General features: G+C 62.6%; 51 protein-coding genes and 2 pseudogenes (1 of these 53 running past the window's edge). 32 read left to right on the forward strand and 21 right to left on the reverse strand.

Annotation, left to right across the window (positions count from 1 at the left end; translation table 11 throughout):
- Positions 1–183: 183 nt before the first annotated feature.
- Positions 184–564 (reverse strand): YciI family protein, encoded by a 381-nt coding sequence (locus tag NKJ46_RS09600; protein WP_352664363.1) that lies wholly within the window; start codon positions 562–564, stop codon positions 184–186.
- A gap of 35 nt (positions 565–599) precedes the next feature.
- A complete protein-coding gene (locus tag NKJ46_RS09605) occupies positions 600–1,784 on the reverse strand; it encodes a pyridoxal phosphate-dependent aminotransferase (RefSeq protein WP_352664364.1) in 1,185 nt (394 codons plus the stop codon).
- Between the two features lie 83 nt (positions 1,785–1,867).
- Here NKJ46_RS09605 and NKJ46_RS09610 point away from each other — a divergent pair, with 83 nt between their 5' ends.
- The 4 genes from NKJ46_RS09610 (at position 1,868) to denD (ending at position 4,900) form a co-directional block, all read left to right on the forward strand.
- Complete coding sequence (locus NKJ46_RS09610; RefSeq protein WP_352664366.1) at positions 1,868–2,554, forward strand: GNAT family N-acetyltransferase; 687 nt, start codon at positions 1,868–1,870, stop codon at positions 2,552–2,554.
- 114 nt (positions 2,555–2,668) lie between these two features.
- The gene (locus NKJ46_RS09615; protein ID WP_352664367.1) at positions 2,669–3,652 is read left to right on the forward strand and encodes a cation diffusion facilitator family transporter; all 984 of its coding nucleotides are present in this window, start codon (positions 2,669–2,671) and stop codon (positions 3,650–3,652) included.
- Between the two features lie 62 nt (positions 3,653–3,714).
- Positions 3,715–3,921 carry a hypothetical protein gene (locus NKJ46_RS09620; protein ID WP_352448198.1) on the forward strand — a complete coding sequence of 69 codons (207 nt, stop codon included), beginning with the start codon at positions 3,715–3,717 and terminating at the stop codon, positions 3,919–3,921.
- Position 3,922: 1 nt separating this feature from the next.
- Positions 3,923–4,900 carry a D-erythronate dehydrogenase gene (gene denD, locus NKJ46_RS09625; protein WP_352664369.1) on the forward strand — a complete coding sequence of 326 codons (978 nt, stop codon included), beginning with the start codon at positions 3,923–3,925 and terminating at the stop codon, positions 4,898–4,900.
- Positions 4,901–4,924: 24 nt separating this feature from the next.
- Here denD and NKJ46_RS09630 read toward each other — a convergent pair whose 3' ends face one another.
- From NKJ46_RS09630 to NKJ46_RS09645, 4 genes are all read right to left on the reverse strand, one after another.
- Positions 4,925–6,079: a nickel/cobalt transporter gene (locus NKJ46_RS09630; RefSeq protein WP_352664756.1), complete on the reverse strand. Its 1,155-nt coding sequence runs from the start codon at positions 6,077–6,079 to the stop codon at positions 4,925–4,927.
- Positions 6,076–6,744 (reverse strand): DUF1007 family protein, encoded by a 669-nt coding sequence (locus tag NKJ46_RS09635; protein ID WP_352664371.1) that lies wholly within the window; start codon positions 6,742–6,744, stop codon positions 6,076–6,078. Before NKJ46_RS09635 ends, NKJ46_RS09630 begins: the two co-directional genes overlap by 4 nt.
- A gap of 86 nt (positions 6,745–6,830) precedes the next feature.
- Positions 6,831–7,730: a LysR family transcriptional regulator gene (locus NKJ46_RS09640; protein ID WP_352664373.1), complete on the reverse strand. Its 900-nt coding sequence runs from the start codon at positions 7,728–7,730 to the stop codon at positions 6,831–6,833.
- 1 nt (position 7,731) lies between these two features.
- Positions 7,732–8,931, reverse strand: coding sequence for an amidase (locus NKJ46_RS09645; RefSeq protein ID WP_352664375.1), 1,200 nt, complete (start codon positions 8,929–8,931; stop codon positions 7,732–7,734).
- Positions 8,932–9,494: 563 nt separating this feature from the next.
- Between NKJ46_RS09645 and odc2 the strand changes: the two genes are divergently transcribed.
- Together odc2 and NKJ46_RS09655 are read left to right on the forward strand one after the other, a co-directional pair.
- Positions 9,495–10,628, forward strand: coding sequence for an ornithine/lysine decarboxylase (gene odc2, locus NKJ46_RS09650; protein WP_352664377.1), 1,134 nt, complete (start codon positions 9,495–9,497; stop codon positions 10,626–10,628).
- Positions 10,629–10,723: 95 nt separating this feature from the next.
- Positions 10,724–11,326, forward strand: coding sequence for a GNAT family N-acetyltransferase (locus NKJ46_RS09655; RefSeq protein WP_352664379.1), 603 nt, complete (start codon positions 10,724–10,726; stop codon positions 11,324–11,326).
- 50 nt (positions 11,327–11,376) lie between these two features.
- Here the strand turns inward: NKJ46_RS09655 and NKJ46_RS09660 are convergent, their stop codons facing one another.
- Positions 11,377–11,661, reverse strand: a complete 285-nt coding sequence (locus tag NKJ46_RS09660) for an SCP2 sterol-binding domain-containing protein (RefSeq protein WP_352664381.1) — start codon at positions 11,659–11,661, stop codon at positions 11,377–11,379.
- Between the two features lie 348 nt (positions 11,662–12,009).
- Between NKJ46_RS09660 and NKJ46_RS09665 the strand changes: the two genes are divergently transcribed.
- The gene (locus tag NKJ46_RS09665; protein WP_352664383.1) at positions 12,010–13,743 is read left to right on the forward strand and encodes a chloride channel protein; all 1,734 of its coding nucleotides are present in this window, start codon (positions 12,010–12,012) and stop codon (positions 13,741–13,743) included.
- Between the two features lie 56 nt (positions 13,744–13,799).
- On the opposite strand, the gene NKJ46_RS09670 is transcribed toward NKJ46_RS09665, so the two are convergent.
- Positions 13,800–14,810 (reverse strand): nucleoside recognition domain-containing protein, encoded by a 1,011-nt coding sequence (locus tag NKJ46_RS09670; protein WP_352664385.1) that lies wholly within the window; start codon positions 14,808–14,810, stop codon positions 13,800–13,802.
- 118 nt (positions 14,811–14,928) lie between these two features.
- Here NKJ46_RS09670 and NKJ46_RS09675 point away from each other — a divergent pair, with 118 nt between their 5' ends.
- Positions 14,929–15,381: an Lrp/AsnC family transcriptional regulator gene (locus NKJ46_RS09675; RefSeq protein ID WP_352664387.1), complete on the forward strand. Its 453-nt coding sequence runs from the start codon at positions 14,929–14,931 to the stop codon at positions 15,379–15,381.
- Positions 15,382–15,509: 128 nt separating this feature from the next.
- On the opposite strand, the pseudogene NKJ46_RS09680 reads toward NKJ46_RS09675, so the two are convergent.
- Positions 15,510–15,698 (reverse strand): annotated as a pseudogene (locus tag NKJ46_RS09680) (VOC family protein); the annotation flags it as partial.
- Between the two features lie 191 nt (positions 15,699–15,889).
- On the opposite strand from NKJ46_RS09680, the gene NKJ46_RS34735 reads away from it, so the two are divergent.
- Complete coding sequence (locus NKJ46_RS34735) at positions 15,890–16,108, forward strand: hypothetical protein (RefSeq protein WP_502903378.1); 219 nt, start codon at positions 15,890–15,892, stop codon at positions 16,106–16,108.
- A 160-nt stretch (positions 16,109–16,268) separates the two neighbouring features.
- On the opposite strand, the gene NKJ46_RS09690 is transcribed toward NKJ46_RS34735, so the two are convergent.
- The 3 genes from NKJ46_RS09690 to NKJ46_RS09700 form a co-directional block, all read right to left on the reverse strand.
- Positions 16,269–17,147, reverse strand: coding sequence for a GlxA family transcriptional regulator (locus NKJ46_RS09690; protein WP_352664389.1), 879 nt, complete (start codon positions 17,145–17,147; stop codon positions 16,269–16,271).
- Between the two features lie 314 nt (positions 17,148–17,461).
- A complete protein-coding gene (locus NKJ46_RS09695; RefSeq protein ID WP_352664391.1) occupies positions 17,462–18,175 on the reverse strand; it encodes a haloacid dehalogenase type II in 714 nt (237 codons plus the stop codon).
- 28 nt (positions 18,176–18,203) lie between these two features.
- Entirely contained in the window at positions 18,204–18,965 is a 762-nt protein-coding gene (locus NKJ46_RS09700; protein WP_352664393.1) for a class II aldolase/adducin family protein, read from the reverse strand.
- 131 nt (positions 18,966–19,096) lie between these two features.
- Between NKJ46_RS09700 and NKJ46_RS09705 the strand changes: the two genes are divergently transcribed.
- Positions 19,097–19,996 (forward strand): LysR substrate-binding domain-containing protein, encoded by a 900-nt coding sequence (locus tag NKJ46_RS09705; protein ID WP_352664395.1) that lies wholly within the window; start codon positions 19,097–19,099, stop codon positions 19,994–19,996.
- Positions 19,997–20,157: 161 nt separating this feature from the next.
- On the opposite strand, the gene NKJ46_RS09710 is transcribed toward NKJ46_RS09705, so the two are convergent.
- Complete coding sequence (locus NKJ46_RS09710) at positions 20,158–20,586, reverse strand: YybH family protein (protein ID WP_352664397.1); 429 nt, start codon at positions 20,584–20,586, stop codon at positions 20,158–20,160.
- Between the two features lie 192 nt (positions 20,587–20,778).
- Here NKJ46_RS09710 and NKJ46_RS09715 point away from each other — a divergent pair, with 192 nt between their 5' ends.
- From NKJ46_RS09715 to NKJ46_RS09730, 4 genes are all read left to right on the forward strand, one after another.
- The gene (locus tag NKJ46_RS09715; RefSeq protein ID WP_352664399.1) at positions 20,779–21,438 is read left to right on the forward strand and encodes a L,D-transpeptidase; all 660 of its coding nucleotides are present in this window, start codon (positions 20,779–20,781) and stop codon (positions 21,436–21,438) included.
- A gap of 10 nt (positions 21,439–21,448) precedes the next feature.
- Entirely contained in the window at positions 21,449–21,961 is a 513-nt protein-coding gene (locus NKJ46_RS09720) for an OmpA family protein (RefSeq protein ID WP_352664401.1), read from the forward strand.
- Between the two features lie 382 nt (positions 21,962–22,343).
- On the forward strand, positions 22,344–22,766 hold the full coding sequence (locus NKJ46_RS09725; RefSeq protein WP_352664403.1) for a DOPA 4,5-dioxygenase family protein: 423 nt from the start codon (positions 22,344–22,346) through the stop codon (positions 22,764–22,766).
- Between the two features lie 202 nt (positions 22,767–22,968).
- Positions 22,969–23,985 carry an aminopeptidase gene (locus NKJ46_RS09730; protein ID WP_352664758.1) on the forward strand — a complete coding sequence of 339 codons (1,017 nt, stop codon included), beginning with the start codon at positions 22,969–22,971 and terminating at the stop codon, positions 23,983–23,985.
- A gap of 228 nt (positions 23,986–24,213) precedes the next feature.
- Here NKJ46_RS09730 and NKJ46_RS09735 read toward each other — a convergent pair whose 3' ends face one another.
- Positions 24,214–24,675 carry a hypothetical protein gene (locus NKJ46_RS09735; protein WP_352664405.1) on the reverse strand — a complete coding sequence of 154 codons (462 nt, stop codon included), beginning with the start codon at positions 24,673–24,675 and terminating at the stop codon, positions 24,214–24,216.
- Between the two features lie 35 nt (positions 24,676–24,710).
- Positions 24,711–24,878, reverse strand: a complete 168-nt coding sequence (locus tag NKJ46_RS09740; RefSeq protein WP_352664407.1) for a hypothetical protein — start codon at positions 24,876–24,878, stop codon at positions 24,711–24,713.
- A gap of 863 nt (positions 24,879–25,741) precedes the next feature.
- On the opposite strand from NKJ46_RS09740, the pseudogene NKJ46_RS09745 reads away from it, so the two are divergent.
- From NKJ46_RS09745 to NKJ46_RS09755, 3 genes and pseudogenes are all read left to right on the forward strand, one after another.
- A pseudogene (locus NKJ46_RS09745) lies at positions 25,742–25,819 on the forward strand (hypothetical protein); the annotation flags it as partial.
- A gap of 21 nt (positions 25,820–25,840) precedes the next feature.
- Positions 25,841–26,374 carry a potassium channel family protein gene (locus tag NKJ46_RS09750; RefSeq protein WP_352664409.1) on the forward strand — a complete coding sequence of 178 codons (534 nt, stop codon included), beginning with the start codon at positions 25,841–25,843 and terminating at the stop codon, positions 26,372–26,374.
- Positions 26,371–27,408 carry a nucleotidyltransferase domain-containing protein gene (locus NKJ46_RS09755; RefSeq protein WP_352664411.1) on the forward strand — a complete coding sequence of 346 codons (1,038 nt, stop codon included), beginning with the start codon at positions 26,371–26,373 and terminating at the stop codon, positions 27,406–27,408. The genes NKJ46_RS09750 and NKJ46_RS09755 overlap by 4 nt, the downstream gene beginning before the upstream one ends.
- A gap of 7 nt (positions 27,409–27,415) precedes the next feature.
- Here the strand turns inward: NKJ46_RS09755 and NKJ46_RS09760 are convergent, their stop codons facing one another.
- The 6 genes from NKJ46_RS09760 to NKJ46_RS09785 form a co-directional block, all read right to left on the reverse strand.
- Complete coding sequence (locus tag NKJ46_RS09760) at positions 27,416–27,661, reverse strand: MoaD/ThiS family protein (protein ID WP_023675441.1); 246 nt, start codon at positions 27,659–27,661, stop codon at positions 27,416–27,418.
- The gene (locus NKJ46_RS09765; RefSeq protein WP_352664413.1) at positions 27,661–29,925 is read right to left on the reverse strand and encodes a xanthine dehydrogenase family protein molybdopterin-binding subunit; all 2,265 of its coding nucleotides are present in this window, start codon (positions 29,923–29,925) and stop codon (positions 27,661–27,663) included. The genes NKJ46_RS09760 and NKJ46_RS09765 overlap by 1 nt, the downstream gene beginning before the upstream one ends.
- Entirely contained in the window at positions 29,922–30,404 is a 483-nt protein-coding gene (locus NKJ46_RS09770) for a (2Fe-2S)-binding protein (protein WP_352664415.1), read from the reverse strand. The genes NKJ46_RS09765 and NKJ46_RS09770 overlap by 4 nt, the downstream gene beginning before the upstream one ends.
- The gene (locus NKJ46_RS09775; protein ID WP_352664417.1) at positions 30,404–31,264 is read right to left on the reverse strand and encodes an FAD binding domain-containing protein; all 861 of its coding nucleotides are present in this window, start codon (positions 31,262–31,264) and stop codon (positions 30,404–30,406) included. Before NKJ46_RS09775 ends, NKJ46_RS09770 begins: the two co-directional genes overlap by 1 nt.
- A gap of 137 nt (positions 31,265–31,401) precedes the next feature.
- On the reverse strand, positions 31,402–33,045 hold the full coding sequence (locus NKJ46_RS09780; RefSeq protein ID WP_352664419.1) for an MFS transporter: 1,644 nt from the start codon (positions 33,043–33,045) through the stop codon (positions 31,402–31,404).
- A gap of 234 nt (positions 33,046–33,279) precedes the next feature.
- Positions 33,280–34,311 (reverse strand): histone deacetylase family protein, encoded by a 1,032-nt coding sequence (locus tag NKJ46_RS09785; protein WP_352664421.1) that lies wholly within the window; start codon positions 34,309–34,311, stop codon positions 33,280–33,282.
- A gap of 141 nt (positions 34,312–34,452) precedes the next feature.
- On the opposite strand from NKJ46_RS09785, the gene NKJ46_RS09790 reads away from it, so the two are divergent.
- The 15 genes from NKJ46_RS09790 to amaB form a co-directional block, all read left to right on the forward strand.
- Complete coding sequence (locus NKJ46_RS09790) at positions 34,453–36,120, forward strand: amidohydrolase (RefSeq protein ID WP_352664423.1); 1,668 nt, start codon at positions 34,453–34,455, stop codon at positions 36,118–36,120.
- Positions 36,121–36,259: 139 nt separating this feature from the next.
- A complete protein-coding gene (locus NKJ46_RS09795; RefSeq protein WP_352664425.1) occupies positions 36,260–37,354 on the forward strand; it encodes an ABC transporter ATP-binding protein in 1,095 nt (364 codons plus the stop codon).
- Positions 37,354–38,274 carry an ABC transporter permease gene (locus NKJ46_RS09800; protein ID WP_352664427.1) on the forward strand — a complete coding sequence of 307 codons (921 nt, stop codon included), beginning with the start codon at positions 37,354–37,356 and terminating at the stop codon, positions 38,272–38,274. The genes NKJ46_RS09795 and NKJ46_RS09800 overlap by 1 nt, the downstream gene beginning before the upstream one ends.
- Positions 38,267–39,067 carry an ABC transporter permease gene (locus NKJ46_RS09805; RefSeq protein ID WP_352664429.1) on the forward strand — a complete coding sequence of 267 codons (801 nt, stop codon included), beginning with the start codon at positions 38,267–38,269 and terminating at the stop codon, positions 39,065–39,067. Before NKJ46_RS09800 ends, NKJ46_RS09805 begins: the two co-directional genes overlap by 8 nt.
- Positions 39,068–39,089: 22 nt before the next feature.
- Entirely contained in the window at positions 39,090–40,124 is a 1,035-nt protein-coding gene (locus tag NKJ46_RS09810; RefSeq protein ID WP_352664431.1) for an ABC transporter substrate-binding protein, read from the forward strand.
- A gap of 108 nt (positions 40,125–40,232) precedes the next feature.
- On the forward strand, positions 40,233–41,414 hold the full coding sequence (locus NKJ46_RS09815; protein WP_352664433.1) for a serine hydrolase domain-containing protein: 1,182 nt from the start codon (positions 40,233–40,235) through the stop codon (positions 41,412–41,414).
- Between the two features lie 119 nt (positions 41,415–41,533).
- Positions 41,534–43,840 (forward strand): Tex family protein, encoded by a 2,307-nt coding sequence (locus NKJ46_RS09820; protein ID WP_352664435.1) that lies wholly within the window; start codon positions 41,534–41,536, stop codon positions 43,838–43,840.
- Positions 43,841–44,402: 562 nt separating this feature from the next.
- Positions 44,403–45,593: an acyl-CoA dehydrogenase gene (locus NKJ46_RS09825; protein WP_352664437.1), complete on the forward strand. Its 1,191-nt coding sequence runs from the start codon at positions 44,403–44,405 to the stop codon at positions 45,591–45,593.
- A gap of 438 nt (positions 45,594–46,031) precedes the next feature.
- Complete coding sequence (locus NKJ46_RS09830) at positions 46,032–49,403, forward strand: transglutaminase family protein (RefSeq protein ID WP_352664439.1); 3,372 nt, start codon at positions 46,032–46,034, stop codon at positions 49,401–49,403.
- A gap of 6 nt (positions 49,404–49,409) precedes the next feature.
- On the forward strand, positions 49,410–51,821 hold the full coding sequence (locus tag NKJ46_RS09835; RefSeq protein ID WP_352664441.1) for a circularly permuted type 2 ATP-grasp protein: 2,412 nt from the start codon (positions 49,410–49,412) through the stop codon (positions 51,819–51,821).
- A gap of 7 nt (positions 51,822–51,828) precedes the next feature.
- Positions 51,829–52,713: a transglutaminase family protein gene (locus NKJ46_RS09840; RefSeq protein ID WP_352664443.1), complete on the forward strand. Its 885-nt coding sequence runs from the start codon at positions 51,829–51,831 to the stop codon at positions 52,711–52,713.
- Positions 52,714–52,831: 118 nt separating this feature from the next.
- A complete protein-coding gene (locus NKJ46_RS09845) occupies positions 52,832–53,950 on the forward strand; it encodes a DNA topoisomerase IB (RefSeq protein WP_352664445.1) in 1,119 nt (372 codons plus the stop codon).
- Between the two features lie 86 nt (positions 53,951–54,036).
- Positions 54,037–54,411 (forward strand): YciI family protein, encoded by a 375-nt coding sequence (locus NKJ46_RS09850; protein WP_292663532.1) that lies wholly within the window; start codon positions 54,037–54,039, stop codon positions 54,409–54,411.
- Positions 54,408–55,682: an RNA polymerase sigma factor gene (locus NKJ46_RS09855; protein WP_352664447.1), complete on the forward strand. Its 1,275-nt coding sequence runs from the start codon at positions 54,408–54,410 to the stop codon at positions 55,680–55,682. Before NKJ46_RS09850 ends, NKJ46_RS09855 begins: the two co-directional genes overlap by 4 nt.
- 289 nt (positions 55,683–55,971) lie before the next feature.
- Positions 55,972–57,236: the 5' portion of an L-piperidine-6-carboxylate dehydrogenase gene (amaB, locus tag NKJ46_RS09860; RefSeq protein WP_352664449.1), read on the forward strand. Its footprint extends 247 nt past the window's final position; the window shows 1,265 of its 1,512 coding nt (coding positions 1–1,265); its start codon is at positions 55,972–55,974; its stop codon lies beyond the right edge, outside the window.

A 57,236-nucleotide genomic window follows, 5' to 3' on the forward strand; every position in this document is an offset into this window, starting at 1 on the left:
CGAGTTCATCTGCAAGGCATGGGCTTCCCAGCCCGAGCGCTTCACTCTCAATCCGCTCCAGCAAATGCCGGGACTAAACATCTAGAACGGTTCGTCGTTTCACAAACGCTGAACCGCTCTAGCTTTTTTGTTTTGACGCATGTCGTTATCGCAAAACCGCTGCACACTTTTGCGCGACATGCATTAGGGCCGCGTGACCGGAAGCGGCACGCCGGGAAGATAGAGCGAAATCGGGCGGATTTCGTAGACCGCGGTCGGATTGACGCGGCGAAGATCGCGCGCAATGTCGATAGCGGCGTCACGGTTGGCGCAGTCGACGACATAGAGCCCCAGCAATTGTTCCTTGGTCTCGGCGAAGGGGCCGTCGATAATCATTCCGGTGCCTGGCCCGCGCAAGGTACAGGCGTCCTGTGTCGCGCCGAGCCGGGCCGCCGGCCCAAGGGTGCCTTGCCGGTAGAGCCGATCGTTGATCTGGAGAAGATCGGTCATCAGCGCCGCATCCTGCTCAGGCGTCAGTGCCGTAATCGCTTCTTCCTCGTGATAGGCAAGAATGGCATAGAACATCTGGCGTCTCCTTTCGTCCGTCGTGTACCTCGTCCTCACTTGGCCAGGAACGCCTCGATCCGCTCCAGCGCGCGCAGGATGTTCTCCTCGGAATTGGCGTAGGACAGCCTGACATAGCCTTCGCCGAGAATGCCGAAGTCGGGGCCGCCGATCAGCGCCACGCCGGCATCCTCGAGCAGCGCCGAGGCGAGCTTCTTGGCCTTCCAGCCGGTTTTGGAAATATTGGGGAAGGCATAGAAAGCACCTTTCGGCGTGATGCAGGAAATGCCGGGCAAGGCATTCAGCCCCTCGACCACGACCTTCCTGCGGCGGTCGAAGGCGCGCATCATCCTGTCGACGTCGTCCTGCGGGCCGTCGATGGCGGCTATGCCGGCATACTGGCTCGGCGCGTTGACGCAGGACCAGCAATTGACCGCCAGCTTGCGCACCTTGTCGTAGAGATGCGCGCCCTTGTCACCGTTCGGCCAGATCGACCAGCCCATGCGCCAGCCGGTCATCGCCCAGGTCTTCGACCAGCCGTTGAGCACGATCAGCCGATCACGGATTTCGGGGAAGGTGAGCAGCGAACAATGCGTCTCGCCGTCATAGGTCATCACGTCGTAGATCTCGTCGGAGAGGATGGCGACGTCCGGGTGTGCTTGCAGCCCTTGGACCAGCTTCTCGATCTCGGCGCGAGGCGTGACGCCGCCGGTCGGATTGGCGGGCGAGTTGAGGATCAGCAGCCTGGTCTTCGGGCTGATCAGCGCCAGTGTCTCCTCGGCGGAAAAGGCGAAGCCGTTCTCCTCGCGCATCGGCACCGGGATGGGGGCAGCGCCGGTGAACTCGATCATCGAGCGGTAGATCGGAAAGCCCGGATCGGGATAGAGAATTTCGGCGCCCGGCTCGCCGAACATCAGGATCGCCGCGAACATGGTCGGCTTGCCGCCGGGCAGGATCATCACCGCTTCCGGCGAGACTTCGACGCCGGTGGTGGCCAGTGTGCGGCGGACCACCGCTTCGCGCGTCGCCAGCAGGCCGTTGGCCGGCGTATAGCCGTGATGGCCGTCGCGCAGCGCCTTGATCGCGGCCTCGACGATGTGCTGCGGCGTCTTGAAGTCGGGCTGGCCGATGCCGAGATTGACGATATCGCGGCCCTGATGGGCAAGTGCCGTGGCACGCGCCAGCACCGCGAATGCATTTTCCTCGCCGAGGCGGTCGAAGGCCGAAATCGTGTGGAGCATTTTTCTTGTCCGTGTGGTTCTTTCAGCGAGCGTGCGTTTTTGTGAGCGTCCGCCCGCAAAAGTCAAACGGATTGGAGTTTTCGGTGTCGGAAAATCTCAAGAATTGGCAACCGCGCCCGCGGCCCGAACGCAAGGTGCTGGAAGGGCGCACTGTCAGGCTGGAGCCGCTCAAGGCCGAAAAGCACGGCGACGGCCTGTTCGAGGCCTCGTCGGTGGCCGATGCCGGCGATCGCTTCGCCTGGCTGTTCGACTACCCGCCCCAGACCCGCGCTGCCTTCCAGCCGTGGCTGGACAAGGCCGAAGCCAGCGATGACCCGCTGTTCTTTACCGTCATCGACAAGGCCAGCGGCAAGGTCGCCGGGCGCCAGACGCTGATGCGCATCGACGCCGCCTACGGTGTCATCGAGATCGGCAACATCTATTGGGGCCCGCTGATCTCGCGCAAGCCGGCGGCGACGGAAGCGCAGTTTCTGTTCATGAAGTACCTCTTCGACGAGCTTGGCTACCGCCGTTACGAATGGAAATGCAACAATCGCAACGAGCCGTCGAAGCGCGCGGCGGAACGTTTCGGCTTCAAGTTCGAGGGCATTTTCCGTCAGCATCTTGTGGTCAAGGGCGAAAACCGCGATACCGCGTGGTATTCGATCATCGACAAGGAATGGCCTGATCTGCGCAGAGCCTATGAGGCGTGGCTCGATCCGGCCAATTTCGACAGCGATGGCCAGCAGAGGCGGCGGCTCGAGGATTTTCGCGCTGAGTTCGGCGCCTGACCATGATCCCGAAAAGTGGACGCCGGTTTTCGGATAAGATCATGGTCAAACAAGAAGACAGAGCCTCCATCCCGATTCTGCCGGGATGGATCAGGCTTTAGCAGAGGCTCGTAGATGGCGCATACCCACGACCACGCTTCGCAAGGGCATGACGACAGCCATGGCGCAGGGCATGTGCACGGCTCGACCGACAAGAAGCGCGTGCTGATCGCTGCCTGCCTGACCGCCGGCTTCATGGTTGCGGAGACGCTGGGCGCCATCTTCACCGGCTCACTGGCGCTGCTGGCGGATGCCGGCCATATGCTTGCCGATTGCGTCGCGCTCGGCCTTGCCTGGTATGCCTTTCATCTTGCGAGCCGGCCGGCGACCGTGCGCCTCACCTATGGTTTCGGCCGGGTCAAGACGCTGGTCGCCTACACCAACGGCATCGCCATCTTCGCCATCGCGCTGTGGATCGTCTACGAGGCTTGGGGCCGCTTGCAAGCGCCGGCTCCGGTGCTCGGCGGGCCGATGCTGGTCGTGGCGATCGCCGGCCTGCTGGTCAATCTCGGCTCGTTCTACGTGCTGCATGGCGGCGACCGCGGCAGCCTGAATATGCGCGGTGCCATCCTGCACGTGCTCGGCGACCTGCTCGGCTCGGCGGCGGCGATCGTCGCGGCGCTGGTGATCCTGGCGACGGGCTGGACGCCAATCGACCCGATCCTGTCGATTCTGGTCTCGCTGCTGATCCTGTCCACGGCCTGGTCGCTGATGCGCGAGGCAGCGCACGTCCTGCTCGAGGGCGTGCCGGTAAGCCTCGACCGCGACCTGATCGCGAGGGACATCGAAGGCTCGGTCAAGGGCGTGCGTGAGGTGCATCACATGCATGTCTGGTCGCTCGATGGCTCCAGCAACATGGCGACGTTGCATGCCTGCCTCAATGACGGCGTCGATGCGCATATGGCGGTCAGCGCGATCAAGAAACGGCTTGCGGCGGAACATGGCATAGCCCATGCCACCGTCGAACCGGAATTCGGCCAATGTGCAGACAGCCATGAGCATGATGACGAGCACGATCATGCGCATGACACGGCACCGCACCGCGGCCATTATCACTGACTTCGGGAGTTCTGGGTATTGGCAACGATCGACATGAACTCCTGCCACCTTCGGACCACGTGATGGACCGCGACACCCGCAATGCGGCGATCGGCGCCGCCTGGGTTTTGCTGCTGTTCGGCATCGCGGCCTATTATCTTCCAACCGTGATGCTGGCCGTCGGCAAGGTCTCGACGGTGCTAGCCGGCGTCGTCGCCGCGATCTTCATGGTGGCAATCTTCGTCGTGTTCTGGCTGCGTAGCCGCAGCCAGCGCAAAAAAGGAAAATGACATGCGCATTCTGATTACCGGCGCGGCAGGCATGGTCGGCCGCAAGCTCATCGCCAGGCTGGCCAAGGACGGGACGCTCGGCGGCCGCAAGATCGCCGCGCTCGACCTTCACGACATCGTGCCGCCGCAGGCGCCCGCCCTCGACGGCGTCAGCATCAGCGTCCACACCGGCGACCTTGCCGCGCCGGGCGCGACGGCAGATCTGGTCGCGCCGCGGCCCGACGTGATCTTCCATCTCGCCGGCGTGGTCTCGGGTGAGGCGGAGGCCAATTTCGATCTCGGCTACCGCGTCAATCTCGACGGCACAAGGGCGCTGTTCGATGCCATCCGGCTGGCGGCATTTGCGCCGCGCCTCGTCTTCACCTCGTCGATCGCCGTGTTTGGCGCGCCGTTTCCCGACATCATTCCGGACGAGTTCCACCCGACGCCGCTGACCTCCTACGGCACGCAGAAGCTGATCGGCGAGGCGCTGCTTGCCGACTATACCAGGCGCGGCTTCTTCGACGGCATCGGCATCAGGCTGCCGACCATCTGCGTCAGGCCGGGAAAGCCGAACAAGGCGGCCTCAGGGTTCTTCTCCGGTATCATCCGCGAGCCGCTGAGCGGCCATGAAGCGATCCTGCCGGTGCCGCGCTCGGTCGTCCACACACACGCCAGCCCGCGTTCGGCGGTGAATTTCCTCATCCATGCGGCGCAGATCGACGGCGCCGCCGTCGGGCCGCGCCGCAACCTGACGATGCCGGGCGTCGCCGTCACTGTCGGCGAACAGATCGAAGCGCTGGAACGCGTCGCCGGCGCCAAGGCGGTGAAACTGATCCGCGAGGAGCCCGACGAGACGATCTGGGCGATCGTCAAGGGCTGGCCGACACGCTTCGAGGCGCGGCGCTCGAGGGAGCTTGGCTTTGCCGCCGAAACGAGCTTCGACGACATCATCCGCGTCCATATCGAGGACGAGTTGGGTGGCAAGATCCCTAGTTAAGCGCCCTGATCGGACGCAACGAGGTCAGGCGCCAGTCAGGCTGGCCGAAAGCAGCAGCAGTCCGAACAGGAAGACGAAGGCGGCGCCGCCGATCTCGACGAAGGAATGGATTCGATTGCCCATGCGGCCATCGCCGGCGAAATACACCGCCCAGTTCTTCGCGGTTACTGCAAGCGTCGCCAGGGCCGAGACGGTGATTGCGGTGCCGAGCGCCATAGCCAGCACCGACAGGATGCCGCCGAACCACAGGCCGTTGAGCAACGCAAAGCTCAGCACGATCAGCGCGCCGGAACAGGGGCGGATACCGACGGCAGCCACCGCCGACCAGGCCGTGCGCCAATCGAAGCGATCGCCGGAAAGCAGCGCCGGGTCGGGCGCATGCGAGTGCCCGCAGGTCTCGCAGATCTCGCCCGCCGCGTGGCTGTGGTGGTCGTGCGCAGCATGGGTATGATCGTGGGCGCCGTGATCGTGATGGTCATGCGCATGATCATGGTGGTCATGCGCATGAAGCGCGTGCGAATGTGCCGCATGGGCATGCGCGGAATGTGAATGGCCGGCATGTGAATGGCCGGCATGGGCAGCCGAGAGGCTGTAGCCGGGGCTTGCCCCGAACAGGCGCAGGATGGCCGGACCGGCCTTGCGCCACAGCAGCCAGGCGCCGAACAGAGTGACGAAGACATAGCTCATGATTTCGAGGAACCATGCGGCGTCGGTCATCGACACAGCAGTGCCGCGCAGCACGAAGTAGGCCACCAGCATCACCACGATCGCGGTCAGCGCCTGCAGCAGGGCCGAGACGAAGGACAACATGATGCCGCGCCGGAGCGCCACTTCATTGGCCACCATGTAGGACGAGATCACCGCCTTGCCGTGACCGGGGCCGGCGGCGTGGAAAATGCCATAGGCAAAGGACAGGCCGATGAGCAGCCACAACTTGCTGCCGTCCTGGCGCATCGCCTTCATCGCGCCGGCCAACGCATGATAGAATTCCTGCTGGCGCAGATTGATCCACATCAGGATGTGGGCGAACGGACCGGTGGCGGTTGGAGCCATGCCGTCATTGGTGCCGATGCCGAGTGAGCTCTGGGCGTGGGCGGAGCCGAGAAAGTGCGTCATCACAAAGGCGACGGCCAGAAGACCGACTGCCAAACGCAGGGGCGGTTTGCTCACTGGATCTATCCTTCCGGCTGACAGGTCAGTTCAAGCTTGGTGGCAAAGATCTTGCTCATGTCGGTGCCTGTCGGATCGTTGAAGAAGGCCTCGGTCAGGGTCTTCTGGTTCTGGGCGATCGCCTCGTCCGGGTTGGGGCGGACGACCTTGCTGGTGCAGGTCGTCGGCAAGCCATCGACCTGCAGATTGGCATCCTCGGTAAAATCGATCGCGGTGTAGAAGGTCGGGTCGTAGACGCCGATATCTATCTTGCCGCTCAGTTTGATCGGCACCTTCGGTTCAGATTCAAACAGGATGATCAACTGGTCATTGTCGAAATTGGCCATCAAATGCGGCGGCGGGGTCATTGCCACGTCCTTGCCGTCGACGGTGACGAGCTGGAAATAGTTGAATTCGGCAAGCGAGGCATGGACGGTGTCGGCGACATCCTTCAGCTCCTTGTCATCGAGTTTCAGGTCGGAATTCTTGTCGAACTCCATCATCACCGTGCTCGAAAACAAATCATCGAAGCGCCAGACATGGCGCAATGCCTTCACAGTTTGGTGATCCGGGCTAAGGACCACTTCGAGGCGGGCTTCAGCGAAGACGTGGGGATGCACCTCAGCCGGTCCGACGGCGGCAAACGTCGCGGTCAGGGCCGAAGCCAGCATGATTGCTTGCCGTTTCAGGTGCATTCTCGGTCGCGATTCAATCGGCTTCGGTAAATTGCCGACAGTTACCAGAAAGCGGGCGAAAATGGGACCGCAACGCGACTGAACGCTCATGTGTTGTCCAGCGTCTTGAACCACTGCACCAGGAAGTCGACGAAAACGCGAACTTTTGCAGGCAGATAGCGCCGGTGCGGATAGACGGCAAAAATGCCGCCGCCGGGCAGGATGCGGTCGTCCAGCACAGTCACCAGCTTGCCGTTTTCGATGTCGGGCGCGGCGATGAAATCCGGCAGGACGGAAAACCCCAATCCCGCGACGGCGGCCGCCCTTGCCGCCATCGGGCTGTTGACCTCGATCGGGCCGGAAACCGAAACGCTCACCGTATCGCCGCCGTCGCCCTTGAACGGCCAGTTGGTGAGCCAGCGGCCATTGGTATCGATGATGCAAGGCACGCGGGCAAGGTCTTGCGGCCTGACCGGCATGCCATGCTTGGCGATCAGTTCGGGAGACGCGCAAAGCCGTACCGAAAACGGGGCCAGGCGTCTGGCGATCAGCGAGGAACTTTCCAGCCGCGAAATGCGCACCGCGAGATCGAAACCCTCCTCGACCAGATCGACGAAACGGTCATCGAGATGGATGTCGAGCACGATGTCGGGATGCTGCTTGGCGAAATCGATCAGAGACTGGCCGATCGGCGCGTCGGCAAAGGTGCGCGGCGCGGACAGCTTGATCCTGCCGCGCACGTCGCCGGAGGATTCGCGCACCGCATCGGCAAGGCTATCGACCTCGCGCACGATCTCCGAGGCGCGGCGGTAATAGGTGTGGCCGGCCTCGGTCAGGGAAAACTGCCTGGTGGTGCGGTTGAGCAGCAGCGCGCCGAGCTCGTCCTCCAACTCGCGCACATATTTCGACAACAGCGCCTTCGAGCGGCCGATCTTGCGCGCCGCCGCCGAAAAGCCTTCGGCCTCGACCACGTCGATGAAGGCGCGCATGCGGGTCAGCGTATCCATGTCATGCGCCTCCTTGGTGGGCCGAAAGGATGCGGGCGGCCAGCGCAATCAGCTGCCGGTCGCTGTTCTTCGGGCCGAGCAGCGAAAGGCCGAACGGCGCCCCGCCGGTCTTGCCGAGCGGCAGCGTGATTTGCGGAAAACCGGACAGGCCGGAAAGGCATAGCAGTCTCAGCGCGCGCTCGCGATAGGTCTGCAAATCGTCGAATGACGCCGCCTTGAGCGGCGCGGCACCCGGAACGGTCGGAAGCACAAGAACGCCGTCCTCGCCAAGCAGGCCGGCAAGCTCGAGGCGAAACGAAACGCGACGTTCCGTTTCACGTTGCGCGGTTGCCGCGTCGACGGTCGCGCCGTGCTCGAAACGCTCCTTGACACCGGGTCCCAGCATGCGGTCGCCGCCGGCGATCCAGGCGCCGTGATTTTGCCAGGCTTCATAGCCCTGCAGCTTGCGGAAGCACCAATAGAGATCGTCGGTCGAATGAGACAGCGGGCCGACGCTGCGCGGCGCGCCCAGCACCGAAGCGACGCTGCGGAGCATGGCGCGATATTCGTCGGCCTCGTGCGGGCCAGGCACGAGGCCGTCCAGCGCAGCGAGGGCGACGGGGCGTCTCAGTTCGTGGGAATGCGGATCGTCGCCGAGCAGCACCGTGCCGACCTTTTCGTAGGTGACGATATCCTTGGCGAACCAGCCGAACGTGTCCAGCGAAGGCGCCAGCGGCATGGCTCCGTCGAGCGGGATGCGGCCATGCGTCGTCCTCAGGCCGACCAGGCCGCAGAAGCTTGCCGGCGCACGGATCGAGCCGCCGGTGTCGGAGCCGGTGGCGATATCGGCGAGCCCGCCGGCGACTGCCGCGGCAGAACCGGAGGACGAGCCGCCGGTGACGCGATCGGGTGCCGCCGGATTGACCGGCGACGGGAAATGCGCGTTCAATCCCAGCAGGGAAAACGCCAGCTCGTCGGTCTGCGTCTTGCCGACGAAACGCGCACCCGAATCAAGCAGCGCCTGGACGGCCGGCGCGGTCGCCATGGCCGGCGAAGCCTCCCGGTATTTCTGCGGATTGCCGCAACCGGTGCGGTAGCCGGCGACGTCGAAGATGTCCTTGACGGCAAGCCGCAAGCCGGCAAGCGGGCCGGATTTCGTATTGGCTACAGGGGTTTGATCAAGGTCGAGAAAAGCGTTCAGCGGGCCGCGAGTGCCTGTCATGCGTTCGATATCCGGATGTGCTTGCCGCAGCATTGTTCTTCTGGTTGCCGCAGCATTGTTCGATGCCACAAATTTTACAACCTGCCATACGATTTTTATTGATTGTGAAATCTTTCGATCTTATATCGCGCTTGCCCAAAGTCGCACGTGCCTGTGGGTGTCCGCCGATCCTCGAATGGTGAGGGCAATCGGTAAGGTAACTGGAGCCAACCCCTCCAGTCGGTTTAGCGGCCAACCGCCAACCGAGGACACCTTGAAGCAACGACGGTGCGGGCCTTTCTGGTGTTCTGCCGGTCGTCCAAAGACCGGGGTTACTGAAGAGGCACACCTTCATTGCCGGCAGTGCGGACGGGTCTCCCATCCAAGCCAAGGCAGACAAAGCGAACCGAGGCCGGGCAAGGCCAAGGTTCACCGCCGCGAGACGGCGCTTCATGGTTCCGGGGTCTCCACCGGCTGGTTCCATGGATTTCCGTCCCGCCTTTGTCCACCGCGTGTTCGCGAGGCCGAGAGCCCGCGTCCGCAAGCCTTTGTGCGCGCCGAAAGGCGCTGATGGAGAGACCCCGATGGCTACCCAGCGCATCCTTGACTTTCTCGCCACCCGACGTCCGAACGGCCCGTGCCTTGTCGTCGACCTCGATGTCGTGCGCGACAATTTCCGCGCCTTCGAGAAGGCACTTCCCGATTCCAAGATCTACTATGCGGTGAAAGCAAATCCGGCGCCGGAAATCCTGCGCCTGCTTGCTGCGATGGGCTCGTCCTTCGACACCGCTTCCGTTGCCGAAGTCGAGATGGCGATGGACGCCGGTGCGCCGGCGGACCGCATCTCCTTCGGCAACACCATCAAGAAGGAGCGCGACATCCAGCGCGCCTACCAGCTCGGCATCAAGCTGTTTGCGGTGGACTGCGTCGAGGAGGTCGAGAAGATCGCCCGCGTCGCTCCCGGCGCCCGCGTGTTCTGCCGCGTCCTGACCGACGGCGAGGGCGCCGAATGGCCGCTGTCGCGCAAGTTCGGCTGTGTGCCGGCGATGGCGGTCGATGTGCTGCGCCATGCCAAGGCGCTCGGCCTCGACGCCCATGGCGTGTCGTTCCATGTCGGCTCGCAGCAGACCGACCTGACCGCCTGGGACCGCGCGCTCGCCGACGCCAAAAAGGTGTTCGCGACGCTCGCCGACGAAGGCATCGTGCTGAAGATGGTCAATATGGGCGGCGGCTTCCCGACCCGCTATCTCAGGGATGTGCCGGTGGCGCAGGCCTACGGCCAGGCGATCTTCTCGGCGCTCAGGAAGCATTTCGGCAACGCCATCCCCGAGACGATCATCGAGCCGGGCCGCGGCATGGTTGGCAATGCCGGCGTCATCAAGTCGGAGGTCGTGCTGATCTCGAAGAAGGCCGACAACGACAATGTGCGCTGGGTGTTCCTCGACATCGGCAAGTTCGGCGGTCTCGCCGAGACCATGGACGAGGCGATCCGCTATCCGATCGTCACCGCGCATGACGGCACCGAGACCGCGCCTTGCGTGCTCGCCGGCCCGACCTGCGATTCGGCCGACGTGATGTACGAAAAGACGCCGTACCCGCTGCCCCTTTCGCTGACCATCGGCGACGAGGTGCTGATCGAGGGCACCGGCGCCTACACGACGACCTACGCCTCGGTCGCCTTCAACGGCTTCGAACCTCTCCGATCCTACGTGATCTGACGGTTCGAAAGAACCGATCAGATCATCCCGAGGTGGGCGCCTGTCGCCCACCCGGGCTCGCCTGTGGAACAATCCGCTCGTGAAGGATCGCGGAAATGGACGTTTTGGATTTCATTGTTGAAGGCGCCGCGGGAATCTCCCCTTCGAAGGGGGAGATTACCGGCGCTTTTGTCATCACCGCCGAAACCGCCGCCGACGTTGGCGCGCGCGAGGCTTTGCTCGATCGCGCCATGGGGCCGAAGCGCCGGAAGAAGTCGTCGGAAAAGCTGCGGCGCGGCCGCCGGCCTTCGGAGGGATTGGCCTTTGTCGCGCGCGATGCGTCGGGCACTGTTGCCGGCACCGTGCGGCTGTGGGACGTGGTGCTGGGCGAAGGCGGCAAGGCAGCGCTGCTGCTCGGCCCGCTTGCGGTCGACCCGGCGCTGAAAAATGCCGGCATCGGCTCGGCGCTGATGCGCCAAGCGGTCACTGAGGCCGAGCGGCTTGGCCATGCGGCGATCCTGCTGGTCGGCGACGCCCCCTATTACGAGCGCTTCGGGTTTTCGGCCGCAAAGACCGGCTCGCTGGCTATGCCGGGGCCTTACGAGCGGCACCGCCTGCTGGCGCGGGAACTGGTTGTCGGCGCGCTCGACGGCGCGCAAGGCACGCTGAAGGCGGCCGGGCGCAAACTGAAGGCGCAGAGACTGCCGCTCGCTGCCTGATGGTTCGAAACAAGCCGCCGATCGCGGCGGCTTGTTTCGCCTTAACTGGATCAGCCGATCAACTGGCTGAGCGCCATGGCGACTGTCATGTCGCCTTCGACCTTTATCTTGCCGGACATGAAGGCCATGGTCGGGTTGAGATCGCCTGATATCAGCGAGTCCAAATCGTCGAGTGACAGCTTTATCGTGCAATCGGCCGGCGCATCGGTGGTCGAGACATCGGCGCCGTCGATGACGATGACGCCGTCGCTGCCGGTGTCGAATTTCACGGAGCGATCGAACCCGGCGCTCGCCACGCGCGACCTGATGTTGTCGGCAATCTCCTGAACGCTCATGGCGGTTCTCCTCGTCTGGTTGCGTTTGTCGCGCCTCGACGCTTCGACCTGGGGCGCTTCGACCTGGCCGAAGCCGCTTGCCTGGTTTTACAGCCACGGCCGCCGGCGCATATAGCTTCGGGTTGACGTTTACGTCAACGCAGTTCCCCGAGCCGAACATGGGCTTTATCGCCGCAGCATCACGCGGGCATGACAGCTCGGCGGCCGGCATGTTGCCATGCGGTGCCGCCGGGCGTATCAGGCACCCACGAATATCGGCGAGCCGCCCCGGTGCTTTCCAGAAACGAACCGCCCAGAAACGAACCGCCCAGAAACGGACCGCAAGTCTATGCCCGCCGGTTGCGCGCGGTGCTGATCCGATCGATCCCGCTGCTCGAGGCGCGCGGCATCGCCGTCGTCATTCTGGCGGCTTTGGTCGGGGTGATGGCGGGTGCGCTGGTCACCGGCATGAGCGGACTGGTGCAGGTCCTGCATGGGCTTATGTTCGGCGTTCAGCCCGGCGGTCGGCTTTCAGCGATGTTTTCGCTGCAAAGGCCGGAGCAGGCGCTGATACCGGCGATCGGCGGCATCCTGCTCGGGCTGACGGTGATCTGGCTGAGAAAGCGGAAGTTCCGCACGTCGGTCGATCCGATCGAAGCCAACGCGCTTTATGGCGGCCGCATGTCGCTGACCGACACCTTCATCATCGCCGGGCAGACGATGATCTCGAGCGGCTTCGGCGCTTCGGTCGGGCTCGAGGCCGGTTATACGCAGGTGGGTTCGGGCCTGGCGTCGCGGCTGGCGCGCTTGTTCGGGCTGCGCCGCAACGATGTCCGCATCCTGGTCGGCTGCGGTGCCGCCGGCGCGATCGCCGCCGCCTTCGACGCGCCGCTGACCGGCGCCTTCTACGGTTTCGAGCTGGTCATCGGCATCTACTCGGTCGCCAATGTCGCGCCGGTTATGGCCGCCGCGATCTCGGCCTCGCTGACCGCCGAGGTGTTCGGCGGCGTGCCGTTTCCGCTGGAACTCGCCGGCCTGCCGGCGCTGACGGTCAGCCAGTATTTGCCTTTCATGCTGCTCGGGCTTCTGGGCGGCGGTGCTTCCATCGCCATCATGCATCTGGTGAGCCTGATCGAGCGCGTCTTTGCCCGGCTGTCGATCGACGCCTCGCTGCGCCCAGCCATCGGCGGTGTAATGGTCGGGCTGCTGGGGCTGGTCACGCCGCAGGTCCTGTCCAGCGGCCACGGCGCGCTGCACCGCGAATTCGCGATGAATTACGGGCTGGCCGTAGTGGCCAGCGTCTTCGTGCTGAAGCTGGCGGCCTCGGCGATCTCGCTCGGCTCCGGCTTCCGCGGCGGCCTGTTCTTTGCCTCGCTGTTCCTCGGCGCACTGCTCGGCAAAATGTTTGCCGGCGCGATGGCGTTCGTCTCGCCGGCGACCGGCATCGACCCGGCCGTCGCCGCCGTCGTCGGCATGACCTCGCTCGCCGTCGGCGTCGTCGGCGGCCCGTTGACGATGACCTTCCTGGCGCTGGAATCGACCCGCGACCTGACGCTGACCGGCGTGGTGCTGGCCGCCTCGCTGATGGCGGCGATCCTGGTGCGCGAAACGTTTGGCTATTCCTTCTCGACATGGCGCTTTCACTTGCGCGGCGAAACCATCCGCAGCGCGCATGATGTCGGCTGGATGCGCAGCCTGACTGTCGGCTCGATGATGCGAAAGGATGTCCGCACCATCGACGCCTCGACGACGCTTGCGGAATTCCGCAAGCAGGTGCCGCTCGGTGCCTCGCAGCGCGTCATCGCGGTCGACGCCGACCTGCATTATGTCGGCGTGCTGATCGTCGCCGAATTGCACAGCCATTTGTCGGATGACGAGATGCCGGTTAAGTCCTTCGCCAAATTCAGGGATGCGGTGCTGGTGCCGAGCATGAACGTGCAGTCGGCGGCCGAGACCTTCCAGCGCGCCGGCGCCGAGGAATTGGCGGTGGTCGAGGATTTCACCGACCGCAAGGTGGTCGGTTTGCTGACCGAAGGCCATCTGATGCGGCGCTATGCCGAAGAACTCGACAAGGCGCGGCGCGATCTGTCGGGCGAGGGGTAGCCGCGTCCTGTGCCGATAGCGATGCGAGACACATGTCGGCTGCTGCGTAAGGAGGGCTACGTCAACGGCCCGCCAATCGCCGGCTCCGAAATCCGATTGCGCGAGCCGTCTTCTTCCTTGTGGGAGAGTGTCTTGAAGAAAAGAGCGTCGGGAACCGCCTTGATTACTTTTGCGATCACGGCGGTCGCGAGCACGGCAAACGCCAGGCGACCGAGAAGCACGCTCGTAACATCGGCGCCAAGTGCGACAACGACCAACGTATCCTCAACGAGGCTATGGGCAAAACCCATGAACACGCAGGCGAGGAATATCTGGCGCGGCTCCGCGCTAGGCGTGCGCGCCTCACGGATCAGCAGTCCTGCGCCATAGGAAATCCCGAGAAACAGGCCGACAGCCGCGAAAGGTACCGTCTGCCTTTCGATGCCGGCGAGCCGAAAGAGCGGTGCAAGCCCTCTGTTCATCCACTCCAAAATGCCCGACATCCTGAGAAGCTCGATCACCCAGCTCAGCGCAAGCAGAACGACGAGCATGATGCCCAGAGTTTTGAACGTACCCAGGAGAAAGCCGCCCCAGCCGGTGCTTTCATTCGCCGGCATCCACGCCGGCTTCACCGGTCCTGACAGCCATCCGGTCACGGCGAGTATCTGATGCAGAAGGACAGCAAAGACCAAACCCCCGCCAATACGAAGCGCCGCGGTGACCAGGAAGCTCGGCCCGGCCTTCTGGATGATGCGTTGCTCGATCGGAATGGCATGTGCAAACAGCAAGAGAGCCGAAAGAACCGTCATGTCGGCAGTGCTGAGCGCCGAAACCGGAACCAAGGTGAATACGATCACAAGCGCGCCCCAGATCCCGACCAGCAATCCCGTCAGCCAGGCAAAGGCGAGTTCAGGTGGCAACCCCACCTGCAACATGAGCGGGGAGAAGAACGGTGAAATCGCCTGGATGACGCCAAGGTCCTGCAGGAGCCGCGTGGCTATCGCAACCGGAACGATCACGCGAACCAGTTCCCAATAGATTTCAAGCGTTTCCAATGTCTTGCGATAGAAGGCGGCGCAAATTGCCATCATGCTGCTCCATCATCCCTGGAGCCATCTGCGTAACCTGAGACGCTTCGCATTTGTGGTCAAAGTTTGCGATTCCGTGCAATAAAATTGCAATACAGCGAGGATGAGTGCGACCGATATGGACAAGATCGACAGAAGGCTTCTTAACCTGCTCCAGGATGATGCGTCACGAACGAACGCCAAACTGGCGGGGTTAGTCGGGCTTTCCCCTTCGAGCTGCCTGCGCCGCATACGACGACTGAAGAAAAGCGGCGTCATCAGCCGCGTTGTCGCGCTTCTCGCACCGGCAAAGGCTGGCCGGGGCTTGAAGGCGATCGTCACCGTCGAACTGGAGCGTCATGGCGAGCAGTATATGCGGGACTTTCTCGAGTTGGCCGCTCAGGAACCGGCCGTCACTCAGGCCTACAGCGTGAGCGGCGAAACCGACGCCGTCCTCATGCTCCGCCTGACGGATATCGAAGAGTTCGATGCGCTATGCGAGCGACTGTTCCGAGACCAAAGCAACGTCGCGCGATACCAAACGATGTTCGTGATCCGAACGGCCAAAGAAGTGACCGCAATTCCACTGTAGTGTTCGGGTTGCGATAGACTTGCTAGTCCGTGAATTCGTAAACGAGCATTGCCAGTTCTGTAACACGGCTGTTCTTCTCGCATCGCGGAGGGTCGCAAAGATGCCGGCTGCTGGGCTGGCACTATCTCTGGGCCAGCAAAAAGCAGCAGATGCCCGTCCGGGTCCTTGACGATGAAATCTCGCGCGCCCCACGGCTCGCTGTTGAGGGGCTGCAAGAAGGGCACGCCGGCGGCTTGAAACTCGAGAAAAAGCTGCTTGATTTCTTCCGCCGTAGCGACGGTGAGCGAGGCGGAGAGTAGTTGCTCGCGTTCTCGTAGCCCCGGATCGATCACAGCACCGCCAAAGTGGTCCCGGCTAATAAGGGCTATGTCTTGACTCAAACTCTGCCAAAGACAACGTTCGGCAGGTCGATACGCAATCGGTGGTGCTGTCGTTCGACTCGCTGCTGGTGCCGAACGTGTAATCGGCGGCCGAGACCTTCCAGCGCGCCGGCGCCGAGGAATTGGCGGTGGTCGAGGATTTCACCGACCGCAAGGTGGTCGGTTTGCTGACCGAAGGCCATCTGATGCAGCGCTATGCCGAAGAACTCGACAAGGCGCGGCGCGATCTGTCGGGCGGGGGAGAGCCAACGTCTGGATACGAGCCGACGTTGACCTTCGCAGACCGAATCCTGAGTGGCTGCTTGCGCCTCATATCGGCCGCTCAGCATCCCCTCGCCATTGCCTGAAAGCGGACGTTGTCGACAGCGAAGTTCCGTTCGAGGGTACGCACTCGGTCTCAACTAATCGGGCGACTGCTGCCAGTTGAATTGCCTTGGCCCGTTCCATTTGCCGCTGGCCGCCAGGTCCAGCAGAGTTCCACGGCATAGGGCCTCGACCGTCAGCGATTCAGCTGGCAAGTATCATTCTGTCATTTTGCGGCATCAAGCTCGGCGGAAAAGAGCTAGTTCGGCTGATGCGTGTCTTCTGCGGTGTGCGACCATACGCCTCTCGGTATACCTTCGAAAAATGCGATGCCGATACAAATCCGCACGCGACAGCGATATCGACAATCGGCAGTTTCGTCTGAACAATGAGCCCATCGGCATGCTCAAGTCTCAAATTCATGTAGTACCTAGCCGGCGAACAGCTGAACTCATTTCGGAACAACCGCTCAAGCTGCCGACGCGAGAGACGAGTAGCGGCAGCCAAAGTGCCCATTGCAATCGGATCTGCGAGATTTTCTTCCATCCTCCGAACAACATGCAGTACCACCTCGTTACATGGCCCTAGCCGTTTTGACAGAGGCAACCTCTGCCGAGCTGTTGCCCCCCGAATCTGGTCGGCGACGAGATGTTGACATACCCGCGCAAACACATCCTCCCCGAAGTCTCGGCCGATGATGCAGGCCATCATGTCTATCGAAGAGGCGCCTCCCGCCGAGGTGTAAATGTCTCCATCGATCTCGTAGATACCCAGACTGACGTTAACCCAAGTGTTATGTTCAACGAACGCGGGAAAATTCCGCCAATGAATGACGCATCTGCGGCCTTCAAGCAGGCCTGCCGTTGTTAGCACCTGAGCGCCGGAGGATAGCGCAGCGAGAACAACGCCGCGATGACTGCATTCTCGCAGCCACGCATCCACTGCACGATCGCGATACCTGTCAACATTAGGACCTGAGCAGACAATCACTTTGTCTGGACGCTTGCCGCCAACCAGGTAGGATCTCGCGATAAATCGAATTGACCGTCTGAATATCCAGACCGCAGCTTGCCCTGACGTCACTCCCGTCTGCAGAGAGAAGCCTCCAGCTGTAAGCCTCGTAGCCCAACACCAGGTTCGTAAGGCGGAACACCTCAAGCGCGCCTCCGAACGACAGAATATCGAACTCCGGTACCAGATAAAAAACTACATCTCGGGGTACGATGTTTAAGTTGGCCACAGTTTCCCCTGGCATTTAGGTCAGTTGGCCTTTGTCTAAGCTCGACATCGATGTCGGCAGCATCCGGTGTCCGTTGCGGCGGCAACAGGACTAGCTCGTCGACCGATCGATGAGCTGGAGCCGGACGGCCAACTTGGAAGGGACGCATACTGCGTGGCTATTGGAGCATGTCGGCGAGTTCGAGCAGGTTCTTCGCTTTGTAGTCCCAGCCGTCCTGTGCCTTCTGGTTACCTACCTTGGATGGGTCTTCAGCATTGGCGCGAACGATGTAGGCGGTCTTCAATCCGCAACGACGGGCCGCTTCCAGGTCGTAGTCATGCGCCGCCACCAGCATGGCATTCTCCGGCTGGACCTCGAGCAACTCGCAGGCCCGCAGGTAGACCTGCGGCATGGGCTTATAAGCCTGAGACATATCGGCGCCGACGATAAAATCCCACGGCAGATTGTTGAATTTCGACAGGTTCACCAGAAGGCGGGCGTGTCCATCGGACAGCGGAGCGACGATAAAACGTGACTTCAAGCGAGAGAGACCATCGCCCAGGTCCGGCCAGGCCTTCAGGCGGTGCCAAGACAGATTGAGGTCTTCAAGTTCCTCCGGTGGCAACGATGCAGAGGACAAGCCGAATTCCTCGAGGCTGGCAACGAGATTTTCTCTGTTTACCTGATCGAGGGAAACGAATGATCGCTTACCTGCCCGGATCGGGTCGACCGAAGCGTCGTAGCGTCCTACCCACGCGTCGGCAAAACGAGCAGGGTCTATGCGGCCAAGGTTGTGGCGTTTCAGAAACTCTCCGACCTCGGCCGTGATGCTGCAACGCCAGTCGACCGTCGTCCCCAGGACGTCAAAGAACAGAACTTCAATATTACGCACGTTTTCTCCTTTTGCCCTGAATTTAGGATTAGTCGCGATATGAGGAGTCGGTTTTGTCCAACTGCCGCTTCAGATAGTCGAAGTGTGCGAATGCCTGGTCATTGTAGGGAAGCCAGCCATCGGCTGTCTTCTGGGCGAGGTCTTCGGACATGACATTCAGAGGCTCGCCAGTTGAATATGCGAGCACAAGGATCTTGGCCGCGCGCTCTACGAAATAGAGGTCTTCAAAAGCCTCGGCGACTGTTCGGCCCGTGACGGTGACACCATGGTTGCCCATGATGATGACGCTCTTGTTGCCGAAAGCCGCCGCCAAGCGCTGCCCTTCGGCGGCATCGTCAGCAATACCGCCGAAGCCGAGATCAAAGCCGAGCTTGCCAAAGAAACGGGCCGTGTTCTGGTCGACAGGCTTCATGTCAGGATCTTTCAGGCTGGCTAGCGCCGTCGTATACGGCGGATGGCAATGCAGCATAACCCTGACTTCCGGGCGCGCGCCGTGCACGGAACCGTGGATTGTCCACGCGGAAGGATCTGGAGCGTCAGGCCGAGTCATCACCTCGCTGTCGCCAGCGTTAAGAACCAAGAGATCGCTCGCCCGAATCTCCCCGAAGTGCCGCCAGCGTGGGTTCATGAGAAATTTCTTCCCGTCAGCGGAAAGTGCGGCACTGAAATGATTTCCCACCGATTCATGCCAATCGAACTGAGCTGCCAGACGAAAAGCTGCAGCAAGATCGACCCGGAGCGACTGTGTCTCTTCCGCAGTCAGTTCGGAGGGATGGGGATGGGCGTTCATGAACTCGCTCTGGTTAAGGTGTGCTTATATTGTGACGGTGGATCGGCCCTCGCTAGTTGCGATAATTGCGTTATTTGATTAGGTTTGGAAGATCTGAAAGTCTAATCTGACATAAGCAAGGGATTATGATATTGCGTCGACATCTCCCTCCCCTCCGGCTTCTGACAGCCTTTGAAACCGTGGTTCGTGCCGGCGGTGTCCAGAGCGCGGCGGCGGAGTTGAATGTCACGCAACCCGCCGTCAGCCAAGCACTTCGGAATCTCGAGGACCACATCGGCACGAAGCTGCTCGATCGACGGATGCGTCCTTCTGTGTTGACAGACGCAGGCCGGGTTCTGCTTCACGCAGTTTCGGACGGAATGGACCGGATCGAGAGCGCAATCGGAAAAATTAGAGCATTAGAGCGAAGCGAGCAGAACGTCGTTACGATCGCTTGCACCGTCTGTACTGGCACATATTGGCTAATGCCACGTTTGGCGACGTTCTACACTCGACACCCCGACATTGTTGTACGGGTTGTACCAACATCCGGCAGCCCGCAGTTTACGCCCGAAGCCGACCTGGTGATTCGCTATGGGGCGGGCGACTGGCTTGATGGCAAATGCGAACCGCTGTTCGATGAGCGCTTGATCCCAGTCTGTAGCCCGAAGGCCGTTGAACGGCTCGGCTCTGGCAATTTCGCGCGAGCTACCCTCCTCCACGTTAACGCCGACGAGGAATTTTCGCCCGGCTGGGACGAATATTTCGATGCGGTCGGTCTACCGCATGACCGGGAAGGAGATCTCTCATTTGACAACCACGTTCAGGCAACTCAGGCTGCGCTAGCAGGGATGGGAGTGATGCTCGGATGGATTGCGAACACCGGTGACCTTGTCCGGGAAGAGCGGTTGGTGATCTTCCGTAATCAGTCCATCATTCCCGGTGGCGCCTACTACTTAATGAGCCCGTTGCAGAGCCCGAGCAAGCCCGCGTCTGAAGTATTGGCGTCTCACCTGCGGACTTGCGTGGCCGCCTCGCAAATACGGTCATGAGCTGAATGGCCGCTTTTGCCAACTAGATGCTCGAAAGCCGCCAATCTGCTTACGGCCCCAAGGCTGACTGTCAGCAACGGGCCGCCAAATCGACCGTTCACCTACGAACCCTTGCCGCGTGAAAGCCGACATCCCTGTTGAGGACGTTAGGCGTTCCGGAACTACGGCAAGAGATCCGTCACAGCGCGCCCACTTCCGTCCATTGCCATAGGGAAGCTGGCATGTTCGTGGATGATTTTCCAAGAACCGGCGATGCGCCTTAGCACGATGGTTCGCCGGCTCCAGGAGTCGACCTTTGTGCCATCGGTCTTAATGCCAGTCATGCGCGACAGCCCGAAGGCCACTGCAAGATCGCCGTCGATCATGAGCTGCGGGTCAGCAATGTGAACGGTGACGCCGTTGCGCCAAGTTGCAAACCAAGCATTTATCCCTTCGATGTCGCGTGCCTGTTCGCCTCGATAGGCAAGCGGCGGCGGCAGATCGAAAACCACGACATCCGGGTCCATGGCATCGACGTTGGCGCGGGCGTCCCCCTTGGCAGTTGCGTCTTCCTGGCCCCGGATGACAGACAAGACTTCCTTTTCAGACATATCGTTGCTCCTTCATTTTCTGGAACGACGCGGCCGGGGCGATCAATCCGACATCGTCACCATTCGTAACGAATATGGCCGGTCCTAGCTTTCCGCTTTCGGCGGACTGAAGCAACGCAGCATTTTCCACTTTGAGGCGAAATAATTCTCAACTATGGTTCGCCAGGCTTTAGGCATGGGGGGATATTGCCGATGGTTTTGTCACGCAGGGGTGTCGTGCTTGGCGGCCTGGCGCTGGTCGCGGTGGGTGCAACCAGCAATATTGCTCAAGCCGCGGCGGCAAAATCCTTTTTCGCCGGTACCGCCAGCGACAACAATTTTGTCTATCGCAAGACCAACTTCGCCAAGATCGACAAGAGATGGCATCGCCAGATCGTCAAGTATTTCAGCAGCGAGCCGGTCGGCACCGTCGTGGTCGATACCCGCCACCACTTCCTCTACGTCATCATGGAAAACAAGACCGCCATCCGCTACGGCGTCGGCGTCGGCAAGGACGGCTTCAAATGGTACGGCCGCGCGACGATCGACCGCCGCGCGCTCTGGCCGGAATGGGTCCCGCCCCCCGAAATGCGTAAGCGCAGGCCGGACCTACCACCCATGATCGCAGGCGGCGCGTCCAACAATCCGCTCGGGCCGCGCGCGCTCTATCTGCACCGCGACGGCGCCGACACCGGCTACCGCCTGCATGGCACGCTGGAGCCATGGAGCATCGGCACCGACGCTTCCAGCGGCTGCATCCGCATGTTTCCGGAAGACATCATCGACCTCTACCAGCGCTGCCCGATCGGCACCGCGGTGCAGGTCCTGCCGCACATCGCCGACCAGGCGCCCGCTTCCACCACTGTCGAATGATTGGCGCCTCATGAACCGCATGATTGAAAACACGCGCCGGCTACTCGCCGCCGGCCTGCTGGTGTTGGTCGCATCCTGCTCGACCAGCAACACGCTGGCCCCTTCCACGCCCGACGTCACCAACACCGAGGTTGCCGGCTTCCAGAACGTGCAGCCGGGCAGCGAGGAGGATTTTATCCTCAATGTCGGCCGCCGCACCTATTTCACGCAAGGTTCGGCCGCGCTCGATTCTGTCGCCAAGGCCACCCTCGACACCCAGATCGCCTGGTTAGCAAAGCATCCGCGCTGGCTGCTCAAGCTGCAGGGTTTCGCCGACGATCCCGGCGCAAGTGAAACGGCGCTGTCGCAGCAGCGCGCCGATGCGGTGATGGACTATCTCGCCGCCGGCGGCATAGACCGCAACCGCATGTGGGCCAAGGGCTACGGCAAGGACAGGCTCGTCCGCGAGTGCCCCGACACCGCCTGCAGGTCGCAGAACCGCCGCGTTGTGTCTAATTTGCGCGATGTGAGGGACGAGCCGTAGGGGGCTGCTGTTTTGCCTGTCACCAAATCAGTGTCTCACACCCGACGGCGGCATGGCTGCTTTGCGCCTCATCTCGGACATTGAGACCAGCGTCGCTGGGCGCTCAGAACGGACCCTCGCTATCCAGAAGCGGAACTCGATGGACCAGCAAGCCGACGAGCAAGCGCGCCGAGCCGCAGACGCGCTCGGCCGAAATGCCTAGCACCTGGTCAGATCGGTTGGGTGCTAGCCAGTTTCTTGGCCATCGCCAGGGAGGGCGGCGTCGACCAGGTGACGGTGCGCGAGGCCGGCAAAACGGCCGGGGTGTCGGGAGTGCCGTTCCGGCATTTTCCGACCAAGACCACCCTGATGACCGCCGCGATAGGCATCGAAGGAGAGCATTATGGTGAACGAAGACGCCGCCAGTCCAAGGCCGCTTTCGGAAATTGCCAGTTATCACGCGCATATCTACTATGATGGGCCGGCCGAGCGGCAGCATGCCGAATGGCTGCGCCTGCGCATCGGCGAGCGTTTCCGCGTGCGCCTGGGCAACTGGCGCGACGAGCCGGTCGGCCCGCACGAGCAGGCCATGCACCAGGTCTCCTTCGCCACCGGGGTTTTCGCTACCCTCGTTCCGTGGCTGATGCTCAACCATGGCGGCCTGAGCATCCTCATCCACCCCAACACCACCAACCCCAAGCGCGACCATCTGGTCGACCCGATCTGGATCGGGCGGGCGTTGGGGGTGCATGGGGAGGTGCTTGGCGAGGACGATGAAGCGGAGGAGGCGCTGGAGGTGAATACGGAGCCGACGCTGGGGGCTTAGGGGGCAATCGCGTAGCCGGCAGCGGCCGGAGTGGGGGAGCGCATATGCGATTGTCTGGGCGGGCGAATGAGCGCGGTAACTTGAGGTCGGTGTCTGCTTGACGAAAATCGGTGCGCCTGTGAGAGCAAGAGCTCCTTTGGCGAGACAAGCAAGCGGTGGGCAAACGGTGAGGCGCGTTCTTCGAATACTGGCCGCGCTGACCATGGCGTTCGGGGTGAGCGGCTGCACCAGCATCTCCTACTACGCGCAGTCGCTGGAAGGTCATGTACAGATCATGGCGGCGCGCAAAAATGTTGGAAAACTGATCCGCGACCCTTCGACGCCTCAGGCATTGCGCAGCAAGCTGACGTCGGCGAGCGCCATAAGACGGTTTGCGACAGATGAACTGTCACTGCCCGACAACAGCAGCTATCGCAGCTATGTCGACATTCACCGGGACGCTGTGACATGGGCCGTTTTTGCCGCGCCGCAATTCTCCCTCACGCCGCGCACATGGTGCTTTCCGGTTTTCGGCTGTGTTCCCTACCGGGGTTACTTTTCCCGGAAATCCGCGACGCAAAGCGCTGTCGAGCTTCAGAGACAGGGGCTGGACGTCTTTGTCACCGGCATCACCGCCTATTCCACACTGGGCTGGTCCAGCGACCCGCTGCTCAGCACCATGCTCCGTCAGGACGACACCTATCTCGCCAGCCTGATCTTCCATGAATTGGCGCATCAGCGCCTCTATGTGACTGGCGATTCCGCATTCAACGAGGCTTTCGCGGTTGCCGTCGAAACCACCGGCACAAGGAAATGGCTCCGCGCCGCCGGCGATCGGGCCGGGTTGCGCCGCTACGAAGCCGCCCGCAAGCGCAGTGCCGATTTTCTCGGGCTGGTGGCGAAGGCGCGCGAAGAGCTGGCCCAGGTCTATGGAAGTCCCCGTACCCCGCGGCAGATGGCTGCCGCCAAGGCGGCCACGATCAACAGGCTGCGGATGCGCTACCGGCACATGCGCGACAAAGGCTGGGCCGGATACCGGGGCTATGACGCCTGGTTCGATGCGCCGATTAACAACGCCAAGCTTGCCGCGACTTCCGTCTACGGCGAGCAGGTTCCGGCATTTCTTCACCTGTTCGACCTGTGTTCCGGCGACTATCCAAGGTTCTACGCGTCTGTTCGAAGGATTGCGGACAAACCGTCCCGCGCCGAAGCGCTGAAGGCTATGGAGAGCTGTGATTGAGGTGAACAGGCATGGGGGCTGAGCATCTACCACCGCGACCATCTAGTCGACCCGATCTGGATCGGGCGGGCGTTGGGGTGCATGGCGAGGTGCTGGGTGAGGAGGATGAGGCGGAAGAGGCGCTGGAGGTGAATACCGAGCCGACGATGGGGGCTTAGGGGATGCCGATCCTGCAAGCTTTGTCGGTCCATCGCCGCTTGTATTAACAAACGAGGCCCGATGCCTTTGTTAATCAAGCTTCAGACGCTCCCATTCGGTAATTATTGAAATGTAATTTTCTTGAAACACTCTCCCTTCATCTCCCCTAAGTGGAGTTATTTGCGGCGAGAAGAAGGTTCGACGAAGGATGTCGATAATGCGCACGTCATTTGGATCATATTCGGTCAACGCCTGCTGCATTGCCCACAAGCCTAACCTACCACCTTCTTCAGGCAGGGGGGGATCCTCGCTGAAGTAAGGATACACGATACGTGTATACTCACCTCTCACCCGGGCATGCAGGGCGTCATGTATACGAACGACGCCTCCTATATCTCCAAATCGCAAGTTTCCGTGGACGCTTTTCGGCACTATGTGGACCGGCTCGTTTGACCAACGCAGCTTCGCACTAAGTAAATCGACTACTCCGTCTTTTAGAAGAGGGTATAATCGCTTGAAATTCTTGTTTGATTTTATTCGACCGTTGGTCATCTCCGAAAGATCCGCGTCACCCGCAATGTGCTTTTTCACATCGGACCAAAAAGGCAGGTAGAAATCGCCACCTTGGCTTCTGCTGCCGCCTTTCTCTTTTTTCCGGTCAGTTGAATGTCCTTTTTCAAAATTGAGCGGCGCAGCGGCTGCTGCGCATAGAACAATTGCAGAATTTTACGGAGTGGGATGTCTAGCACTGACATGCATACCTCACGATAATGGAAAATGAAAAAATGGCTTTCGCACCATTTCTATGTCAATATAAATTATTATTTTCCCACTAATCTGTCGACTTTAGAAATGGCTTAACTCGCTTTCTATCCAGCGACCCAGCCAAAGCTCCTTCGCGACGAATAGTTCCCCGCCCTCGTTCCATGGCGATGTTGAACCACGGCGACCTAAGGTATCCTCATCCACCCCAACACCACCACCCCCAGGCGTGACCATCTGGTCGACCCGATCTGGATCGGGCGGGCACTGGGGGTGCCTGGGGCGGTGCTTGGCGAGGACATGAGGCGGAAAAAGCGCTGGAGGTGATTACGGAGCCCACGGTGGGAGCATAGGGATGCCTTGGCGACCAGTTTGTATCTGCGTCACATGAGCGTAGTGGCTGGCAAGAGGCGTGCTGTCGTCTTCTCGACCTAGGCCGTTTTCAGGCGGGTAACTCGTAGTGCGAAGCGGTGAGAAGCGTTATCCGAATCTGGGGCTGGCTTGGATTTATGGTCGGCGTAAGTCATTCATTGCTTCACTCTTTTTGCGTACACATCGACGAAGCTATGCTGATCGCTAGACAAACGCCTAACCTTCAGGTCTTCTGCTTGTGATGGCCCTTCAATGCTGACGGATCTCTTTAGGCTAGACGGTATCCCTGTTGTTCATCAGCAGGGCGCACCTATGCCAGCCATGTCGCCGGACGACGTCGTGTCGAACATGCAGTTTAAGGGTACACAGTGGTACCAGTCACGCAAGATGATCAAGAAAGTCTCATTCAGGAACGTCTCCATGGCGAATATGGAGTTCTTCCAGCTGACTTTCACAGAATGCACATTCGAAGATTTGTCTCCTTATCGCTAGCCGCTTTAGAGAGGTGGAGTTTCACAGATGCCGCTTCATCAACTGTAATTTCTGGAAAGCCAAGTTCGATCAATGCTACCTTGACCCTGAATTGATCAGCTTCGATAAACGCTATCGAGTGGAGGCTGCAAACGTCGGGGTTACGTTATATCAAGCGTTGCTTTCAAACTACGCGAATGAGCGACAAGACGCTTTCTTCGCGCGTGCCGACATCCAGTTTCGGCGCTGGAAGCGCTATCAACTCGATCGAGATATCCGGAAAAAGAATGTCGGTCGATGGGCTGGCAAATGGCAGCGGTCGACAGGCCTGCTATACGATTTACTCGCCGGCTACGGCTACAAACCAGCTCGGCTGTTTTTAATAACGCTCGCAGGTTTCTTGGCGATATCGATCATCAATTACTTTGCTATTGGCACCGACCTTTTGGTCAATGGTGTGCGGCCTGCCAGTCTGACCCTGGTCGATAGCATTTATTATTCTTTTTCAGTCCTCACGGTCCTCGGTTTTTCTTCGATCGTGCCGGACGGGGCTATCGCGAAATTGCTAACTGTCTTCGAAGCGTTGGCAGCAATAGGCTGGCTGTCTATTTTCACCTCAGTGCTTGTGAAGAGGTTCTTGCGGTGACGTGGATCAAAGAATCAGCGTTCCGCGCGGCCTCCGAAGCTGCATTCGGGTCGTGCGCCCGAGGTGACGATGATAAACTGAGTGACCGCGATATCCTCATCGTGGATGATGATGTAAGCATCCTCCGCGCACGTGCAGCGATGCTTAAAGCTCAGGGCCTATCCGTCGCCTCATATACGTTTAGTAAGCTTGATAGGCTTGCGGCCTGCGGTGCTCTTTTCCTCCAGCATTTACGACTTGAGTCTGTGATCGCGGTAGATCAGGACGATCGTCTAGGAAGCCTTTTGGCGTCGTTCCGCCCGAAGGAAAAGTACGACGAGGAACTGAGGCAAAATGCGCTTCTGGCAGAGCTAGTGAGTAGTGTATCCGTAGGAAGAGTTTCGGAGCTCTGGTCCGCCGACGTGCTATATGTCACCGTGCGAAACTTCGGAGTCCTCTGGCTGGCTGGTCGGGGCGAGTACATTTTTGCGTTTGAACGCATATTAGAGGCACTCAGGGATGCGGACATGGTTAGCGACTGCGGATTGTCGAGTCTTCGGCAGCTACGCTTTCTGAAGGCGCTCTACAGAAGTGACTACAAGGCCTCAGTCGGGGTTGTACGGTCCAAGGTAGTTGCCGCTCTAGCGGAACTGCCTTGTACATACTTCCCCAAAGTATCGAGACTTGTTTCGGCAACCGAGGTTCTCCTGGCCCCGGCCCCGCGGAATGGGTCGCCAGCCTATCTGGTGCTCCGCGACTTGGAGAAGCGCGCGATAGCGGCCCGTTCTCTCTCGGGTGGAAAGCTGGACGACACAACACTCGATGCGCTGGACGGCTGGATTCGGGATCCGCGCATCTACGCGAATCTAGGCGCGGCTTTGGCCCCAGAGGTTCGCACTAAGCTTGCGTCGTATATACCTAATCATCAATTGAAGTTGCGGCTAAGTAGTGAATGTCACGTCCCGCATTGTACTACACGGTCCGTCGGAAGATCGAACGGGCTTGAAGATCCCCGAGGAGCAGGCCGTCATGGATTATGCCTGAGCTGCGGGTAGTCCCCATCTACCCCCCAGCCAACCGCGGCAGCAGAAAAATCTCCGCCCCTTCCGGCAGTTCCTTCGACCAGGTGTCGCGATAGATCGTCCCGTCGATGGCGACGGCGATGCCGCGATCGATGTATGGCTCGAGGCCGGGATACTGTTCCGCCAGTTTCCTGAACAGCTCCCGAATATCCTTCGCCTCGATCTCGACCTTGCTCTTGCCTCCGGCGATCGCGCCGAGCGATCCCCAGAGCGTTACTTCGACCATCAGCCTTCCCGTTCTGCCTCGAGCGCCGCCAGGATGCGCGGCGGCGACATCGGGATGTGCGTCATGCGCACGCCCGCGGCGTTCGACACCGCATTGGCGATCGCCGCCAGCGGCGGCACGATCGAGGTCTCGCCGACGCCGCGCACCCCGTAGGGATGGTTGGGGTTTGGGATCTCGAGGATCTGCGTGTCGATCATCGGCAGGTCCGAGCAGACCGGGATCCGGTAATCCAGGAATCCAGGGTTCTGCAGCCGCCCGTCCTTGCCGTAGATGTACTCCTCGTTGAGCGCCCAGCCGATGCCTTGCGCGGCACCCCCCTGGTACTGCCCCTCGACATAGGTCGGATGCACCGCCTTGCCGGCGTCCTGAACGACGGTGTAGCGCAGCACCCTGGTGGAGCCGGTCTCGGGATCCACCTCGATATCGCAGATATGGGTGGCGAAGGAGACGCCGGCGCCGTCGGCGACGAGCTCACTATGACCTGCGATGGGTCCGCCCGTCTTGCCGGAAGCGGCCGCGATCTCCTTCAGCGACAGCGGCGAAAGGTTACCGTGCGTCGCGCCTTTGGCAATCGCGTGACCCTCTTCCCAGACCACATCGTCGACGGGTATATCCCACATCTGTGCGGCGCGTTCCCGCAACACCTTGATGGCATTGCGTGCCGCCGAGATCGTCGCCATCGAGGAGGAGAAGGTGCCGCGGCTGCCGTCCGTCATGTCGTTGTAGCCAAGGCTGGACGTATCGGCGACCACCGCCTTGATCTGCTCATAGGGGATACCAAGCTCCTCCGCCGCGACCAGCGACAGCGAGGCGCGCGAACCACCCACGTCAACGGTTCCGACGGCAAGCGAGACCGAACCGTCCATGCCGATGTTGAGGTCGGTGCAGGTCTGGCCACCGAAATTGAACCAGAAGCCGCAGGCCATGCCGCGGCCCTGATTCTTGCCGAGCGGCGCCTTCATATGCGGGTGGTTCTTCACCGCCTCCAGCGTCGGCCCGATGCCGATCGGGCCGTATACCGGTCCGTAGGAGGATCTGGTGCCTTCCTGCGCCGCGTTCCTGATCCGGAACTCGACGGGATCCATGCCGATCTCCTTGGCCAGTTCGTCGACCGCGCTTTCCACCGCAAACGCCGCCATCGGAGCCGACGGCGCGCGATAGGCCGCGGTCTTGGGCCGGTTGACCAGCACTTCGTAGCCGACCGTCTTGACGTTCTCGAGCTTGTAGCAGGCAAAGGCCGTCATGGCGCCGATCTCGGCCCACATGCCGGCATAGGGGCCGCAGCTATAGCGCAGCGTCGCCTCTGCCGCCGTGATCGTGCCGTCCTTGCGGGCGCCGATCCGAACATCGATCGAGGTGGCGCTGGTCGGGCCGGAGGCGCGGAACACCTCGTCGCGTGTCATGACCAGCTTGACCGGCCGGCCGGCCTTTCGCGACAGCGCCAGCGCTACCGGCTCGGCCCAGACATGGGTCTTGCCACCGAAACCGCCGCCGATCTCCGACGAGGTGACGCGGAGCTTCGAGGCTTCCATGCCAAGTAGCTGGGCGCAGTGCTGCCGGTAGACAAAATGGCCTTGCGTACAGACCCACAGGTCCGCGGTACCGTCGGAGCTGACATTGGCGACGCAGGCATGCGGCTCGATGTAACCCTGGTGTGTCTGCTCGGTCTTGAAGGAGCGTTCGACGACGAAATCGGCCTGGCCGAAACCCTGGTGGATGTCGCCATGGCCATACTGGGTGCGCTTGGTGACATTGGAAGGCTTGACGGGCTTCTCCTCGAGGCCCTCGGTGAAGATGGCGTCGTTGACCAGGGGTGCGGAGTGCTTCATCGCCTCGTCGACATCGGTGACATGCGGCAGCACCTCGTAGTCGACCTCGATCAGCTTCAGGGCCTGCCTCGCCGTGCGGGCATCGACCGCAGCGACCGCGGCCACGGCGTGGCCGTCATAGAGCGCTTTCTTGCGCGCCATGCAGTTGTCGAGGATGTCGTACATGGCGGCATCGCCGTCGGTGAGGTCGGGCAGGTCGGCCGCGGTGATCACGGCCTTGACGCCGGGAAGCATCTGCGCCTTCGACGTGTCGATCTTCCTGATCGTGGCATGCGCATGGGGGCTTCTGAGAACGCGCCCGACGAGTTGCCCGGCCATGTTGAAGTCGGCGCCATAGCGTGCGCGGCCCGTCACCTTGTCGACGCCGTCGGGACGGATGGGGCGCGTGCCGACAGAGGTGAAATTGCGCCCGGAGTAACGCGGATCGAAATTCATGCGTGCGCTCCCTTCATCACGCTGGCGGCGTCCTGAACGGCACGCACGATCTTGTCATAGCCAGTGCAGCGGCAGAGGTTCCCGGCAAGGCCGAAACGGATTTCCTCCTCGGTCGGATCGGGGTTCTTGGCCAAAAGGTCCTTGGCCGCCATGAGGAAGCCCGGCGTGCAGATGCCGCATTGGAGTGCGGCGTGTTCCAGGAACTTCTGCTGCAGCGGATGCAGCCTGTCGCCATGCGCCATGCCCTCGATGGTCTCGACGTGCCGGCCCTCGGCTTCCGCGCCGAGCACCAGGCACGAGCACACCAGCCGATCGTCGAGGATGATGCTGCAGGCCCCGCAGTCGCCGGTGCCGCAGCCTTCCTTGGCGCCCGTCAGCCCCAGGCGATCGCGCAGGACGTCAAGCAGCGTCTCGTCCGGCTGGCAAAGGAACTCGACATTGTCGCCGTTGATTGTCGTTGATACTGCCACACCAGCCATCATTTGCCTCCTGCGCGTGCATAGGCGGTCGTGGCGGCCCGCTTGGCCAGCACACCCGCAACTTTCCGTCTGAATTCGATAGTGCCCCGCTTGTCGTCGATCGGGCGGCAGGCGCCCGAGCAGACCTTGGCGAGCCTCTCCAGCGTGGCTTCATCCAGCCTGGAGCCGATGAGAACCTCGGCGGCCTCCTCGACCAGAATCACCGTCGGCGCCACGGCGCCCAGCGCCAGGCGGGCGGATTTGACGCGACCTTGCTCATCGAGCGTCAGGTTCACGCCGGCGCTTACCACGGCGATGTCCATCTCCGTGCGCGGAATGAAACGCAGATAGGCATCGCCCGAACGTGGCAGACGTTTATCGAGCAGGATTGCCTCGATGATCTCGCCCTTGGCCAGCGACGTCTTGCCCGGCCCAGTCGGTACCGCTTCCACGGCAATCGTGCGCCTGGTTCCCGGGCCGACGACCACCGCCTTGGCGCCAGCGGCTACCAGCGCCGGCACGCTGTCGGCGGCGGGCGAGGCGTTGCACAGATTGCCGACGATGGTGCAGCGTCCCTGCACCTGCTTCGAGCCGATCAGGTTCGCTGCTTCGACGACGCCGGGCCATGCGTTCTTCAGGGCCTTGCTCTCGCCCAGCACGGCGCAGGGGACCGCCGCGCCGATGCTGAAGCCCTCGGCTGTTTCCCTGATCTCGCCAAGCCCGTCGATCGCCTTGATGTCGACGATCAGGTCGGGTTCGATAAAGCCGCCTTTCATTCTCACCAAGAGGTCGCTGCCTCCGGCGAGGATGGCGGCCGTGCCGGCTGAACCGGCCAACAGGCCGGCGGCGTCTTCAATTGAAAGCGGACGTATGTAACGCATCGTCTCCCCTTAGTGGTCATAGTCACATCAACTGATATAAACCGTCTCTCCGCAATGGCCATCCCGTTCGTGCATTCGCGGATTGGGCCAGGCGGCGCAATTTCATTTGCCCGTCCAACTGGACACACCGCTAGCCATTAATGCTCGATCGGCCCCTTCGGCATCACCAGCGCCGTGCCGGCCGTTGTCGGGCGCTCGATCATGCGGCGGACACGGGGTGGCTCGTTGCCGCTGTGCAGGGCCCTTATACGCTCGCCGATGACCGCGTCGGCGTAGGTTGCGCGCCGATTGTGGCGGATATATTCGACCCAGGTCGGCGTATGGTAGTGCTCGATCCATATCGAGGGATTTTCGAGGTCGCGCGCCAGCGTCCAGTTGCGGGCGCCGTCACGCCGGCGAACGCGGCCGCGCTCGGCCATGGTGGCGAGGAATTCCGGTACGTCCTCGTTACGGATGACATATTCGATCATGATGGCAATGGGGCCGCTGCGCGGCTTGAGATCAAGCGCCAGATGCGGCTCCTGAAAACGGTTGAGCGGATCGAGGTTGAGCACAGCCTGCTGCGGCAGCGGCAGCAGCAGGCCGATCGCGCCTCCCGCCAGCATGGCGACACTGGCCGCCATCAGGGCGACTTCGGCGCCATGCGCGTCGGCGACGACACCCCAGACCCAGCTGCCGAGCGCGATGCCGCCGAAGGTCGCGGTCTGATAGACCGAAAGCACACGGCCGACCACCCAGCGCGGCGTCGACATCTGCACGGTGACGTTGAAGTGCGACAGCGCCATCACCCAGCAGGCGCCGCCGACCAGCAGGCCGAGCGACGTCTGCCAGGCATGATTGCTGACGGCGGCGTTGAAGGCGCAGACGGCGAAACCGACGAATGCCAGGCGCACCATGGTTTCGCTGGATAGCAGCTGCCGCAGCCTGACGCTGGTCAGCGCGCCGCCGACGGCGCCGATGCCGAAAGCGCCGAGCATGATGCCGTAGCTCAGGGCATCGCCCTTGACGACGTCCCGCGCCACCAGCGGAAGCAGCGCCAGGACCGCGCCGGCGCTGAAGCCGAAAGCCGAGCTCCTGGCCAGCACCTTGCCGATATTGGGCGACATTGCGACGTAGCGCAGGCCGGCGCCCATTGCGGCGCCCAGCGTCTCGCGCGGCAAGGTCGATGCCGGCAGTTCCGGCTTCCAGCGGGCCAGCACGACGATGAGGCCGACATAGCTCAGCGTGTTGACGGCGAAGGCCGCGGCGGCGCCTGCGGCGGCAACGATGATGCCACCGATCGCCGGGCCGACGCTGCGCGTCAGGTTGAAGCCCATCGAGTTGAGCGCGATCGCCGCCGGCACCTTGGTGCGAGGCACCATGTCGCCGACCGAAGCCTGCCACGACGGACTGTTGAGCGCGGTGCCGCTGTCGATCAGGAAGGTGAAGGCGAGCAGCGTCCACGGCGTCATCAGGTCGAGATAGGTGAAGACGGTCAGAAGAGCCGAGACGATGAGCATGAAGATCTGCGCGATCAGCATGATTTTGCGCCGGTTGAAGCTGTCGGCGATGGCGCCGGCCAGCAGCGCAAAGAGCATGATCGGCAAGGTGGTCGAGGCCTGGACCAATGCCACCTGGTAGGACGAGGTGGCGATCGTCGTCATCATCCAGGCGGCGCCAACGCCCTGGATCAGGCCGCCGAAATTGGAGACGAGGCTGGCGGACCACACCGCCCGGAAGATGCCGTGCCGGAACGGCGCCAGCGCCGAGGCGCTTTCGCTTTCCGGTGTGTCGTCGTTCATAAATGCTTTCCCGGGCTCAAATGCGTTTGATCTTTCCGATGAATCGGCCCCTCAAGCCAAGGATTCAAAAAATAGAACATCATTTCGCAAAGGGCGAACGCATTCTGGAAAAACATCATGGTCCAACAACAAGATAGCGGACCGTCAGCGCGTGCCTTTGCAGGCGGAGCGGCCGGTCAGGCCGGCGGCACCGCTTGCCACGCGCTGCCATGTGATTGTCAGGCACCGCCGGTTCTAGCGGTCCTCGAAGCCGGTCAGCACGCCGACGGCGTTGATGCCGATCTCCTCGACGGCGTAGCCGCCTTCCATGACGAACAGCGTCGGCAGGCCGAGCCTGGCGATGCGGCGGCCGATCCTGGGATAGTCACCGATCTTCAGCTTGAACTGGCTGATCGGGTCCTTCTCGAATGTGTCGACGCCGAGTGAAACCACGACGACGTCGGGAGCATAAGCCGAAAGCCTCGTGCAAGCGTCCTCGAGCGAGGCGTTCCACACGTCCCAGCCGGTGCCGAAGGGCATCGGATAATTGTCGTTGAAGCCTTCGCCGTCGCCCTCGCCGCGTTCGTCGGCATGGCCGAGGAAGAAGGGATATTCGGTCATCGGATCGCCATGCAGGTTCAGCACCTGCACGTCGCCGCGGCGGTAGAAGATCTCCTGGGTGCCGTTGCCGTGGTGACAATCGACGTCGAGGATCGAAACGCGCCCGGCGCCATGGTCGCGAAACCACTGCGCGGCGACGGCGGCGTTGTTGATGAAGCAATAGCCGCCCATAAAGGCCGCCCCGGCATGGTGCCCCGGCGGGCGGCAGAGCGCGAAGGCGGACGGCTCACCGGCCTTGACCAGCGCGGCGGCGGTAAGCGCGACGTCATAGGACGACTTGATCGCGTCCCATGTGCCTTTGACGAACGTCGCGCCACCGTCGAAGGAGTAGAAGCCGAGCAGCGCATCGATGCCTTTCGGGCGCACGTCGCCGCGCAGGCCGCGCGTCGGCCAGGTGAAGGGAATGGCCGAACCGCTGCGGCCCGACGCTTCCCAGAGCGGCCACACGGTCGGCAGGAAATCGATGTAGTCGCCGGCATGCACCTTCCTGGCGGCGGCGAGGTCGTGGATTTCCGGCGGCAGGATCGGACCGAGCTTCTCGCTTTCCACCCGCGCCCTGATGAACTCGGCGCGCGAAGGCTTTTCAAAAGCCGGCACGATGGCGCCGGCGATCAGTTCGACATTGCCGGAATGGCCGGCATGGAGAGGCGAAAAAACAGTCTTCATGAAATTGTTCCGTGGTGAGACGCGGCGACCCTAACCGTCCTGCACTGCCTTTCACAAGGCGCTGGGCCAACCAGCCATGGCTTGCTGGCCCGGCAGCCGGTCGTCTAGCCTGCCGGCAGCGCAACCGAACCGCGGGTAATCATGAGTTCAAATGCCGACCTGATCGTCACCAATGCCCGTGTGCTGACCATGGACGAAGGCAATCCGACAGCCGAGGCGGTGGCGATAAAGGACGGCAACATCCTGGCGGTTGGCGATCGCCGGACGATCGAGGCGCTGAAAGGGCCGGCCACGAAGATCATCGATGCGCAAGGCGGTTCGGTGGTGCCGGGCTTCATCGAAGCGCATATGCATCTTTTCGGCGGCGCGGCCGAGCTCGACAATCTTCACCTTCAGGGCGTGCATGGCTTCGATGCGCTGAGCGACGCGATCCGCGCCTACGCTGCGGCACGGCCGAACGCCAAATTGCTGCTTGGGGCAGGCGTCGACTACACCATCCTTTCGAAGGAAGAGCCGGTCACCCGGCATCATCTCGACCGCATCATCGCCGACCGGCCGTTCGCGATGTCGGCTTCCGATCACCACACGATGTGGGCCAACACCAAGGCGCTGGAGCTGGCTGGCATCCTGCACGGCAAGCGACTCGGCCCCGGCAACGAGATCGTCATGGGCACCGACGGCCTCGCGGCCGGCGAATTGCGCGAGGGCGAGGCGTTCGGGCCTATCCTCGAGCTTTCCGGGCAGAACCGCGTGCGGCTCGGCCTTGCGACAGGCGGCGAGCCCGACCCGTACCCTTCCGCCGCCGAAGTCGCGGCCGATCGCGACCTGTTGCATCGCGGGCTGGAATGGTGCGCCCGCCACGGCATCACCTCGATCCAGAACATGGACGGTAACCTCTACCAGCTCGAACTGCTTGCCGGTCTGGAGCGGGAAGGGCGGCTGCTCTGCCGCACCAAGATACCTTTTCATTTCAAGAACTTCATGACGCTGGATATGCTGGAAAAAGCGTCGAGGATGGCTTCCGCCTACCGGTCGGAATGGCTGTCGTCCGGCATGGTCAAGATGTTTTATGACGGCGTGCTGGAAGGCTGGACCGCGGTCATGGTCGACCACTATGCCGACCGGCCGGGCTGGCGCGGCGAGCCGCTGTTCACGCCGGAGCATTTAGCCGAGGTAGCGGTGGAGGCCGACCGGCGCGGCCTGCAGATCGCCGTGCATTCGATCGGCGATGGCGCGGTACGCGCCGTTCTCGACGGTTACGAGGCGGCGCAGCGGAAGAACGGCAGGCGCGACAGCCGGCACCGGGTCGAGCACATCGAGGTGACCACTGCCGCCGACGTGCCACGCTTCGCAGAACTCGGCGCCATCGCCTCGATGCAGCCGCCGCACCCGCCCGGCGCCATGGACTTCCCGCTGGAGCCGACGCTTTCGCGCATCGGCCGCGAAAGATGGCCGCTGAGCTATGCCTGGCGGACGCTGAAGAAGGCGGGCGCGCATGTCGTCTTCGCTTCCGACTGGCCGGTGTCGCGGGTCGACCCGATCCTGGGCATTCAGGCGGCGGTGCTGCGCAAGCCTTGGGCAGAGGGCGACCCCGACCAGAGCTTCTCGCTGCTGGAAGCGCTTGCCGGCTATACGGTCGAAGGCGCCTATGCCGAATTCATGGAGCACCGTAAGGGCCGGCTGAAACCAGGCTATCTGGCCGATCTGGTGGTGCTGTCGGCCGATATCGAAGCAACTGAACCGGGTTTGCTACACAAGGTGCATCCGGTCAGCACCATCTGCGGCGGCAAGATCACTTATCGGGGTTGATGGTGGCGCTGACTATGGCATGGGGCTTGCGTTCTGAACCGAGGTCCAGATGCATGGTTGCCAAGCCGACCGGCATATGCTGACAATCAAATGGGAACTGGATCCGCCATCAAGAGCGGACATGAAGATGGGGTAATGCGTGCCGGATCAACCGGGTAAGAGTGCAATCGAGGTCCGCGGCGTCCGCAAGGTGTTCGGTACCGGGGACGCACAAGTCGCCGCTCTCGACACGGTTTCGGTGTCGATCCGCGAGAACGAGTTCTTCACGCTGCTGGGGCCGTCGGGCTGCGGAAAGACGACGCTGCTGCGGCTGATCGCCGGTTTCGATTTCCCCAGCGAAGGCGAAATCCTGCTGCACGGCCAGGACATCGCGACGCTGCCGCCGTTCAAGCGGCCAGTCAACACCGTCTTCCAGTCCTATGCGCTGTTCCCGCACATGACGGTGGCCGAGAATATCGGCTTCGGCCTAGAGATGCTGGGCAAGCCAAAAGCCGAAATCAAGGCGCGCGTCGCCGAGATGCTGAAGCTGGTCAAGATGGAGGCGCTGAGTGCCCGCCGCACCAGCCAGATCTCCGGCGGCCAGCAGCAGCGCGTGGCACTGGCGCGCGCGCTGGCGCCGCAGCCAAAAGTGCTGTTGCTCGACGAGCCGCTGTCGGCGCTCGACTACAAGCTGCGCAAGGAGATGCAGATCGAGCTGAAACGGCTGCAGCACCAGACCGGCATCACCTTCATCTTCGTCACCCACGACCAGGAAGAAGCGCTGACCATGTCGGACCGCATCGCGGTGATGTCGGCCGGCAAGATCCTGCAGGTCGGCACGCCCTGGGACATCTATGACAAGCCGGCCGAGCGCTTCGTCGCCGACTTCATCGGCGAAACCAATTTCCTGACCGCGGCCATCACCGGCATCGGCAACGGCAAGGCGCGCGCGACACTAAAATCCGGCGCGACGATCGACGCGACGGTGGCTGAGGGCTTCCAGCCGAAGGCGAATGCCACCCTGGTGGTCAGGCCGGAACATGCAAAGCTGACCGGCGGCAAGGGCGATCTTTCCGGAACCGTCGAAAACATCGTCTATTTCGGCACCGACACGCATATTCATGTCCAACTGGACAGCGGCGAAGCCTTCACCGTGCGCCAGCAGAACACGCGCAGCGCAGGCTGCGGTTTCGAGCGCGGCGACAAGGTCGGCGTCTCGATCGGCAACGATGCCGCGCAAGTGCTGAGGGATTGATGGCGAGCGCGGAAGAAGTCGCCAAAGCGGCCGAACGGCGCGACATCCGCGACCGCTGGCTGCTGTCGGCGCCGGCCCTGCTGATCATCTTCCTGGCAGCGACCGGCCCATTGCTGATCGTGCTGGTCTATTCGTTCCTGGCGCCCGGCGCTTATGGCGATGTGAAGTGGCAATTCTCGCCGGAGGCGTGGATTTCGGTGTTCATGGAACGCGACATCTTCGACGACACGCTTTCGCTCGCCGCTGCCCATGTCACCATTTTCTGGCGCTCGATCAAGCTTGCCGTCGTGACCACACTCGCCACCCTGGCGCTTGGTTTTCCGACCGCCTATTTCATGGCAACGCGCAGCGAGAAGACGCGCGACCTCTGGCTGTTCCTGATCACCATACCGTTCTGGACCAACCTGCTGATCCGCACCTTCGCCGTGCTGCAGATCATCCGCAACGAGGGTCTGATCAACACGGTGCTGCTCAGGCTCGGCATCATCTCGGCGCCGATCCAGATACTCTTCACCGACACAGCGATCCTTATCGGCATGGCCTATGTCTATCTGCCGCTGATGGTGCTGCCGATCTATGCCAGCATGGAGAAGCTGGATTTCCGCCTGGTCGAAGCTGGCTACGATCTTTATGCGACGCGCTTTCAGGTACTGAGACGCATCATTTTCCCGCTGGTCAAGCCCGGCGTCATCGCTGGCTCGATCCTGGTCTTCATCCCAGCGCTCGGCGCCTATGTTACGCCCATCTTGCTCGGCGGCGGCAAGACCATGATGCTCTCAAACCTGATCGAGATGCAGTTCGGGCAAGGCCGCAATTGGCCGCTCGGCTCGGCGCTGTCGATCGCCGTCATGATCATCGTCATGGTGGCGCTGCTTGCCTATGTGCGCAATGCCGGTCGGTCGGAGGTGCGCCATGGCTAGAAGCTTCGAAATCAAGCATCAGCCAGGATTCACCGCGATCGCCGCGACCTGTTTCGTCGTGCTCTACCTGCCCATCGTCATACTCGTCGTCTATGCCTTCAATGCCGCGACTTCGACATCCGAATGGGGAGGTTTCTCGCTCAAATGGTTCCAGTCGGCCTGGCAGAATACGCAGGTGATCGACGCCACGCTGCGTTCCTTCCAGATCGGCACCATCGCGGCGACCCTTGCGACCATCGCCGCGACCATGGCGGCGCTCGCGACAACTCGCACGGCAGCCTATCCGGGCCTGACTTTCAAATATGCGGCGATCAACCAACCGCTGATGGTGCCGGAGATCGTCACCGGCGTGGCGCTGCTGATCTTCTTTTCACGCATAAAGATATTCACCGGCTATTCGGGTCTTGGCTATCTGATCGCCGCGCATACGGCGTTTTGCATTCCCTTTGCCTATCTGCCGATCCGGGCGCGGCTGGAGAATATGGATCTTACCCTGGAGCGCGCTGCTGCCGACCTCTACGCGACGCCATGGCGGACGTTCAGGCGCATCACGCTGCCGCTGCTGTGGCCCGGCATCCTGGCCGGACTGATGCTGGCCTTTGTCATCTCGCTCGACGATGTTGTCATCACCGAGTTCGTCAAGTCGGGCGGCCAGGACACCTTGCCGACCTACATGCTCGGCCAGATACGCCGAGGCATAACGCCTGAAATCAACGCGATTTCGACCGTGTTCCTGCTCTTGTCGGTCGCCATCGTGACGTTGTTTTTCTTCATCAGCAGGAAACGGGACTGAGCATGAAAATGGGAGTTAGAACATGAACTGGAAGACAACAGCGACCGCCATCGGGTTGGCGTTGCTCGCCTCGACGAGCGGCGCTTTCGCGGAGGGCGTTTTGAACATCTACAATTGGGGCAACTACACCAGCCCCGACGTGATCAAGAAGTTCGAGCAAAAATACAACGTCAAGGTGACCATCACCGATTACGATTCGAATGATACCGCGCTCGCCAAAGTGCGTCAGGGCGGCACCGGTTTCGACATCGCGGTGCCCTCGCAGACCTTTGTTCCGATCTGGATCAAGGAAGGCCTCGTCCAGGAAACCGATCCGGGCAAGATGGAGAACTTCAAGAATGTGGCGCCGGAATGGGCCAATCCCGATTTCGATCCCGGCCGCAAATATTCCGTGCCGTGGGCCTGGGGCACGGTGGGCATCGTGGTGAATACCGATGTCTACAACGGACCGTCGGACAGTTGGGGCATCATCTTCAACACGCCCGATGAACTGAAGGGCAAGGTCAACGTCGTGCCGGAAATGAACGACGTCATGTTCGCGGCGACCAAATATGTCGGCGGCGCGCAATGCGCCAGCGACAAGGAAACGTTGAAGAAGGTGCGTGACACGCTGGTTGCAGCGAAGCCAAACTGGATCGCGATGGAATACAACACCATCGAGAAGATGGGCGCCGGCGATTTCAAGGCGACGAGCGACTGGAACGGCTCGGCTCTGCGCCAGCGGCTGGCGAACCCGAAAATCCACTACTTCTATCCCAAGGAAGGTTTTGGTCTCTGGAGCGACAATGTCATGGTCCTGAAGGAAGCCAAGAACGTCGAGAACGCCAAGCTGTTCCAGAACTTCATCATGGATCCGGAGAACGCCGCCGGCCTGTCGGCCTTCCACCGCTACGCCAATGGCATTGCCGGCTCGGACAAGTACATGCCGGCCGATATGAAGGACGCACCGGAGGTCATTATCCCGGAAGCCGTCAAAGCGCGCGGCGAGCTGCAGACACTGTGTTCCCCGGAGGTGCAGGACATCTACAGCAAGATCTGGACCGAACTGCAGAAGTAACCCGGCCCAGCCCGGCGGCATTTGCCGCCGGGTTTTCCGGCGATCGGCTGTGCATGCCATCGCCGCGGCGCTCGCCTAAAACATAAAAAGAATTTGGAAGGAAGCGCCATGGCCGGCAAGACCGCGTTCGAGACCCGATACGGCTTTGCCCGAAACCAAGTGCTGCTCGGCAATTGGCGGGAAAGCCCGTTCAGCCGGTGGTCGTTCCAGAATGCCGGCGAGCTGGTGCCTAGCGCTGCCGTGGCGGCACAGCCGGGCAGCAGCGAGGCGCCGGCGCAGGATTTCGGCGGGCTACTTGGTGAAAAGGTCGCTCTTGCAGGCGGCGCGGAGATGGTCGCGGCTTTTCTCGGGCGCTCCGACACCGACGCGCTGACGATCATGAAAGGCGGTAAATTCGTCGGCGACTGGTTCGCGCCGCATATGGAGTTCGGTTCGCGCCACATCGTCTTTTCGATCAGCAAGTCGCTGACCGCCATTGTTGCCGGCATATTGGAAGGCGAGGGGATTTTCGATCCGCAGGCTCCGGTAAGTCGCTATCTGCCCGAAGCCGCCGGCTCGGCCTATGGCGATGCGAGCGTCCGGCACGTGCTCGACATGAGTGTGAGCCTCGATTTCGAAGAGGCCTATCTCGATCCGGAAAGCGCCTTCGCCCGCTATCGCCGCGCCATGCTGTGGAATCCAGGCGGGGGCACCGAGAGCCTGGCCACTTTCCTCATGACGCTGCAGGGCCTGGCCGAGCCGCATGGCCGGACGTTCCGCTACCGCTCGCCCAATTCCGACCTGCTCGGCATCCTGCTCGAACGTGCGTCGGGCCAGCGCTTCGCCGATCTGATGCGCGAAAAATTATGGGCGCCGCTCGGCGCCGTCAGCGATGCCTCCGTGACGGTCGACATGGAAGGCACGGCGCGCACCGCCGGCGGCATTTCGGTGACGCCGCGCGACCTCGCCCGGGTCGGCGAGATGATGCGGCAAGGCGGCACTGCCCATGGCCGCCGTGTCGTGCCGGAAGCCTGGGTGCGCGACACGACCGAAACAGGCGGTGACGCCGAGGCCTGGCAACGCGGCACGATGGCGTTCCTGTTTCCGCGTGGCCGCTACCGCAGCAAATGGTACCAGACGAGCGCGGCAAGCGGCGCCTTCTGCGGCATCGGCATCCACGGCCAGTGGCTTTACGTCAATCCGAAGGCCGAAATGGTAATCGCAAAGATGTCGTCGCAGCCGCTGCCGGTCGACGATCCGCTCGATCTGGATATGGTTTCGTTCTTCGAGGCGCTGAGCCGGATGGTCTGATCCGATCCAGACAGCCGACCTTTCCTGTGGACCTCTCGCCGGGTTGAAAATGGCGCAGTTGGCGCATCGGTGCTCTGCGCCTATGGTCGCTGCTCGTTTCGACCAGCGACAGGTACGACATGGCATCCGACATCAAGCGCATCGCAACCATCATAGCCGCCGAGATCGGCGCGCGGCCCGAACAGGCCGCGGCGGCGATCGGCTTGCTCGACGACGGTGCGACCGTGCCGTTCGTGGCGCGCTACCGCAAGGAGGTCACCGGCGGCCTCGACGACACGCAGCTGCGCGACCTTGCCGAGCGGCTGGCCTATCTGCGCGAGCTTGACGCGCGCCGCGACACCATCCTTGGTTCGATCCGTGAGCAAGGCAAGCTGACCGAAGAGCTCGAGGCAAAGATCGCTGCGGCCGTCACCAAGGCCGAGCTCGAAGACATCTACCTGCCTTACAAGCCGAAGCGCCGGACCAAGGCCGAGATCGCGCGCGAGCGTGGGCTGGGCCCGCTGGCGGAAGCTATTCTCGCCGACCGTACGGCCATGCCCGCCGAGCTGGCGCTGGCCTACATCAGCGAAGACGTCGTTGGTACCAAGGCGGCCCTCGAGGGAGCGCGCGACATCCTGTCCGAACAGTTCGCCGAGAATGCCGATCTGGTCGGCAGATTGCGGACCTATATGAAGGAACGCGCCTTCCTGCGCTCGCGCGTCGTCGATGGCAAGCAGGAGGCCGGCGCGAAATTTTCCGACTATTTCGACCATGTCGAGCGCTGGGCCAACGTGCCCAGCCATCGCGCGCTGGCCATGCTGCGCGGCCGCAACGAGGAGGTGCTGTCGCTCGACATCGAAGTCGATGCCGACGATGCCTCTCCGGTGAAGCCGGTCGAACGGATGATTGCAGAAGCCTACGCCATCGGCCGCCAGTTGCCGGGCGACCGCTGGCTGATGGAGGTCGCCGGCTGGACCTGGCGCATAAAGCTGTCGCTGCACCTGACGCTCGATCTGATGCGCGATCTGCGCGAGCGGGCCGAGGAAGAAGCGATCCATGTCTTCGCCCGCAATCTCAAGGATTTGCTGCTTGCCGCGCCTGCCGGCTCGCGGCCGACGATGGGCCTCGACCCCGGCATCCGCACCGGCGTCAAGGTGGCGGTGGTGGACGGCACCGGCAAGGTTCTGGCGACGACGACGGTCTATCCGTTTCCGCCGAAGAACGATGTCCGCGGCACGCAGGCCGAACTGGCCAAGCTCATCCGGCTGCACAAGGTCGAGCTGATTTCCATCGGCAATGGCACCGGCAGCCGCGAGACCGAAAGGCTGGTCGCCGACATGCTGGCCGATATGCCTGCCGGGTCCGGGCCGAAGCCGCTCAAGGTGATCGTCAGCGAAGCCGGCGCCTCGGTCTATTCCGCCTCGGCAACGGCGGCAGCGGAATTTCCCGGCCTCGACGTGTCGCTGCGCGGCGCGGTGTCGATTGCCCGGCGCCTGCAGGATCCGCTCGCCGAACTGGTCAAGATCGAGCCGAAGTCGATAGGCGTCGGCCAGTACCAGCACGACGTCGATCAGTACCGCCTCGGCCGCTCGCTGGAAGCGGTGGTCGAGGATGCGGTCAATGCCGTCGGCGTCGACCTCAACACGGCGTCGGCGCCGCTTCTGGCGCGGGTTTCGGGTCTCGGCGCATCGCTGGCCGAGGCGATCGTTGCGCATCGCGATGCCGCCGGCCCGTTCGCCAGCCGCCGCGAACTGTTGAAGGTCTCCCGCCTTGGACCCCGGGCGTTCGAGCAATGCGCCGGCTTCCTGCGCATTCCCAACGGCAGCGAACCGCTCGATGCCTCGGCGGTGCATCCGGAAGCCTATGGCGTGGCCAAAAAGATCGTCGCCGCCTGCGGGCGCGACGTTCGCTCGCTGATGGGCGACAGCGCCGCACTCAAGGCGCTCGATCCGCGCGTCTTCGTCGATGAGCGCTTCGGCCTGCCGACGGTGCGTGACATCCTGGCGGAGCTGGAAAAGCCCGGCCGCGATCCACGCCCCGGTTTCAAGACCGCGACCTTTGCCGATGGTGTCGACGACATCAAGGATCTGAAGCCCGGCATGCAGCTTGAAGGCACCGTCACCAATGTCGCGGCCTTCGGCGCCTTCGTCGATATCGGCGTACACCAGGACGGATTGGTGCACGTCTCGCAACTGGCCGATCGGTTCATCAAGGACGCGCATGAGGTGGTCAAGGCCGGCGACGTGGTCAAGGTGCGTGTCGTCGACGTCGATATCAAGCGCAAGCGCATCGGCCTGTCGATGCGCAAAGACGGTGACGGTGGCGCACCGCGCGACAATGGCAACAGGCCGGTGCCGCGCGCGCCGGCGCCCCAACGCCAGCCGGAGCGGCCGGCGCAGCAGGGCGCGTTCGGCGCCGCTTTGGCCGATGCGTTGAAGCGGAAGTAGCAGGCGATCGCTTCAGACAAAAGCTAAGCGCTCGACAGGGCAATTGTCGAGGCGCCGTCGGCGAAGTTGCTGATCTCCCCCCTTGCGGGGGAGATGCCCGGCAGGGCAGAGGGGGGTGCTGTCCCGCCGACCTGTCAACCAATTACAGCCACGCCCTCAGGCTTCTGGTTGGGAATGGCTGAAGTTGGCGATCCTTCCCACCCCCCTCTGTCCTGCCGGACATCTCCCCCGCAAGGGGGGAGATCGGATGTCGCTGCGGCTTTCGCCAATCGCCAACGCGGCGGGTTTTGTGTTTGAGGGTCTCTTGCTTCGAGCTCCGAAGCGAAAACATTTTAGACGCGACTGAGCAGCCAGGCGCCGCCCGACATTGATGATCCATCACCAATGCTCATGGATCGGCGACGCTATTTCGTTTGATTTTTTCAGGACGGGAGCCGATAAGCCGCGCGTTTCAAGATTTCTGTTTCGATGCATGTCGTTATCTCCAAGCTGCCGGACACCCTCGGGTCAGGCCCGCGGGCAAGCTTTGGGCGACATGCATGAGTTTGGGAGACCGAGAGCCATGGCCGCCGACAAGAACGCATTCGTCTGGGATGATCCTTTCCTGATCGAGGACCAGCTTTCGGAGGACGAGCGCATGGTGCGCGATGGCGCCGCGGCGTTTGCCGCCGACAAGCTCGCTCCGAAGATCGAGGAAGCCTATCTCGAGGAAAAGACCGACGCCGGGATCTTTCGCGAAATGGGCGAGGCGGGTCTGCTCGGCATCACCATCCCCGAGGAATATGGCGGGCTCGGCGCCAACTACGTCACCTACGGGCTGGTCGCGCGCGAGGTCGAACGCGTCGATTCCGGCTATCGCTCGATGATGAGCGTGCAGTCGTCGCTGGTGATGTATCCGATCCACGCCTATGGCTCGGAAGAACAGCGCAAGAAATACCTGCCGAAGCTGGCGTCGGGCGAATGGATCGGCTGCTTTGGCCTCACCGAGCCGGATGCCGGTTCCGACCCGGGCGGCATGAAGACACGGGCCGAAAAGACCGCGAACGGCTACAGGATCTCCGGCTCGAAGATGTGGATTTCCAACGCGCCGATCGCCGACGTGTTCGTCGTCTGGGCAAAATCGGCCGCGCATGACAACGAGATTCGCGGCTTTGTGCTGGAAAAGGGCATGAACGGGCTGTCGGCGCCGAAGATCGGCGGCAAGCTGTCGCTGCGCGCCTCGATCACCGGCGAAGTGGTGATGGAAGGCGTCGAGGTCGGCGAGGACGCGCTGCTGCCCAATGTCTCGGGTCTGAAAGGACCGTTCGGCTGCCTCAACCGCGCGCGCTACGGAATCTCCTGGGGCGCCATGGGCGCGGCGGAAGATTGCTGGCACCGCGCCCGCCAGTATGGCCTCGACCGCAAGCAGTTCGGCAAGCCGCTGGCCGGCACGCAGCTTTTCCAGAAGAAGCTCGCCGACATGCAGACCGAGATCGCGCTGGGCCTGCAGGGCAGCCTGCGCGTCGGGCGGCTGATGGATGAAGGCAAGATGGCGCCGGAGATGATCTCGCTCGTCAAGCGCAACAATTGCGGCAAGGCGCTCGACATCGCCCGCCAGGCCCGCGACATGCATGGCGGAAACGGCATCCAGATCGGCTACCACGTCATGCGCCACGCCCAGAACCTGGAAACCGTCAACACCTATGAGGGCACGCATGACGTGCATGCGCTGATCCTCGGGCGGGCGCAGACAGGGTTGCAGGCGTTCTTTTAGGGTTCAGGTGTTCTCCGCTCCAAGGTGCTGGCATCTCCTCCCGCAAAGCGGAGATCGCCAACTTTCCGTCGACCATGCCATATTTTGTTCTTGCTTTGTGCCGGCAGCTATGCTACTAATTTGGTTATAGTGCTAATTGGCACCGACGACCCGCCCACCGAGGCGGGTTTTCTTTTCAGCTCTTTTCGACCAAGCATCGCGTATGCTGCCGATCATCGATATCGGCGGGAAGCGCCCGGTGCTGACCCGCCGGCCTTCGGCTCTGCAGCGTTGCAACGTCGTGCCGCCACGCTGCGGAATCCCAGGGTCGGCGCTCCGTTTCGTGAGGCTGTGAAGCTGCTTAATTTAGGTGCAGCGCAACATCTCTGCTTGGAGAATGGTCAGCATTCGTGTCAGGGTTCAGCGAACTCCTTTTGAAACGCCGACTTCAGGGGCACCATGGCAATTCTGGCAGCCGTCTATCACCTGACCCACTACAAATACGACCGGCCGGTCATATTGGGCCCGCAAGTCATAAGGTTGCAGCCTGCGCCGCATTCCCGCACCAAGGTGCTCAGCCATTCGCTGAAGGTCGGGCCGGCAAACCACTTCGTCAATCTGCAGCAGGACCCCTACGGCAATTTCCTGGCCCGCTTCGTGTTCCCCGAACCGGTGACGGAACTGAAGATCGAAGTCGACCTCGTTGCCGACATGACCGTCTACAATCCGTTCGATTTCTTCGTCGAGCCCTCGGCCGAGACGTTTCCGTTCGAATACCCCGAAGAGATCAGAGATGATCTGACCATCTACCGTACGCCCGAACCGGCGGGGCCGCTGTTGGAGGCATTCCTGAAAACCATCGCGCGCCACCCGACCAATACCGTCAATTTTGTCGTCGACCTCAATGCGCGGCTGCAGCGCGAGATCGCCTATATCGTGCGCATGGAAACCGGCGTTTTCTCGCCCGAGGAAACGCTGGCGGCCGGCAAAGGGTCGTGCCGGGATTCCAGCTGGCTCCTGGTGCAGATACTGAGGAACCTCGGCATCGCCGCGCGCTTCGTCTCGGGCTATCTGATCCAGCTCAAACCCGACCTCGTCGCGCTCGACGGACCGGCTGGCACAGCCGTCGACTTCACCGATCTCCATGCCTGGTGCGAGGTGTATCTGCCGGGCGCCGGCTGGATCGGCTTCGATCCGACCTCCGGCCTGCTCACCGGCGAAAGCCATGTGCCGCTCGCGGCAACGCCGCATTTCCGCAATGCCGCGCCGATCTCCGGCATGGCGAGCTTCGCCAATGTCGAGTTCGGTTTCGACATGAGGGTCGACCGCATCGCCGAGCATCCGCGCATTACCAAGCCGTTCTCCGACGAGAGCTGGAAGGCGCTGGACGCGCTGGGGGTCCAGGTCGATGCCGCGCTCCAGGCCGGCGATGTGCGGCTGACCATGGGCGGCGAGCCGACCTTCGTCTCAATCGACGATTTCGAGGCTGCAGAGTGGAACACCGCCGCCGTCGGGCCAACCAAGCGCGAAAAGGCCGATGCACTGATCCGCCGGCTGCGCGAACGCTTCGCGCCGGGCGGCTTCCTGCATTATGGGCAGGGCAAATGGTACCCCGGCGAAAGCCTGCCGCGCTGGACGTTCTCGCTCTACTGGCGCACGGACGGCGAGCCGGTGTGGAGCGACCCGTCGCTGATCGCACATGAAAAGAGCGAGGCGGATGTCGGACCGAAGCAGGCCGAGAGCCTGCTGACGGCGATTGCCGACGAACTCGGCATCGACAAGACGATGGTCAGCGAAGCCTATGAGGATCCGGCTGAATGGCTGCTGAAGGAAGGCAAGCTGCCGGGGAATGTCGATCCCTCCAATTCGAAGCTGGAGGATCCGGAGGAGCGCAGCCGCATGGCGCGGGTGTTCGAACGCGGGCTGACCAAGCCGTCGGGCTATGTGCTGCCTGTCCAGCGCTGGAACAGCCAGGCGTCCGGACCGCGCTGGCGCTCGGAGAAGTGGAAGACGCGGCGCGGCAGGCTGTTCCTGGTGCCCGGCGATTCGCCGGTCGGCTACCGCCTGCCGCTCGGCACGCTGCCTTATGTGCCGCCGGCGCAGTTCCCCTATATCGTGCCGGTCGATCCATCGCTGCCGCGCGGACCATTGCCGGCGCGCGAGGCGATCTTGCCCGGTGCTGCTTCTTCGCCCGCCCCGGCCGAACTGGAAGGCGCCGACGAGATCGCGCGATGCCAGCAGGCGGTATCCTTCACGGCCGTTACCGGCCAGCAAGACCGTGTCGAACAGGAGATCACCGAGATCGGCGGCGCCGTGCGTACCGCCCTTTCGGTCGAGCCGCGCGACGGACGGCTTTGTGTGTTCATGCCGCCGGTCGAGGCGCTGGAGGACTATCTCGAACTGGTCGCGGCGGCGGAGAACGCGGCAAAGGCGATCGGCCTGCCGGTGCACATCGAGGGCTACGGCCCGCCGCACGATCCGCGCCTCAATGTCATCCGCGTCGCACCCGATCCCGGCGTCATCGAAGTCAATATCCACCCCGCCGCGAATTGGCAGGATTGCGTGGCGACGACCACGGCGATCTACGAAGAGGCGCGGCAGACGCGGCTTGGCGCCGACAAGTTCATGATCGACGGCCGCCACACCGGCACCGGCGGCGGCAACCATGTCGTCGTCGGCGGCGCCACGCCCAATGACAGTCCGTTCCTGCGCCGCCCCGACCTGTTGAAGAGCCTGGTGCTGCAATGGCAGCGGCATCCGTCACTGTCCTATCTGTTCTCCGGCCTGTTCATCGGCCCGACCAGCCAGGCGCCGCGCTTCGACGAGGCACGCCATGATTCGCTCTACGAACTCGAGATAGCGATGGCGCAGGTGCCGCATCCGGACAAGGGCGCGGCACCCCTGCCGTGGCTGGTCGACCGGCTGTTCCGCAACCTTCTGACCGACGTGACGGGCAATACCCATCGCTCGGAAATCTGCATCGACAAGCTGTTTTCTCCGGACGGGCCGACGGGCCGGCTCGGGCTGGTCGAATTCCGCGGCTTCGAGATGCCGCCCAACGCGCGCATGAGCCTGGCACAGCAATTGCTGGTGCGCGCCATTATCGCCCGGGCCTGGAAGAACCCGCTCGATGGCCGCTTCGTGCGCTGGGGCACCTCGCTGCACGACCGTTTCATGCTGCCGCATTATGTCTGGGCGGATTTTCTCGATGTGCTGGACGACCTCAAGCTGAACGGCTTTGCGTTCCGTCCGGAATGGTTCGACGCCCAGCTCGAATTCCGCTTCCCGTTCTGCGGCGAGGTCCAGCACGCCGGCGTCAAGCTGGAACTCAGGCAGGCGCTCGAGCCGTGGCATGTGATGGGCGAGCAAGGCGCGATCGGCGGTACCGTGCGCTTTGTCGATTCCTCCGTCGAAAGGCTGCAGGTGAAGACCGAGGGGCTCAACCCGGAGCGTCACGCCGTCGTCTGCAACGGCCGCGTCGTGCCGATGAAGGTGACCGACAACAGAGAAATCGCGGTGGCCGGCGTACGCTTCAAGGCCTGGCAGCCGGCGTCGGGCCTGCATCCGGCGCTGCCGGTCAACACGCCGCTGGTCTTCGACATCTATGACCGCTGGTCGGGCCGCGCGGTCGGCGGCTGCGTATACCATGTGGCACATCCCGGCGGGCGCAGCTACGACACGTTCCCGGTCAATGGCAACGAAGCGGAGGCGCGGCGGCTCGCCCGCTTCGAGCCACGTGGCCATACGCCGTCCAGCTATGTGCTGCGCCACGAAGAAGCCTCTGAAGATTTCCCGATGACCCTTGACCTTCGGCGGCCGCAAAGACTCTGATCAGCCATGGCGAAGGGGAATCACAAAAAGCTGCGCAGCAAGCCGCAGACCCACAGTCTGCTGGAGCACTATCAGCCGATCGACGGCGTCGTCGACGAGATGGTCGATGCGTCGGGCAATCCGCGGCCGGCCTGGCGGCACTTCGTCGAGGCGCTGGAGGACCTGGGTCCGGAAAAGCTTGCCCAGCGCTTTGCCCGCGCCGACCAGTACCTGCGCGATGCCGGCGTCTATTACCGCGTCTACGACAAGGCCGGCGCCAATGAGCGGGAATGGCCGCTGGCGCATGTGCCGCTGCTTATCGAGGAGCAGGAATGGGCTGACATCAGCGCTGGCCTGGTCCAGCGGGCCGATCTGTTCGAGGAGACCATCGCCGACATTTACGGGCCGAACCGGCTGGTCGAGAAAGGCATTCTGCCGGCCGGATTGATCGCGGCCAGCCCGGAATATTTGCGGCCGGTCGTCGGCACCAGGCCGGCCAGCGGCCATTTCCTGCATTTCTGCGCCTTCGAGCTCGGTCGTGGCCCGGACGGCCGCTGGTGGGTGCTTGGCGACCGCACACAGGCGCCGTCGGGCGCCGGCTTTGCACTGGAAAACCGCGTCGCCACCACAAGGGCGCTGTCCGACATTTACGGCGAGATGCATGTGCACCGCCTGGCCGGTTTCTTCCGCCGTTTTCGCGATGCGTTGATCGGCATGGCCAAGCAGGCCGGCGGCCGTGTCGCCATCCTGACACCGGGCCCGCTGAACGAAACCTATTACGAACATGCCTATATCGCCCGCTATCTCGGCATCATGCTGCTCGAGGGCGAGGACCTGACCGTCTCCGGCGGCAGGCTGATGGTGCGCACGGTTTCGGGGCTGATGCCGGTCAGCGTCCTGTGGCGGCGGCTCGACGCCGCCTTCGCCGATCCGCTCGAACTGCGGCCGGACTCGCAGATCGGCACGCCGGGGCTGGTCGAAGCGGTACGGCAAGGGGCGGTTTCGGCCGTCAATGCACTGGGCTCCGGCCTGATGGAGACACGCGCGCTGCTCGCCTTCCTCCCGAAGATTTCACGCGCCCTGCGCAACGAGGAACTGCTGCTGCCGACCGTCGCGACGTGGTGGTGCGGGCAGGAGACGGAGCGCGCGCATGTGCTCGCCAATATCGACAGCATGGTGATCGGCCCGGCGCTGTCGACGCGGCTTGCCTTCGAGGACGATGGCTCGACCAAGCTCGGGTCAGCGCTGTCGGTCGAGGAACGGGCCGAACTCGTCGCCCGGATCGAACGGGACGGCGGCGACTTCGTCGGGCAGGAAGCGGTGACGCTGTCGACCACGCCTGTCTATGTCGGCGGCTGGCTGGAGCCGCGGCCGGCAAGCCTGCGCGTCTATCTGGCGCGGACGCCGGAAGGCTGGACCGTGATGCCGGGCGGTTTTGCCCGTGTCGGCTTTTCGCTCGACCCGACGGCCATCGCCATGCAGCGCGGCGGCCAGGCGGCGGATGTGTGGGTGGTCAGTGACAGGCCGGTGGAGCGCGAGACGCTGCTGCCGCAGGAGCACGACAGCTTCACCCGCACCCTGCCGGGCAGCCTGCCCAGCCGCGCGGCGGAGAACCTGACCTGGCTCGGCCGCTATATCGAGCGGTCGGAAGACACGGTGCGCATCCTGCGCGCCTACCATGTGCGGCTGGCCGAGACATCCGACCCCGAGATGCCGCTGCTCGCCGATATCAGCGACTATCTCGCGCCGTTCGGCATCGACGTCGAGACGGCAATCCCGTTGGGACTCATCGGCACGCTGGACAGCGCCGTTTATAGTGCCGGGCAGATCCGCGACCGCTTCTCGCCTGATGGCTGGCTGGCATTGAAGGATCTGTCGAAGACCATCCATCAATTTGCCGCGACAGTGGCGCCGGGCGACGACGCGACAAGGGCAATGACGGTCATCCTGCGCAAGCTGGCCGGGTTTTCCGGCCTGCTGCACGAGAACATGTACCGCTTTGCCGGCTGGCGTTTCCTGGAAATCGGCCGCAGGCTCGAGCGCGGCATCCAGATCGCCCGCACGCTCGCCCGGCTGACCAGAGCCCAGGCGCCGGAAGGTGCGCTCGACATGATGCTGGAGATCGGCGACAGCGTCATGACCCACCGTCGGCAATATCCGGTGCAGGCGGGGCGGCGCACGGTAGTCGACCTTTTGGCGCTCGATCCGCTCAACCCGCGCTCGATCCTTTTCCAACTCGAACGGCTGAAGGCCGAAATCGCGCTGTTGCCCGCGGTCGGCGCTGAAGGCCATATGTCGCCGGCGGCCAAGGAAATCCTGCAGCTCAACACGTCGATCGCCATCAAGGAGCCTTCGGACATGACGGCCAAGGCCCTCGGCGATCTCGCCAATGAAATCGGCGGGCTCTACAACAGCCTCGCCAAAGCCTATTTCGGATAGAGACGGCATGCTCTACGACATCAGGCTTCACCTGCGTTACGACTATGATGCGGCGGCCGGCGGCGGCCGCCATCAGGTCCGCGTGCTGCCGCCGACCATCCCTGGCGTGCAGCGCGTCATCGCCGCTTCACTGTCTTTTGTGCCGGCGCCCAGCGAACGTTCCGACTTTTCCGACTTTTTCGGCACCAGTGTCACCTCGATCGCCTTTCGGGACCCGCATGATGCACTCGACATCAGGATGAGCGCGCGTGTGTCGGTGTCGCGGCCGGAGCCCGGGCTCGACGTATCGCCGGACATACGCCGGCTGAGGGAAGAACTCGGCGCGGTGCACTCGCTGGCGCCGGCTTCGCCGCATCACTTTCTGGCCGCCAGCGATCATGCCGGCATCGACGCGGCAATCACTGCCTATGCGAAAGGCAGTACCGGCAGCTCGACGGTCGGCACGGCCATGGCTCTGTGCAACCGCATTCACCGCGATTTCACCTATGACGGCGAGGCGACGACGGTGCAGACGCGGGCCAGCGACGCCTTCGGCCTGAAGCGCGGCGTCTGCCAGGATTTTTCCCACATCATGATCGCCGGCCTGCGCGGCCTGGGCATCCCTGCAGGCTATGTCAGCGGATTCCTGCGCACCATTCCGCCGCGCGGGAAGCCGCGGCTCGAAGGCGCCGACGCCATGCATGCCTGGGTCAAGGTGTGGTGCGGGCGCGATGCCGGCTGGCAGGAATTCGATCCAACCAATGGCATGCGGGCAAGCAACGACCATATCACGGTCGGCTATGGCCGCGACTACTCCGATGTGGCGCCGATCGTCGGCGTGCTGAAAACCACTGGTGGACAGGTCGGCGAGCAGGCGGTCGACGTCATTCCGGTCGTGCTCGAAAAGGTGTGACGACGCACGTCTTCGTTGCACGGCGACGTCGATAGGCCGTTCTGGAACCAAGAGATCAAGAGGCGTTGGAACCTGCAGCCGGCAAGCGGCTTATCTACGGAAATTCCGTGGAGAGGACATGCTGGACAAATCCGGGTCGTCGTCTGGCCAATCGGCTGTGAGGAAAGCTGCACCAAAAAACGGGGTGCCGCAGAACGGAGCGCCGGAGAACGGCGCGCAAGCCTCGGCCGTTCGGGCCTCGCTCAACTATGTCACCGACACTGAACCCGGTATTCGCCGGCTGCGTTCGGGCAACGGGTTCTCGTACAAAGGACCCGACGGGCGGATTGTCGACGGGGAGGCGCTGGCACGCATCAAGGCGCTTGCCATTCCACCGGCCTGGACGGATGTCTGGATCTCGCCGGATGCCGACGGTCACATCCAGGCGACCGGTCGGGACCAGCGCGGCCGCAAGCAATACCGCTATCATCAGCACTGGGCGGAGGAGCGTGACGGCGTAAAATACTCGAGCCTGATCGCCTTCGCCGAGAGCCTGCCCGAACTGCGGCGGCAGATCGACGCCGATCTGCGCCGTCACGGCCTGCCGCTGGAACGCGTCGTGGCGGCTATCGTCTGGCTGCTCGACAACACGATGATCCGTGTCGGCAATGCCGCCTATGCCCGCGACAACAAGAGTTTTGGACTGACCACGCTGCGTGACCGCCATGTCGACATCAAGGGCTCGAGCCTGCGCTTCGCCTTCATCGGCAAATCCGGCAAGGAATGGAGATTGAAGCTTGTCGATCGCCGGATTGCCAAGGTCGTGCGTGGAGCGCAGGACCTGCCGGGGCAGAAGCTGTTCCAGTATCTCGACGAGGACGCAAACAGGCATCCGGTGCGCTCAGACGACGTCAACCGCTATATCAGGGAGAACGCCGGAGCGGAGTTCAGCTCCAAGCATTTCAGAACCTGGGGCGGCACCATCCATGCGGCGTCGCTGTTTGCGCAAACCGAACGTCCGGAAAGCCAGGCGCAACAAAAAAGGGTGATGAACAATGTCATCGACAAGGTTGCCGAGCGGCTTGGCAACACACGCGCGGTTTGTCGCCAATGCTACATCCATCCGGAAGTGTTCCGCGCCTGGTCCGAAGGACGGCTGCTTGGCGAAATGGCGGATGCCAACAAAGGCAAGCGCTCGATCGCCGGGCTCGACGATGAGGAGGCCCTGGTCTTGAGATGGCTGAAGGCAAGGGAATGACGCCGGACCGGAGGCGTATTTTTTTGTCGACGCCATGTCGGCATCGGTCCTAGTGTTTCGTCCTTTGATAGAGAAAAGGACGACCCATGCTCTACGCGATCCTCTGCTATGCCTCTGAAGACGTCGTCTGCTCCTGGAGCAAGGAGCAGGACGATGCGGTCATGGAAAAGCTTATCGGCGTGCAGGAAAAATATGCCCAGGCGGGCCGCCTTGGCCCAGTGGCGCGGCTCTTGCCGACGACCGCGGCGACGACGCTGAGGAAGGTCAAGGGCGAATCGATCGTCATCGACGGCCCATTTGCCGAAACCAAGGAACAGTTCCTCGGCTTCTACACACTCGAATGCGCCGACCTCGATGAGGCCGTCGACTTCGCGCGCGAGCTTTCCGAGGTCAACCCGAGCGGCGGCTCCTATGAAATCCGGCCGGTCTCGCTCTTCAATCCCGCCAAGGTTTCCGCATGACCGAACTCGCCTGGATCAGCACGGCAATCAGCACCGCTCGCCCGCAGGTGATGGGGGCATTGCTGCGCTACTTCCGCGACCTCGACGCGGCGGAGGAAGCATTCCAGGACGCCTGCCTGAGGGCACTGAACAACTGGCCGAAAAATGGTCCGCCGCGCGATCCGGCAGCCTGGCTGATCTTCGTCGGCCGCAACAGCGGCATCGATGCGGTGCGCAAGCGCGCCAAGCAGGCGCCGCTGCCGGACGAGGACCAGATCTCCGATCTGGAGGATGCCGAGAGCGACGTCGCCGAGCGGCTGGACGGGGCGCATTACCGCGACGATATTTTACGGCTGCTGTTTATCTGCTGCCATCCCGACCTGCCGGCCACACAGCAGATCGCGGTGGCGTTACGTATCGTCTCCGGCTTGACGGTCAAGCAGATCGCCCGCGCCTTCCTCGTCGGTGAAAGCGCCATGGAGCAGCGCATCACGCGCGCCAAGTCGCGTATCGCCGACGCCGGGGTGCCATTCGAGACGCCGGGAGCGGTCGAGCGCTCCGAACGGCTCGCCGCCGTCGCCGCGATGGTCTACTTGATCTTCAACGAAGGCTATTCCAGCAACAGCGGCGAGGCTTCGGCGCGTGCGCCGCTTTGCGAAGAGGCGATCCGGCTGGCCCGCCTGCTGCTCAGGCTATTCCAGACCGAGCCGGAGATCATGGGGCTGACGGCGCTGTTGCTGCTGCAGCATGCACGCTCGCCCGCCCGCTTCGACGAGAACGGCGAGATCGTGCTGCTCGAAGACCAGGACCGCAGCCTGTGGAGCCGCAAGATGATCGATGAAGGCCTGGCGCTGGTCGACAAGGCGTTGCGCCATCGCAAGCCGGGTCCCTACCAGGTGCAAGCGGCGATCGCCGCCCTGCATGCGCGGGCGGAAAAGCCCGAGGATACGGACTGGAACGAGATCGACCTGCTCTACGGCCTGCTCGAGCAGATGCAGCCGTCGCCGGTGGTGACGCTCAACCGCGCCGTCGCGGTCTCCAAGGTGCGTGGACCGGAAGCCGCACTCGCAATGATCGAGCCGCTGGAGGGAAGGCTTTCCGGCTATTTCCATTTCTTCGGCCTCAAGGGCGGACTGCTGATGCAGCTTGGCCGCGGCGAGGAGGCGCGCGTCGCTTTCGACCGCGCCATCGCGCTTGCCAATACGGCCGCCGAGGCAGCGCATATCCGCATGCACATCGACCGGCTGATGAAAGAAAGCGCCGTGCGGGAAACCGCCAAGACGGCACACTAGAGCGCTTCACCATTTCACAGAAACGGTGAAGCGCTCTATCTCTTTGTTTTGACGCAATTCCGGACGGAAAACCGTTCACACTTTTCCTGGAATTGCTCTAATTCGCTCTATCTTGCTGGTTCAACAGTCGGACGCCGGCTTGGACCATGCCGGGGTGGCGATTTCTCCCTGAAACGCGTAATGCCACGCCACGACAGCGCCTGGTGTGCCGACCGGCAGGGAACCGGTATGGCGAAAAGCTTGGACCGACGCCATATGAGCGACGGGATCTGAAAGGGACGAAACGAAAATGACGATTGCGAAGGAAACGGCCGGGCTTCTGGCGAAACTGGGCGTTGCCGAGGGCGCGCTTACGGGCCGCGACCTCATCGTGCGCAGCCCGGTGACCGGCGAGCAGATCGCCGCGCTGAAGACCATCTCGCCGGCCGATGCGACGACGACCATCGACAATGCCCACAAGGCTTTCCTGGCGTGGCGGCAGGTGCCGGCTCCCAAGCGCGGCGAGCTGGTGCGGCTGCTCGGCGAGGAATTGCGCACACACAAGGCCGAGCTTGGCCGGTTGGTGTCGATCGAAGTCGGCAAGATCCCGTCCGAAGGCCTTGGCGAAGTGCAGGAGATGATCGACATCTGCGATTTCGCCGTCGGCCTCTCGCGGCAGTTGTACGGCCTGACCATTGCCACCGAGCGTCCCGGCCATCGCATGATGGAAACTTGGCATCCGCTGGGTGTCGTCGGCGTCATCTCGGCCTTCAATTTTCCGGTCGCGGTGTGGTCGTGGAACGCGGCACTTGCGCTGGTCTGCGGCGACGCGGTGGTGTGGAAGCCGTCCGAGAAGACACCGCTGACGGCGCTCGCCTGCGAAGCGATCTTCAAGCGTGCAGCAGAACGTTTCGGCGATGCGCCGAAGGGGCTGGCACCGGTGCTGATCGGCGATCGTGCCGTCGGCGAGATCCTGGTCGATCATCCCAAGGTGCCGCTGGTCTCGGCCACCGGCTCGACCCGCATGGGCAGGGACGTCGGACCGCGGCTGGCGAAGCGCTTTGCCCGTGCCGTGCTGGAGCTCGGCGGCAACAATGCCGGCATCGTCTGCCCGACGGCCGATCTGGACATGGCGCTCCGCGCTATCGCCTTCGGAGCCATGGGCACGGCCGGGCAGCGCTGCACGACGCTCAGGCGCCTGTTCGTGCATGAGAGCGTCTATGATGCTTTGCTGCCGCAGTTAAGGAAGGCCTATGAAAGCGTCTCGGTCGGCGATCCGCTGGAGACAAGCGCTCTGGTCGGCCCGCTGATCGACAAGGCTGCCTACGAGAATATGCAGAAGGCGCTGGAGCAGGCGGCTTCGCATGGCGGTAAGATAACCGGTGGAATGCGGGTCGAGAACGGCCATCCCGAGGCCTACTATGTGCGTCCGGCGCTGGTCGAAATGCCGCGGCAGGTTTCGCCGGTGACGGAGGAGACCTTCGCGCCGATCCTCTATGTGATGAAATATACGGACTTCGACGCCGTGCTGGAAGAACACAATGCGGTGGGAGCGGGGCTGTCATCGTCGATCTT

This window comes from Mesorhizobium sp. M0166 (genome assembly GCF_040322255.1).
Lineage (GTDB): Bacteria > Pseudomonadota > Alphaproteobacteria > Rhizobiales > Rhizobiaceae > Mesorhizobium.

Excerpts from the sequence above, each read along its gene's own strand:
- NKJ46_RS09645 (WP_352664375.1), bottom strand. The coding sequence starts at position 8,931 with ATGACAGGCACTCGCGGCCCGCTGAACGCTTTTCTCGACCTTGATCAA.
- NKJ46_RS09710 (WP_352664397.1), bottom strand. The coding sequence starts at position 20,586 with ATGTCTGAAAAGGAAGTCTTGTCTGTCATCCGGGGCCAGGAAGACGCA.
- NKJ46_RS09635 (WP_352664371.1), bottom strand. The coding sequence starts at position 6,744 with ATGCACCTGAAACGGCAAGCAATCATGCTGGCTTCGGCCCTGACCGCG.
- NKJ46_RS09605 (WP_352664364.1), bottom strand. The coding sequence starts at position 1,784 with ATGCTCCACACGATTTCGGCCTTCGACCGCCTCGGCGAGGAAAATGCA.
- NKJ46_RS09765 (WP_352664413.1), bottom strand. The coding sequence starts at position 29,925 with ATGAATTTCGATCCGCGTTACTCCGGGCGCAATTTCACCTCTGTCGGC.
- NKJ46_RS09780 (WP_352664419.1), bottom strand. The coding sequence starts at position 33,045 with ATGAACGACGACACACCGGAAAGCGAAAGCGCCTCGGCGCTGGCGCCG.
- NKJ46_RS09855 (WP_352664447.1), top strand. The coding sequence starts at position 54,408 with ATGACCGAACTCGCCTGGATCAGCACGGCAATCAGCACCGCTCGCCCG.
- NKJ46_RS09725 (WP_352664403.1), top strand. The coding sequence starts at position 22,344 with ATGGTGAACGAAGACGCCGCCAGTCCAAGGCCGCTTTCGGAAATTGCC.
- NKJ46_RS09810 (WP_352664431.1), top strand. The coding sequence starts at position 39,090 with ATGAACTGGAAGACAACAGCGACCGCCATCGGGTTGGCGTTGCTCGCC.
- NKJ46_RS09735 (WP_352664405.1), bottom strand. The coding sequence starts at position 24,675 with ATGACCAACGGTCGAATAAAATCAAACAAGAATTTCAAGCGATTATAC.
- NKJ46_RS09820 (WP_352664435.1), top strand. The coding sequence starts at position 41,534 with ATGGCATCCGACATCAAGCGCATCGCAACCATCATAGCCGCCGAGATC.
- NKJ46_RS09830 (WP_352664439.1), top strand. The coding sequence starts at position 46,032 with ATGGCAATTCTGGCAGCCGTCTATCACCTGACCCACTACAAATACGAC.
- NKJ46_RS09740 (WP_352664407.1), bottom strand. The coding sequence starts at position 24,878 with ATGTCAGTGCTAGACATCCCACTCCGTAAAATTCTGCAATTGTTCTAT.
- NKJ46_RS09700 (WP_352664393.1), bottom strand. The coding sequence starts at position 18,965 with ATGAACGCCCATCCCCATCCCTCCGAACTGACTGCGGAAGAGACACAG.
- NKJ46_RS09805 (WP_352664429.1), top strand. The coding sequence starts at position 38,267 with ATGGCTAGAAGCTTCGAAATCAAGCATCAGCCAGGATTCACCGCGATC.
- NKJ46_RS09815 (WP_352664433.1), top strand. The coding sequence starts at position 40,233 with ATGGCCGGCAAGACCGCGTTCGAGACCCGATACGGCTTTGCCCGAAAC.
- NKJ46_RS09655 (WP_352664379.1), top strand. The coding sequence starts at position 10,724 with ATGGACGTTTTGGATTTCATTGTTGAAGGCGCCGCGGGAATCTCCCCT.
- NKJ46_RS09760 (WP_023675441.1), bottom strand. The coding sequence starts at position 27,661 with ATGGTCGAAGTAACGCTCTGGGGATCGCTCGGCGCGATCGCCGGAGGC.
- NKJ46_RS09850 (WP_292663532.1), top strand. The coding sequence starts at position 54,037 with ATGCTCTACGCGATCCTCTGCTATGCCTCTGAAGACGTCGTCTGCTCC.
- NKJ46_RS09825 (WP_352664437.1), top strand. The coding sequence starts at position 44,403 with ATGGCCGCCGACAAGAACGCATTCGTCTGGGATGATCCTTTCCTGATC.
- NKJ46_RS09790 (WP_352664423.1), top strand. The coding sequence starts at position 34,453 with ATGAGTTCAAATGCCGACCTGATCGTCACCAATGCCCGTGTGCTGACC.
- NKJ46_RS09835 (WP_352664441.1), top strand. The coding sequence starts at position 49,410 with ATGGCGAAGGGGAATCACAAAAAGCTGCGCAGCAAGCCGCAGACCCAC.
- NKJ46_RS09845 (WP_352664445.1), top strand. The coding sequence starts at position 52,832 with ATGCTGGACAAATCCGGGTCGTCGTCTGGCCAATCGGCTGTGAGGAAA.
- NKJ46_RS09775 (WP_352664417.1), bottom strand. The coding sequence starts at position 31,264 with ATGCGTTACATACGTCCGCTTTCAATTGAAGACGCCGCCGGCCTGTTG.
- NKJ46_RS09620 (WP_352448198.1), top strand. The coding sequence starts at position 3,715 with ATGGACCGCGACACCCGCAATGCGGCGATCGGCGCCGCCTGGGTTTTG.
- NKJ46_RS09770 (WP_352664415.1), bottom strand. The coding sequence starts at position 30,404 with ATGGCTGGTGTGGCAGTATCAACGACAATCAACGGCGACAATGTCGAG.
- NKJ46_RS09715 (WP_352664399.1), top strand. The coding sequence starts at position 20,779 with ATGGTTTTGTCACGCAGGGGTGTCGTGCTTGGCGGCCTGGCGCTGGTC.
- NKJ46_RS09600 (WP_352664363.1), bottom strand. The coding sequence starts at position 564 with ATGTTCTATGCCATTCTTGCCTATCACGAGGAAGAAGCGATTACGGCA.
- NKJ46_RS09785 (WP_352664421.1), bottom strand. The coding sequence starts at position 34,311 with ATGAAGACTGTTTTTTCGCCTCTCCATGCCGGCCATTCCGGCAATGTC.
- odc2 (WP_352664377.1), top strand. The coding sequence starts at position 9,495 with ATGGCTACCCAGCGCATCCTTGACTTTCTCGCCACCCGACGTCCGAAC.
- NKJ46_RS09640 (WP_352664373.1), bottom strand. The coding sequence starts at position 7,730 with ATGGATACGCTGACCCGCATGCGCGCCTTCATCGACGTGGTCGAGGCC.
- NKJ46_RS09840 (WP_352664443.1), top strand. The coding sequence starts at position 51,829 with ATGCTCTACGACATCAGGCTTCACCTGCGTTACGACTATGATGCGGCG.
- NKJ46_RS09670 (WP_352664385.1), bottom strand. The coding sequence starts at position 14,810 with ATGGCAATTTGCGCCGCCTTCTATCGCAAGACATTGGAAACGCTTGAA.
- NKJ46_RS09675 (WP_352664387.1), top strand. The coding sequence starts at position 14,929 with ATGGACAAGATCGACAGAAGGCTTCTTAACCTGCTCCAGGATGATGCG.
- NKJ46_RS09800 (WP_352664427.1), top strand. The coding sequence starts at position 37,354 with ATGGCGAGCGCGGAAGAAGTCGCCAAAGCGGCCGAACGGCGCGACATC.
- NKJ46_RS09660 (WP_352664381.1), bottom strand. The coding sequence starts at position 11,661 with ATGAGCGTTCAGGAGATTGCCGACAACATCAGGTCGCGCGTGGCGAGC.
- NKJ46_RS09720 (WP_352664401.1), top strand. The coding sequence starts at position 21,449 with ATGAACCGCATGATTGAAAACACGCGCCGGCTACTCGCCGCCGGCCTG.
- NKJ46_RS09730 (WP_352664758.1), top strand. The coding sequence starts at position 22,969 with ATGGCGTTCGGGGTGAGCGGCTGCACCAGCATCTCCTACTACGCGCAG.
- NKJ46_RS09615 (WP_352664367.1), top strand. The coding sequence starts at position 2,669 with ATGGCGCATACCCACGACCACGCTTCGCAAGGGCATGACGACAGCCAT.
- denD (WP_352664369.1), top strand. The coding sequence starts at position 3,923 with ATGCGCATTCTGATTACCGGCGCGGCAGGCATGGTCGGCCGCAAGCTC.